Source organism: Kribbella sp. NPDC026596 (assembly GCF_040638415.1).
In the GTDB taxonomy this organism is placed as follows: Bacteria; Actinomycetota; Actinomycetes; order Propionibacteriales; family Kribbellaceae; genus Kribbella.
The window spans coordinates 1-57,432 of the sequence record NZ_JBEZYF010000034.1; the positions used below are offsets into that span (position 1 = coordinate 1).

53 protein-coding genes and 1 pseudogene (1 of these 54 only partly in view) are annotated in these 57,432 nt (G+C 68.0%); 25 read left to right on the forward strand and 29 right to left on the reverse strand.

Going from position 1 to position 57,432, the window contains the following annotated elements; all coding sequences use genetic code 11:
* Positions 1-123 precede the first annotated feature (123 nt).
* Positions 124-321 (reverse strand): three-helix bundle dimerization domain-containing protein, encoded by a 198-nt coding sequence (locus AB0E63_RS26105; protein ID WP_360371415.1) that lies wholly within the window; start codon positions 319-321, stop codon positions 124-126.
* A gap of 141 nt (positions 322-462) precedes the next feature.
* On the opposite strand from AB0E63_RS26105, the gene AB0E63_RS26110 reads away from it, so the two are divergent.
* The 3 genes from AB0E63_RS26110 to AB0E63_RS26120 all read left to right on the forward strand — a co-directional run bounded on the left by AB0E63_RS26110 (position 463) and on the right by AB0E63_RS26120 (position 3,278).
* The gene (locus AB0E63_RS26110; protein ID WP_360371418.1) at positions 463-1,203 is read left to right on the forward strand and encodes a phosphoribosyltransferase family protein; all 741 of its coding nucleotides are present in this window, start codon (positions 463-465) and stop codon (positions 1,201-1,203) included.
* Between the two features lie 114 nt (positions 1,204-1,317).
* On the forward strand, positions 1,318-1,944 hold the full coding sequence (locus tag AB0E63_RS26115) for a VOC family protein (RefSeq protein ID WP_360371421.1): 627 nt from the start codon (positions 1,318-1,320) through the stop codon (positions 1,942-1,944).
* Complete coding sequence (locus AB0E63_RS26120) at positions 1,941-3,278, forward strand: NAD(P)/FAD-dependent oxidoreductase (RefSeq protein WP_360371424.1); 1,338 nt, start codon at positions 1,941-1,943, stop codon at positions 3,276-3,278. The genes AB0E63_RS26115 and AB0E63_RS26120 overlap by 4 nt, the downstream gene beginning before the upstream one ends.
* Here AB0E63_RS26120 and AB0E63_RS26125 read toward each other — a convergent pair.
* On the reverse strand, positions 3,231-3,935 hold the full coding sequence (locus AB0E63_RS26125) for a DJ-1/PfpI family protein (RefSeq protein WP_360371427.1): 705 nt from the start codon (positions 3,933-3,935) through the stop codon (positions 3,231-3,233). The two genes, AB0E63_RS26120 and AB0E63_RS26125, sit on opposite strands and share 48 nt — an antisense overlap.
* Positions 3,936-3,998: 63 nt before the next feature.
* On the opposite strand from AB0E63_RS26125, the gene AB0E63_RS26130 reads away from it, so the two are divergent.
* Both AB0E63_RS26130 and AB0E63_RS26135 read left to right on the forward strand, forming a co-directional pair.
* Positions 3,999-5,336, forward strand: coding sequence for a PLP-dependent aminotransferase family protein (locus AB0E63_RS26130; protein WP_360371430.1), 1,338 nt, complete (start codon positions 3,999-4,001; stop codon positions 5,334-5,336).
* Between the two features lie 111 nt (positions 5,337-5,447).
* Complete coding sequence (locus AB0E63_RS26135; RefSeq protein ID WP_360371433.1) at positions 5,448-5,834, forward strand: hypothetical protein; 387 nt, start codon at positions 5,448-5,450, stop codon at positions 5,832-5,834.
* Here AB0E63_RS26135 and AB0E63_RS26140 read toward each other — a convergent pair.
* Positions 5,831-6,577, reverse strand: coding sequence for a GAF and ANTAR domain-containing protein (locus AB0E63_RS26140; RefSeq protein ID WP_360371436.1), 747 nt, complete (start codon positions 6,575-6,577; stop codon positions 5,831-5,833). The two genes, AB0E63_RS26135 and AB0E63_RS26140, sit on opposite strands and share 4 nt — an antisense overlap.
* 157 nt (positions 6,578-6,734) lie before the next feature.
* Here AB0E63_RS26140 and AB0E63_RS26145 point away from each other — a divergent pair, with 157 nt between their 5' ends.
* From AB0E63_RS26145 to AB0E63_RS26175, 7 genes are all read left to right on the forward strand, one after another.
* Positions 6,735-6,932 carry a hypothetical protein gene (locus AB0E63_RS26145; protein ID WP_360371439.1) on the forward strand — a complete coding sequence of 66 codons (198 nt, stop codon included), beginning with the start codon at positions 6,735-6,737 and terminating at the stop codon, positions 6,930-6,932.
* Between the two features lie 175 nt (positions 6,933-7,107).
* Positions 7,108-9,747 carry a LuxR C-terminal-related transcriptional regulator gene (locus AB0E63_RS26150; protein WP_360371442.1) on the forward strand — a complete coding sequence of 880 codons (2,640 nt, stop codon included), beginning with the start codon at positions 7,108-7,110 and terminating at the stop codon, positions 9,745-9,747.
* An 81-nt stretch (positions 9,748-9,828) separates the two neighbouring features.
* Complete coding sequence (locus AB0E63_RS26155; RefSeq protein ID WP_360371445.1) at positions 9,829-10,155, forward strand: hypothetical protein; 327 nt, start codon at positions 9,829-9,831, stop codon at positions 10,153-10,155.
* Positions 10,106-10,813: a DUF4386 domain-containing protein gene (locus AB0E63_RS26160; protein ID WP_360371448.1), complete on the forward strand. Its 708-nt coding sequence runs from the start codon at positions 10,106-10,108 to the stop codon at positions 10,811-10,813. Before AB0E63_RS26155 ends, AB0E63_RS26160 begins: the two co-directional genes overlap by 50 nt.
* A gap of 72 nt (positions 10,814-10,885) precedes the next feature.
* Positions 10,886-12,115, forward strand: a complete 1,230-nt coding sequence (locus AB0E63_RS26165; protein WP_360371451.1) for an MFS transporter — start codon at positions 10,886-10,888, stop codon at positions 12,113-12,115.
* A gap of 170 nt (positions 12,116-12,285) precedes the next feature.
* Positions 12,286-13,038, forward strand: coding sequence for an ArsR family transcriptional regulator (locus tag AB0E63_RS26170; protein ID WP_360371454.1), 753 nt, complete (start codon positions 12,286-12,288; stop codon positions 13,036-13,038).
* 14 nt (positions 13,039-13,052) lie between these two features.
* Positions 13,053-13,424, forward strand: coding sequence for a VOC family protein (locus tag AB0E63_RS26175; RefSeq protein WP_360371457.1), 372 nt, complete (start codon positions 13,053-13,055; stop codon positions 13,422-13,424).
* Between the two features lie 11 nt (positions 13,425-13,435).
* Here the strand turns inward: AB0E63_RS26175 and AB0E63_RS26180 are convergent, their stop codons facing one another.
* Together AB0E63_RS26180 and AB0E63_RS26185 are read right to left on the reverse strand one after the other, a co-directional pair.
* Entirely contained in the window at positions 13,436-15,151 is a 1,716-nt protein-coding gene (locus tag AB0E63_RS26180) for a sodium:proton antiporter (protein WP_360371460.1), read from the reverse strand.
* Positions 15,152-15,182: 31 nt separating this feature from the next.
* Positions 15,183-15,773, reverse strand: coding sequence for a helix-turn-helix domain-containing protein (locus AB0E63_RS26185; protein ID WP_360371463.1), 591 nt, complete (start codon positions 15,771-15,773; stop codon positions 15,183-15,185).
* 75 nt (positions 15,774-15,848) lie between these two features.
* On the opposite strand from AB0E63_RS26185, the gene AB0E63_RS26190 reads away from it, so the two are divergent.
* A complete protein-coding gene (locus AB0E63_RS26190; protein ID WP_360371466.1) occupies positions 15,849-16,799 on the forward strand; it encodes a zinc-binding dehydrogenase in 951 nt (316 codons plus the stop codon).
* A 5-nt stretch (positions 16,800-16,804) separates the two neighbouring features.
* Here AB0E63_RS26190 and AB0E63_RS26195 read toward each other — a convergent pair whose 3' ends face one another.
* Both AB0E63_RS26195 and AB0E63_RS26200 read right to left on the reverse strand, forming a co-directional pair.
* A complete protein-coding gene (locus tag AB0E63_RS26195; RefSeq protein ID WP_360371469.1) occupies positions 16,805-17,734 on the reverse strand; it encodes an NAD(P)-dependent oxidoreductase in 930 nt (309 codons plus the stop codon).
* A gap of 106 nt (positions 17,735-17,840) precedes the next feature.
* Complete coding sequence (locus tag AB0E63_RS26200) at positions 17,841-20,609, reverse strand: AAA family ATPase (protein WP_360371472.1); 2,769 nt, start codon at positions 20,607-20,609, stop codon at positions 17,841-17,843.
* Positions 20,610-20,862: 253 nt separating this feature from the next.
* Here AB0E63_RS26200 and AB0E63_RS26205 point away from each other — a divergent pair, with 253 nt between their 5' ends.
* The 3 genes from AB0E63_RS26205 to AB0E63_RS26215 all read left to right on the forward strand — a co-directional run bounded on the left by AB0E63_RS26205 (position 20,863) and on the right by AB0E63_RS26215 (position 24,902).
* Positions 20,863-21,594: an alpha/beta hydrolase gene (locus AB0E63_RS26205; RefSeq protein ID WP_360371661.1), complete on the forward strand. Its 732-nt coding sequence runs from the start codon at positions 20,863-20,865 to the stop codon at positions 21,592-21,594.
* 74 nt (positions 21,595-21,668) lie between these two features.
* Positions 21,669-24,437, forward strand: coding sequence for an AAA family ATPase (locus AB0E63_RS26210; protein ID WP_360371475.1), 2,769 nt, complete (start codon positions 21,669-21,671; stop codon positions 24,435-24,437).
* Between the two features lie 267 nt (positions 24,438-24,704).
* Complete coding sequence (locus AB0E63_RS26215; protein ID WP_360371478.1) at positions 24,705-24,902, forward strand: hypothetical protein; 198 nt, start codon at positions 24,705-24,707, stop codon at positions 24,900-24,902.
* 10 nt (positions 24,903-24,912) lie between these two features.
* Here AB0E63_RS26215 and AB0E63_RS26220 read toward each other — a convergent pair whose 3' ends face one another.
* Positions 24,913-25,557: a response regulator transcription factor gene (locus AB0E63_RS26220; protein ID WP_360371481.1), complete on the reverse strand. Its 645-nt coding sequence runs from the start codon at positions 25,555-25,557 to the stop codon at positions 24,913-24,915.
* Positions 25,554-26,501: a HAMP domain-containing sensor histidine kinase gene (locus tag AB0E63_RS26225; RefSeq protein ID WP_360371484.1), complete on the reverse strand. Its 948-nt coding sequence runs from the start codon at positions 26,499-26,501 to the stop codon at positions 25,554-25,556. The genes AB0E63_RS26220 and AB0E63_RS26225 overlap by 4 nt, the downstream gene beginning before the upstream one ends.
* A 174-nt stretch (positions 26,502-26,675) precedes the next feature.
* On the opposite strand from AB0E63_RS26225, the gene AB0E63_RS26230 reads away from it, so the two are divergent.
* A complete protein-coding gene (locus tag AB0E63_RS26230) occupies positions 26,676-27,233 on the forward strand; it encodes an SPFH domain-containing protein (protein ID WP_360371487.1) in 558 nt (185 codons plus the stop codon).
* Here AB0E63_RS26230 and AB0E63_RS26235 read toward each other — a convergent pair.
* Positions 27,221-28,507 carry an ArsB/NhaD family transporter gene (locus AB0E63_RS26235; RefSeq protein WP_360371490.1) on the reverse strand — a complete coding sequence of 429 codons (1,287 nt, stop codon included), beginning with the start codon at positions 28,505-28,507 and terminating at the stop codon, positions 27,221-27,223. The two genes, AB0E63_RS26230 and AB0E63_RS26235, sit on opposite strands and share 13 nt — an antisense overlap.
* A gap of 3 nt (positions 28,508-28,510) precedes the next feature.
* Positions 28,511-29,026 (reverse strand): CBS domain-containing protein, encoded by a 516-nt coding sequence (locus AB0E63_RS26240; protein ID WP_360371493.1) that lies wholly within the window; start codon positions 29,024-29,026, stop codon positions 28,511-28,513.
* Positions 29,027-29,225: 199 nt separating this feature from the next.
* On the opposite strand from AB0E63_RS26240, the gene AB0E63_RS26245 reads away from it, so the two are divergent.
* On the forward strand, positions 29,226-29,717 hold the full coding sequence (locus AB0E63_RS26245; protein ID WP_360371496.1) for a GNAT family N-acetyltransferase: 492 nt from the start codon (positions 29,226-29,228) through the stop codon (positions 29,715-29,717).
* A gap of 21 nt (positions 29,718-29,738) precedes the next feature.
* Here AB0E63_RS26245 and AB0E63_RS26250 read toward each other — a convergent pair.
* From AB0E63_RS26250 to AB0E63_RS26265, 4 genes and pseudogenes are all read right to left on the reverse strand, one after another.
* A pseudogene (locus AB0E63_RS26250) lies at positions 29,739-30,127 on the reverse strand (IS701 family transposase); the annotation flags it as partial.
* Between the two features lie 173 nt (positions 30,128-30,300).
* Positions 30,301-31,002, reverse strand: coding sequence for a hypothetical protein (locus AB0E63_RS26255; protein ID WP_360371499.1), 702 nt, complete (start codon positions 31,000-31,002; stop codon positions 30,301-30,303).
* 788 nt (positions 31,003-31,790) lie between these two features.
* Complete coding sequence (locus AB0E63_RS26260; protein WP_360371502.1) at positions 31,791-32,705, reverse strand: alkylmercury lyase family protein; 915 nt, start codon at positions 32,703-32,705, stop codon at positions 31,791-31,793.
* Positions 32,702-33,088 (reverse strand): MerR family transcriptional regulator, encoded by a 387-nt coding sequence (locus tag AB0E63_RS26265; protein ID WP_360371505.1) that lies wholly within the window; start codon positions 33,086-33,088, stop codon positions 32,702-32,704. Before AB0E63_RS26265 ends, AB0E63_RS26260 begins: the two co-directional genes overlap by 4 nt.
* Before the next feature lie 156 nt (positions 33,089-33,244).
* On the opposite strand from AB0E63_RS26265, the gene AB0E63_RS26270 reads away from it, so the two are divergent.
* Positions 33,245-33,508, forward strand: coding sequence for a pyridoxamine 5'-phosphate oxidase family protein (locus tag AB0E63_RS26270; protein ID WP_360371508.1), 264 nt, complete (start codon positions 33,245-33,247; stop codon positions 33,506-33,508).
* 476 nt (positions 33,509-33,984) lie between these two features.
* Here AB0E63_RS26270 and AB0E63_RS26275 read toward each other — a convergent pair whose 3' ends face one another.
* On the reverse strand, positions 33,985-34,155 hold the full coding sequence (locus AB0E63_RS26275; protein ID WP_360371664.1) for an NAD(P)H-dependent oxidoreductase: 171 nt from the start codon (positions 34,153-34,155) through the stop codon (positions 33,985-33,987).
* A gap of 77 nt (positions 34,156-34,232) precedes the next feature.
* Between AB0E63_RS26275 and AB0E63_RS26280 the strand changes: the two genes are divergently transcribed.
* Positions 34,233-34,376, forward strand: coding sequence for a helix-turn-helix domain-containing protein (locus AB0E63_RS26280; protein ID WP_360371511.1), 144 nt, complete (start codon positions 34,233-34,235; stop codon positions 34,374-34,376).
* 41 nt (positions 34,377-34,417) lie between these two features.
* Here AB0E63_RS26280 and AB0E63_RS26285 read toward each other — a convergent pair whose 3' ends face one another.
* The 7 genes from AB0E63_RS26285 to AB0E63_RS26315 form a co-directional block, all read right to left on the reverse strand.
* Positions 34,418-34,591 carry a hypothetical protein gene (locus AB0E63_RS26285; RefSeq protein WP_360371514.1) on the reverse strand — a complete coding sequence of 58 codons (174 nt, stop codon included), beginning with the start codon at positions 34,589-34,591 and terminating at the stop codon, positions 34,418-34,420.
* Entirely contained in the window at positions 34,588-35,067 is a 480-nt protein-coding gene (locus tag AB0E63_RS26290) for a zinc-binding dehydrogenase (protein ID WP_360371517.1), read from the reverse strand. The genes AB0E63_RS26285 and AB0E63_RS26290 overlap by 4 nt, the downstream gene beginning before the upstream one ends.
* 39 nt (positions 35,068-35,106) lie before the next feature.
* Positions 35,107-38,040: a hypothetical protein gene (locus AB0E63_RS26295; protein WP_360371520.1), complete on the reverse strand. Its 2,934-nt coding sequence runs from the start codon at positions 38,038-38,040 to the stop codon at positions 35,107-35,109.
* An 18-nt stretch (positions 38,041-38,058) separates the two neighbouring features.
* Positions 38,059-38,850 carry a hypothetical protein gene (locus AB0E63_RS26300; RefSeq protein WP_360371523.1) on the reverse strand — a complete coding sequence of 264 codons (792 nt, stop codon included), beginning with the start codon at positions 38,848-38,850 and terminating at the stop codon, positions 38,059-38,061.
* 376 nt (positions 38,851-39,226) lie between these two features.
* A complete protein-coding gene (locus AB0E63_RS26305; RefSeq protein WP_360371526.1) occupies positions 39,227-39,478 on the reverse strand; it encodes a hypothetical protein in 252 nt (83 codons plus the stop codon).
* A 224-nt stretch (positions 39,479-39,702) separates the two neighbouring features.
* A complete protein-coding gene (locus AB0E63_RS26310; protein WP_360371529.1) occupies positions 39,703-41,622 on the reverse strand; it encodes a hypothetical protein in 1,920 nt (639 codons plus the stop codon).
* Positions 41,623-41,969: 347 nt separating this feature from the next.
* A complete protein-coding gene (locus tag AB0E63_RS26315; RefSeq protein ID WP_360371532.1) occupies positions 41,970-42,176 on the reverse strand; it encodes a hypothetical protein in 207 nt (68 codons plus the stop codon).
* Between the two features lie 489 nt (positions 42,177-42,665).
* Here AB0E63_RS26315 and def point away from each other — a divergent pair, with 489 nt between their 5' ends.
* On the forward strand, positions 42,666-43,289 hold the full coding sequence (gene def, locus AB0E63_RS26320) for a peptide deformylase (RefSeq protein WP_360371535.1): 624 nt from the start codon (positions 42,666-42,668) through the stop codon (positions 43,287-43,289).
* A gap of 3 nt (positions 43,290-43,292) precedes the next feature.
* Here the strand turns inward: def and AB0E63_RS26325 are convergent, their stop codons facing one another.
* Together AB0E63_RS26325 and AB0E63_RS26330 are read right to left on the reverse strand one after the other, a co-directional pair.
* Complete coding sequence (locus tag AB0E63_RS26325) at positions 43,293-45,701, reverse strand: arylsulfatase (RefSeq protein ID WP_360371538.1); 2,409 nt, start codon at positions 45,699-45,701, stop codon at positions 43,293-43,295.
* An 84-nt stretch (positions 45,702-45,785) separates the two neighbouring features.
* A complete protein-coding gene (locus AB0E63_RS26330) occupies positions 45,786-47,912 on the reverse strand; it encodes an AAA family ATPase (protein WP_360371541.1) in 2,127 nt (708 codons plus the stop codon).
* Between the two features lie 172 nt (positions 47,913-48,084).
* Between AB0E63_RS26330 and AB0E63_RS26335 the strand changes: the two genes are divergently transcribed.
* Both AB0E63_RS26335 and AB0E63_RS26340 read left to right on the forward strand, forming a co-directional pair.
* On the forward strand, positions 48,085-49,497 hold the full coding sequence (locus AB0E63_RS26335) for an FAD-dependent oxidoreductase (protein ID WP_360371544.1): 1,413 nt from the start codon (positions 48,085-48,087) through the stop codon (positions 49,495-49,497).
* Positions 49,498-49,509: 12 nt separating this feature from the next.
* Entirely contained in the window at positions 49,510-50,349 is an 840-nt protein-coding gene (locus tag AB0E63_RS26340) for an alpha/beta hydrolase (protein WP_360371547.1), read from the forward strand.
* Here AB0E63_RS26340 and AB0E63_RS26345 read toward each other — a convergent pair.
* The 4 genes from AB0E63_RS26345 to AB0E63_RS26360 form a co-directional block, all read right to left on the reverse strand.
* Positions 50,346-51,470: an XdhC family protein gene (locus AB0E63_RS26345; RefSeq protein WP_360371550.1), complete on the reverse strand. Its 1,125-nt coding sequence runs from the start codon at positions 51,468-51,470 to the stop codon at positions 50,346-50,348. The genes AB0E63_RS26340 and AB0E63_RS26345 overlap by 4 nt on opposite strands.
* A gap of 6 nt (positions 51,471-51,476) precedes the next feature.
* On the reverse strand, positions 51,477-51,953 hold the full coding sequence (locus AB0E63_RS26350) for a (2Fe-2S)-binding protein (protein ID WP_360371553.1): 477 nt from the start codon (positions 51,951-51,953) through the stop codon (positions 51,477-51,479).
* A gap of 7 nt (positions 51,954-51,960) precedes the next feature.
* The gene (locus AB0E63_RS26355; protein ID WP_360371556.1) at positions 51,961-54,303 is read right to left on the reverse strand and encodes a molybdopterin cofactor-binding domain-containing protein; all 2,343 of its coding nucleotides are present in this window, start codon (positions 54,301-54,303) and stop codon (positions 51,961-51,963) included.
* A gap of 123 nt (positions 54,304-54,426) precedes the next feature.
* Complete coding sequence (locus AB0E63_RS26360) at positions 54,427-55,671, reverse strand: helix-turn-helix domain-containing protein (RefSeq protein WP_360371559.1); 1,245 nt, start codon at positions 55,669-55,671, stop codon at positions 54,427-54,429.
* A 118-nt stretch (positions 55,672-55,789) separates the two neighbouring features.
* On the opposite strand from AB0E63_RS26360, the gene AB0E63_RS26365 reads away from it, so the two are divergent.
* Both AB0E63_RS26365 and AB0E63_RS26370 read left to right on the forward strand, forming a co-directional pair.
* Positions 55,790-56,473 carry a hypothetical protein gene (locus AB0E63_RS26365; RefSeq protein ID WP_360371562.1) on the forward strand — a complete coding sequence of 228 codons (684 nt, stop codon included), beginning with the start codon at positions 55,790-55,792 and terminating at the stop codon, positions 56,471-56,473.
* A 160-nt stretch (positions 56,474-56,633) separates the two neighbouring features.
* Positions 56,634-57,432, forward strand: partial view of an ROK family transcriptional regulator gene (locus tag AB0E63_RS26370; protein ID WP_360371565.1) — the 5' portion only. It continues 428 nt past the right edge of the window; 799 of the gene's 1,227 nt are visible here — the first part of the coding sequence; the start codon lies at positions 56,634-56,636; its stop codon lies beyond the right edge, outside the window.

Below are 57,432 nucleotides of genomic sequence, written 5' to 3' on the forward strand. Positions count from 1 at the left end.
TCCTCGGTGGTGTTTCCGTTACCACCACCGTGGATCGGTTGTTGACGTGTCACCCCAGGGCACAGCACTGGTCCATCGCCTAGTACCTGCCCCGCGCCGCCGCCTTCGCCCCAGGGGCGACGCCTATGCCATGTCGCGCAGCCGCGCCTTGGCGCCCCTCTCGACGAACAGCGGCACGAAGTCCCGGATCGGGACCTCGTCGAACTCGGGGCGGGACTGACTCACGACCTGCTCGACCGCCTCCACGGGAACCTGCGGAAACTGCTTGGCCAGCCGGTCGACCACCTCACCGATCGCACGCTCCTCATCTGACCTGTCCATCTGTCCACGATGTCGCCCGACCCGGACCCGGACAAGGCTCGTCGACCATTTGACCAACTTTGAGACACGTGCCGCGCTCCCGCGTACTCACCAGGGATCACCACGGACGCGACCAACCCGACCCGGCGCGACCGTCGAGACATGACCACACACCAGCTCACCTTGGCCAACGCCAAGCGGACAAGGCTCATCGACCACGCCGACATCGCCCGCCTCACCGCCGTACCCACACCGCGCACCGACCTCGTCGCCCGCCTCGCCACCGTGCCCGGCCTGGTCCGTCCCGGCATCGCGCACTGGGACATGAAGACCCGCCTCCCCCTGCACCCACTGTCCAACGAGAACGCCTACGGCGACCCGCGGCTCCTGCACGACCTCGCCGTACCCGGCGCAGCCCTCGCCCGGCGGCTCGGCGCGGACGTCATCGTCGGCGCCGAGACCGGCGGCATCCCCCTGGCCACCGCCGTCGCACTGGCCGGCGACCTCCCGTTCGCCTTCGTCCGCAAACCCGGCTACATCGGCCACGAGGACCACGAACCCCGCGTCCGCGGAGCATCCGTCGCCGGCCGCCGAGTGCTGCTCGTCGACGACGCCGTCTCCTCAGGCAAAGCACTCGAAGCCTTCGCCGACGAACTCCAAGCAGAAGGCGCCATCCTCGTCGGCGTCTTCACCCTCGTCGACATGCGCGACGTCGCCACCACGGTCGCACCGATCGCCACCACCCTCCCGCTCGAGTCGATCGCCACCTACCTCGAAGTACTCGCCGCAGCCACCGAACACGACGTACTCGACCCCGCAACCCACCAACTCGCCGTCGACGCCCTCATCAACCACTGGCCCGACAACGACCCCCGCTGGACCCTCCTCAACCAAGCCGCCTGACGGGACCGCTGCGCCCGGCAGCCCAGGCACGTCACCAGGGTCCTTCACTGGTGCGAAGGCGTCTCCGCGGCGGCATCGTCGGAGGTGAACTTACTCATCACGCTGGAGGACATAGTGAGCACCGATTTCAAACTCGAGGCCGTCGTCATTCCCGTCACCGACGTCGACAAGGCCAAAGCGTTCTATGAGGAACTGGATTGGCGACTCGACGCCGACTTCGCCTTCGACAACGGCTTCCGGGTCGTCCAGTTCACCCCGCCGGGGTCGCCCGCCTCGGTCCAGTTCGGCACCAACATCACCACCGCCCAACCGGGCTCGGCCCAGGGCCTGTACCTGATCGTCTCCGACATCGAGGCCGCCCGCGCCGAGCTCGCGGCACGGGGCATCGACGTCAGCCAAGCGTTCCACCCAGCCACACCAGGCGCCCAGTTCCACAACGACGGCGACCACCTCAACGGTCCGGCCGACGAGCACGCCAGCTACAGCTCGTTCGCGACCTTCAACGACCCCGATGGCAACACCTGGCTGCTCCAGGAGGTCACCACCCGGCTCCCCGGCCGCATCGACACCTCGGAAGCGACCTACACCTCGGTCGACGACCTGCGACAGGCCCTGCAACGCGCCGCGACGGCCCACGGCGAGCACGAAGCCCGCAACGGCGGCAAGTTCGACGAGCAATGGCCCGAGTGGTACGCGACGTACATGGTCGCGGAGCGAACCGGCCAGGAGCTCCCGCAATGAGCGACTACGACGTCATCGTGATCGGCGGCGGCTCCCCCGGTGAGCACACCGCCGGGGCGCTGGCCGAAGGCGGCCTGCGGGTCGCGGTCGTCGAACGTGAACTCGTCGGCGGCGAGTGCTCGTACTGGGCCTGTATCCCGTCCAAGACTCTCCTCCGCCCCGGCGAGGCCGCCCACGCCGCGAACGACGCCGCCGCACCGGCGACCGTCGACGTCAAGGCAGTGCTCTCCTACCGCGACTTCATGGTCTCCAGCTACTCCGACGTCGGCCAGGAGAAGTGGCTCGCCGACAACAGCATCGACCTCATCCGCGGCAGTGGACGCCTCGCCGGACGCGGTGTCGTCGAAGTCGACGGACATCAGTACACGGCGGATCACGTCGTACTGGCGAACGGATCCGAACCGTTCGTGCCACCGGTGCCCGGACTGCGTGAGCTCGACGGCATCTGGACCAACCGCGAGGCCACGGGCATGACCGAGGTCCCGCGCCGACTGCTGGTGCTCGGTGGCGGTCCGGTCGGCGTCGAGCTGGCCCAGACTGTCCGGCGGCTCGGCGGCGAGGTCGCCATCGTCGAGTCCGCGGAGCACCTGCTGCCGCGTGAGCCCGCCCCGCTGGGTACGGCGCTCGGCGAGGTACTGCGTCGAGACGGGATCGAGCTCGTGGTCGGGGCTCAGGCTACGGGCGCTCGACGCGACGGTGACGATTACGTTCTCGAGTTGGAGGACGGGCGCGAGGTTCGCGGTGATCGGCTGCTCGTCGCGACCGGCCGACGGCCACGGGTCGACGGAATCGGGCTCGAGACGATCGGGGTTCAAGCCGATCCCCACGGCGTACCGGTTGATGCCACACTCCAGGTCGTTCCTGGTGTTTGGGGCGTTGGCGACGTGACCGGGATCTGGCAGCTCACCCACGTCGGCAAGTACCAAGGCCGGGTCGTCGCCACCAACATCCTCGGCACGCACCGAGAGGCGAACTACGACGCGGTGCCCCGGGTCGTCTTCACCGATCCGGAAGCCGCGTCCGTCGGCTCCAGCGACGGCCGGTACAGCGCGACCGTCCTGCTGCGCGATGTCGCGAAGACGGCGACGTACACCCACAAGTACGCCGAGAGCAACGGATTCCTGACCCTCCTCAGCGACGGCGAACGCCTGACCGGCGCCTACGCGCTCGGCCCCGAGGCCGGCGAATGGCTCCAGCAAGCAACTCTTGCCATCCGCGCCCGGATCCCCCTCGACGTCCTCCTCGACACCATCCAGCCCTTCCCGACCTTCTCCGAGATCTACCTCTCAGCGCTCAAGGCCCTTCGAGCCAACATCAAGACAAACGGAGCCTGACATGAGTGACTCCATGGCATATCCCCGCTCCGGCGTGAGCGCCAGCGTCGACCCGAGCTCGAGGTAGGGGGTTATGTTGCGGAGGGCTCGGGTGACGTAGTCGTCTTTTTCGCCGACGGGGGCTACGTAGTGCATGGCGTCTTCGGCGGCTTCGAGGCTGTGGAGGCGGGCGATGGTCCAGGTGGCGAGGTACGTCGATGCGAGGCAGCCGCCGGCGGTCGCGAGGTTGCCGCGGGCAAAGAACGGCTGATTCAGGACCTCGACGCCGGCCGCGACGACCCACGGCTTGGAGACGAGATCGGTGCAGGCGGGTACGCCGTTCAGCCGCCCGAGCTTGGCCAGGACCAACGTGCCGGAGCACTGTGCGGCCAACAGTTGCCGCGCGGGATCGAGCCGGCGCAGGGTGCTCATGATCGCCGGGTTCTCGACGACTTCGCGGGTCTTCCTGCCACTGCCGACGATCACGGCGTCAGCGGAGCAGGCCTCGTCGAGATCGATCATGGCGTCGATGGTGACGCCGTTCATCGAACGCACCAGCGGCGTCGGGCTCGCGATCGACACCCGCCAGCCGGGTGCGCTGACGCGGTTGAGAATGCCGAGGGCGATGAGCGAGTCGAGTTCGTTGTAGCCGTCGAAGGTTAGGATCGCGGTGTGCATGGATCGCAGGCTAGAGTCGCCGATCCATGACAGTCGAAGAATTGTCCTGCATACAATGCAGTGGTGAGGGTGCCGAAGTACAAGGCCGTGGTCGATGCGCTGGCCGCCCAGATCCGCGCCGGACAGTGGCCGGCCGGCCACCGCCTCCCCACCCATCGCAGGCTCGCCGCCGACGAGGGAATCGCGGTCGTGACGGCTTCGCGCGTGTACGCCGAACTGGAGGCGATGGGCCTGGTCAGCTCCGAGCAGGGCCGGGGCACGTTCGTACGGGACCTCGCGGCCGCATCCGGCGAGGAGATCGACCAACGATCGGTCGCCGTCGACGCCATCGATCTGAGCTTCAACTCGCCCTCGGTTCCCGGCCAGGCCGATCTGCTGCGCCAAGCATTGCGGGACCTCGCCGGAGCCGGTGACCTCGACGCGCTCCTGCGCTATCAGCCACCTCGCGGCCGGGCTCAAGACCGGGCCGCGGTCGCCCATCACCTTCGCCGGCGAGGACTCGACGTCGGCCGCGAACGAGTCCTGATCGTCAACGGCGCCCAGCACGGTCTCGCCGTGACGGCCATGGCCCTGTTTCAGCCGGGTGACGTGGTCGCAGTGGACGCTGTCACCTATCCCGGGTTCATCGTGCTCGCCCGCACGCTGGGCCTGGAGCTGGCGCCGCTGCCGGTGACCGAGGCCGGTCCCGATCTCGATGCGCTCGAACAGCTGTGCCGACGCCGCCGCGTCCGCGCCGTCTACACGATGCCGACCCTGCACAACCCGCTCGGCTGGGTGTACGACGACTCCCAACGTGCCCTGCTCGTCTCGATCGCCAACCGGTACGGCGTTTCCATCATCGAAGACGCCTCGTACGCCTACCTCGCCGAGGACGCACCCCCGCCGCTGGCGATGCTGGCCCCCGACCTCACCATCTACGTCTCAGGCCTGGCGAAAAGCGTCGCGCCAGGTCTGCGGATCGGCTTCATCGCCGCACCCACGGCACTCGTACCGGCACTCGAGCGCGTCATTCGAGCCACCACCTGGCACACCCCTGGACTGACGGCAGCGATCGCCTGCCGGTGGCTCGAAGACGGCACCGTCGACCGCCTCGAGACCCAGAAGCGGGACGACGCCCGCCAACGGCAGTCCATCGCCTCCGAGGTACTCGCCGGGCTGCCGTACGTCGGCCACCCGTCGTCGTACTTCCTCTGGCTGCCTTTGGCCCAGGACGCGCGCCCCGACCGGATCGCGGCCGCCCTGGCCGACAGACGAATCGCGGTCTCCACCGCCGAACCGTTCGCAACGACACCGACCGTGCCGCACGCCCTACGCCTGGCAATCGGCTCGGTCAGTATCGCTGACCTCCGCGAGGCCCTCCACGCGGTCCGCCACGAAGCCGACCACGACCCCTTCCGCTGACACCGACGTGCGGTCCTCCGCCCGTGACACCAGGGGCCGTACCCGGCTGTTTCCCTGGTGCGACCGGACGTCGGCGACGGGACCGTGGGGTGTAGCCACGGGAGCCAAGTCATGAAGCTGTTTCGAGGACGGCAAGGGCCGGCTGCGGGCATCCGCCCGGGCAACGCGATCGTCGATCTGCGCGCTCGCGAAGCAGCCGAAGCGGTTGTCTCAGCGGCCGTCCGCCGCTCCCGCAGGATCGGACCATCGCTGCGGATCACGACCAAGCTGTACCCAGGTTGGCCGGTCGCGGCACTGGTCGCCGAGGCCCGCACCAGCGAACGGGCGCTCGTAGTGCTGAGCCACGACAGCAAGTTCGAGCGTGCGCTGGCACGGCGATTGGTTCGCCGTACGACGGCCTCCCTCGCGGCGATCGGTCTGTCGCCCAGAGCACTGATCGGACCGTCCGTCGGACGAGTGGTTGTCGGTGGCGACGGTGACGGTGGGCCACCGCCCTAGCCGGTGGCGCCGGCTTCGGCGTCGCGGATCAGTTCGGTGGCGACGTCGCGGAGTTTGCGGTTGGACTGGCGGCTGAAGCGGATCAGGGTGTTGAAGGAACGGTCGGACGTGATCGTGTAGCGCTCCATCAGCAGACCCACGGCCTGGCCGATCAGGTCGCGGGTCTCGATGGCGGCGAGCAGGTTCTCCTCCCGCTGCGCGCCCGAGTAGGCGACGGCGGCGTGAGCGGCCAGCAACCTGCCGACATGCTCGGACTCATCGGTGAACGCGCCGGCAGCGTCGGCGTACAGGTTGAGGGCACAGAGGCGGTCGTCTTTCACGAACAGCGGAAACGCCAGCACGCTCAGGGCTCCCAGTTCCGCCGCTCGTGGGGCGAAGCGCGGCCAGCGAACCTCCCGCCGCATGTCATCGACCCGGACGATCCCGCGCGCGTGCAGGAGGGCGTCCAGACACGGACCCTCGCCATACTCCGTCATCACCGCATCGATGCGCGCCGGCAAGGGACTTGATTCCGCCTTGTGCTCCACGCGTTTCCCACCGACGAGAGCCGTCACAGAACCGGCCTGTGCCCCGGGCACGAGCTCGATCGCCGCCTGCACGACTTCCCGCAGTACGTCGTCGGGATCGTCGGCCTGGTGGAGATCCCGGGCCAGTTCACTCAGCTCGTGCGCAAGCTGATCCGGCCCGGAGTCACCACCCCGTTGTACCGGATCGACGCTCACGAACTTGCCGTCATCGGTCACGAGCTGTCCTCAGGTTCCGGAGTACCACCTGCTCGGCACACAGTCCAGAAGCCGAGAAGATTGTTCGGGCAAGGGGGTTGATCGAAGCGCTTACAGCGGTCATAGTGGTTCAGCCTCAGACAACCGGGCGCCGGCTTTCCGACCTGCTGAGGCTGCCATGCGCGATCACGACACCCGGACCGTTCGCCAGTTGATCGTCGCCTTGCGTACCGTCGAGGACGAATTGCGTACGGCGCGCTGCGCCGGGGATCTCAATCGATTGACTGACCTGATCCGGCGCAAGCAGACCACGCTGCACGAACTGCGTCGCCGTCGCCGGACCCGATCCGGCATTGCCCGATCCAGCGTCGCCTGATTCCGCCACCCACCGATCGATTGCGGGCCCGTCCCTCTCCGGAGGGGGCAGGGGGAGCGGGCCCGCAATCACCTCCCCAGCCGGCCCACCGCCGTACGGCAGGTGCTGAAGGCAAGGACGCGTTGCAGCGTGTGTCCTACGCTCGTGCACATAGCGTCGATGCCCGGGGGGTGCGATGACGGACGCTCTCGTCGAGACCAAGCTCTTTCCGCCCGCACCACGGGCCGGCATCGTGGCGCGGCCGCGGCTGGACGACTGCCTGTCGCGTGGCGGCCGTCTGGTGCTGGTTTCGGCTCCGGCCGGATTCGGCAAGACCACCGTCCTCGGGCGCTGGCTGACACACGCCGGGCCCTCAGTCGCGTGGGTCGCCCTCGACGAGGGTGATCGGGATGCCTCGTCGTTCTGGACGTACGTCGTCACCGCGCTGGACCGCGCCGTTCCGGGAGTCGGTGCCAGCGCCCTTCCACTGCTTCAGGCCGGGCAGACGCCGACCGAGGCCGTGCTGGCGGTCGTCATCAACGAGCTGAGCGTTCTCCCCGGCGAGGTCACCCTGGTCCTGGACGACTATCACCTCGTCGACGGCCCCGGCATCCGGCCCGGGATGACGTTCCTCCTCGACCATCTGCCTCCGCAGGTGCGGCTGATCATCAGCACTCGAGCGGACCCCGGCCTGCCGCTGGCCCGCCTCCGCGCGCGCGGCGAACTCATCGAGATCCGCGCCGCCGATCTTCGCTTCACCCTCACCGAGGCGAACACCTACCTCAACGACGTGACCGGCCTGCGTCTCACCGATGCGGACATCGCGGCACTCGAGGAGCGCACCGAGGGGTGGGCCGCGGCGCTGCAACTCGCGGCCCTGTCCCTGCGGGGTCGCGACGATCCCGCCGGCTTCATCGCCGGTTTCGCCGGTGACGACCGATTCGTCGTCGATTACCTCGTCGAAGAGGTCCTGGACCGGCAGCCCGAGCCGGTACGACGGTTTCTGATGGAAACCTCCGTCCTGGACCGTCTCACCGGCCCGCTGTGCGACGCCGTGACCGGCGACCACGACGGCAAAGCAATGCTCGAGCGGCTCGACCGGGCGAACCTCTTCCTGATCCCCCTCGACGACCAGCGGCGCTGGTACCGCTATCACCACCTCTTCGGCGACGTCCTCCGCTCCCATCTCCTCGATGAGTACGGCGACGTCGCGGACCTGCATCGACGCGCCGGCAACTGGTACGACGAGGCCGGCCAACCGGTGCCCGCAGTCCGGCACGCCCTCGCGGCCGGCGATCTCAGCCGCGCGGCCGAGATGATCGAGCGGGCCGCTCCAGAGCTGCGCAGGAACCGCCAGGAGCACACCTTGCGCCGGTGGATCGACGACCTTCCCGAAGACGTCGTCGAGCACCGGCCGGTGCTCGCCATGGACTTCGTGGGCGCGCTGATGGCCAGCAACGAGTTCGGCGACGTCGAGCGCCGATTGAACGACATCGAGCAGCTGCTGAACGGCCGATCGGGAGTGGTCGTGGTCGACGAGCGTGAGCACGCCAGACTCCCTGGTGGCATCGAGCTGTACCGGGCCGGGCTGGCGCTGATCGGCGGCGATCTGGCCGGCACTTCAGAGCACGCCCGCCTGGCTGTCGACCGTGCGCCCGAGGACGACCACCTCACCAGGGCGTCGGCCGAGGCCTTGGCCGGACTCGCCTCGTGGACGGCAGGCGACCTCGAGGCCGCACACCGCAGCTACACCGAGGCCGCCGATGGGCTGCATCGAGTCGGGTACGTCTCCGACGTACTGGGATGCTCCATCACGCTCGCCGACATCGAATGCACGCAAGGCAGGCTGCGTCAGGCGCAACGCACGTACGAGCGCGCCCTCGAGCTTGCCGCCCGCCACGACCCAGACATGCGGGGCACCCGGGACATGTACGTCGGTCTGAGCCAGGTGGCGTTGGAGCGCAACGACCTGGCCGCCGCCACGGAGCACCTGAGGCGCAGCGACGAGCTCGGCGAGCAGGCCGGGCTGCCGCAGAATCCCTACCGCTGGCGGGTCGCGATGGCACTGATTCGGGAGGCGGAGGGCGATCTCGACGCGGCGCTCGGGCTGCTCGCCGAGGCGGAGCGGGTGTATGTGGGCGACTTTTCGCCGAACGTTCGACCGATCCCCGCGGTGCGCGCGCGAATGCTGGCTGCCCACGGGGACGTGGCCTCTGCGCTGGAGTGGGCGCGCGAGTACGGCGTGTCCGTGCACGATGAGGTGTCGTATCTGCGCGAGTACGAGCATGTGACGCTGGCCCGGGTCCTACTCGCCGAGGGCTCGCCGCAGGCCCGGCGCGACGCCATCGGGCTGCTCGAGCGACTTCTCTCAGCGGCCGAGGATGGCGGCAGGCAAGGCACCGTGATTGAGGTCCTGGCGCTCCTGGCGCTCCACACAACCGGTGACGAGGCACTGGAACGCGCGCTGACGCTGGCCGAGCCTGAAGGCTACAACCGGGTCTTCACCAGCGAAGGGCAGCCGATGGCCACCCTGCTCGAGGCCGTGGATCGACACCGACCCGGCTGGGCGTATGTGCGCCAACTCCTCGGGCCACGCGAGACGTACAACCGCGCCGCCCGGGACGGCCTCATCGATCCGCTGACCGAGCGCGAGCTGGACGTGATGCGGCTGCTTGTCAGTGACCTCGACGGCCCCTCGATCGCCCGTGAGCTCGTGGTGTCGCTGAACACCGTGCGTACACACACCAAGAACATCTACGCCAAGCTCGGCGTCAACAATCGCCGCGCCGCGGTCCGCCGGGCGCATCAGCTCAACCTGCTGTCCCAACGCCGCTGAAGCCCAAGTTCACCAGATGATGTGAGGCGCACTCACCACATCGGCTCCTAGCTTGCAGATACCAGCCAAGAGGAGCACCCCGTGAACAGCTCAGCCACTGACCAGTCGCACGACCGCAGCTGGTACGAGATCCGCCTTCAGGGGCGACTCGACGCTCGGTGGTCGGTGTGGTTCGACGGGCTCACCCTCACCGCCGGAGCCGACGGCACCACCACCATCCGAGGCCCAGTCGTGGACCAGGCCGCCCTGCACGGGCTGCTGCAACGACTCCGCGACCTCGGCCTCCCCCTCCTCTCGGTCGCCCGGGTGGAGCCCGACCACCGCGAACAACAGCACAGCTCAACCACTGGAGACAACCATGACCACGACCACTCGTACGACGACAGCCACCAGCGACCCCACTCGTAATCACGCCCGCGCGGCCGGCATCTTCTACCTGATCACGTTCGCGGCGTCGCTGCCGGCGTACGCCCTGATCACCTCGGCGGCGAACCCGGACCTCACGGTCGCCGCCGGGCACGACAACCAACTCCTGGCGGCCGGGTTCCTGGACTTCGTCAACGCTCTCGCCGGCGTCGGCAGCGCGGTAGCCCTGTTCCCGGTCCTCAAGCGCCAGAACCAGTCCCTCGCGCTCGGCTTCGTCACCTCGAGGCTCGTCGAGGCCGCGGTCATCATGACCGGTGTGGTGTGCCTCCTCGCCGTCGTCACCCTCAACCAGCAAGGCACCGGTACGGGCGCCGGCGGCCAGGCCCTCGTGGCTGTCCGCGACTGGACATTCCTGTTCGGTCCGGGCTTCATGGCGTGCATCAACGCCGTCCTGCTCGGCACCCTGATGTACCAGTCACGCCTGGTCCCGCGGATCATCCCCACCCTCGGACTGATCGGAGCACCGTTGCTGTTCACCGCGAACCTCGCGACCCTGTTCGGCCACAACGAGCAGGACTCCGGCATCACCATGCTTGCGACGCTTCCGATCGCCTTCTGGGAGCTTTCGGTCGGCATCTGGATGACTGTCAAGGGGTTCAAGCCCTCGCCGATCACTGCCAATCTCACCAAGGTCGACTGACCTGTGCGGCCCACCGCCACGGCGGTGGGCCGTTATCGTGAAAGGCCTCTCGCCCACCGTGAGGAGAGCCCGATGCCCACACTCGACCGGGTCGGCTGGGGCTTCATCTCGCGGTACGCACTGGCGTCCATGGGCACCTCGCTCGTGTTCCTGGCTCCCCTGCTGGTCTCCCTGGCCTTGAAGGTCAACTCGCTGGTGGGGATCGAACAGGCGCCGAACAGTTTGGCGCTGGTCGCCGGGACCGGCTCCGTCGTGGCGATGGTCGGAAACCCGTTCTTCGGCAAGCTGAGCGACCGTACGTCGTCGCGGTTGGGCATGCGGCGGCCCTGGATGGTCGCCGGTCTGGGAGGCGGGTGCCTGGGCATTCTCATCGTTGCCCTGGCACCCAACATCCCGGTCGTCCTCGTCGGATGGTGCCTCGCGCAACTATCTTTGAACGCCCTGCTCGCCGCACAGGTGGCTGTCCTGCCGGACCAGGTTCCGGTTGCTCAACGCGGTCTGGTCGCTGGTGTCCTGGGAATCGGCCTGCCAGTCGCGTCGGTGGGCGCGACCTACCTGGTGCAACTCTTCACCGGCAACCGACTCGCGATGTTCCTGGTCCCGTGCGCGATCGGCGGATTCTTCGTCCTGCTCTTCGTCAGCACGCTGAAGGACCGCCGACTCGACCCGGCGGACCGGCCGGCCTGGTTGTTGCGCGAACTCGCCAGCACGTTCTACTTCGACCCACGCAAGAGCCCCGACTTCGCCTGGGCCTTCGCCAGCCGATTCATGATTCTCCTGGCTTACGCCCTCCTCACCACCTACCAGGCCTACTACTTGCTCGACCAGCTCGGCACCGCGGAGGACGACGTACCGCACCAAGTCTTCCTCGGCACCCTCGCCCAGTCCGTCGTCCTCATCACCGCGTCCCTCATCGGCGGCCAACTCTCCGACCGGACGGGCCGACGAAAGATCCTCGTCATCACCGCCTCGATCGTGTACGGCGTGGCGCTCTCCGTGGTCGCCATCGCCGACACGTTCAACGGCTATCTCGTCGGCATGGCCCTCAGCGGACTCGGTTTCGGCCTGTACGTCGCCGTCGACCTCGCGCTCGTGGCCGACGTACTGCCCGACAGAGCCACCGCCGCCAAGGACCTCGGGGTCTTCAACATAGCCAGCGCACTCCCCTTCTTCGTCGCCCCCGCAATCGCCCCGGCCATCCTCGCGCTAGGCAACGGGAGCTACGCCGTCCTCTACACAGTCGCAGCACTCTCCGCCATCCTCGGAGCCACCGCCATCCTCCCCATCAAACGCGTCCGCTGAGCCCGAGTGTTGAGTCGAACCTCGAAAGGTCTACTACCGCGGCACCGAGGACACCGCCCTCACCGCACAGCTCCTCTCGGACGACAGACCCCCAGAACTGCCGCCGTCCTCCAGGCCGAATGCGCCCGCCGACCTATTCCATCAACTGTATTTGATGTATTCTCGGCGCCGTGAGAGGGACCGGCGTTGCGGCGCTGCCCGAGTTCGTGCGGCTGGTCAGCCATCCGCTGCGGTGGCGGTTGGTCGCCGAGCTCGCGCGGACCGACCTGCGCGTCCGCGAGCTCGTCGCCATCGTCGACGAGCCACAGAACCTGGTCTCGTATCACCTGCGGCTGCTGCGCGACGGCGGCCTGGTGGCGTCGAGGCGCAGCAGCTTCGACGCGCGGGACACCTATTACCACCTCGACCTCGATCGCTGTGCCGCGGCGCTGGCGGGCGTTGGCGTCGCACTGCACCCTGCTTTGCGGATGGCGCCCGTACCGGATTTCGCGACGCGGCGTTCAGGCAGGCCGAGTGTCCTGTTCGTGTGCAGCGGCAACAGCGCGCGCTCACCGATCGCGGAGGCACTGCTGCGGCATCGAGCCGGGAGCCGGGTGCGAGTGAGCAGCGCCGGCATCCACCCCAAGGACCGCATCCCCCGCCACGTGGTCCGGGTGCTGCTCGAGCAGTACGGCATCGACATCGATGGACAGGTGCCGCGCCCGCTCGACGGCACGCGGGACCGTCGGTTCGACCGAGTGATCACCTTGTGCGACAAGGCCCGCGAGTCTCTTCCCGTCGCTGAGCACTGGCACCGCACCCACTGGAGCATCGCCGACCCGGCGGAGAGCACCATCGGCCGCAGCACTTACTCGAAGTTCGTGTCGGCAGCGGCCGAGATCGACACCCGCGTTCGGCAGCTGCTACCAACCCTCGACACCTAGATGGAGGAGTGACCATGGATACCTTCGCAAGCGTTCGCTACATCGTCGACGACGTACCGGCGGCGATCGAGTTCTACACCACCCATCTCGGATTCGCCCTCCGCAGCAACCCCGCACCAGCCTTCGCCGACGTCACCCAGGGCCCCCTGCGCCTGCTGCTGTCGGGACCACAGTCCTCCGGCGCCCGCGCCACCCCAGCCGAAGCGTCCGGCGCCGGCCGCAACCGCATCCACTTGATCGTCGACGACCTCGACGCCGAGATCGCCCGCCTCGAAGCCGCCGACATCGTGTTCCGCAGCGAACTGACCGCCGGTCCAGGCGGCCGCCAAATCCTGATCGCGGATCCCGCCGGCAACCTCGTCGAACTCTTCCAACCTGCAACCTGAGAGCGGCGCTGTCAGCCGCTGCCGAGCCGGTGTTCGAGGGTGTCGAGGAGGGCTTCGACCTGGCGGTAGGTCTCGGAGCTGTAGGCGCCGATGCTGCGCTCAGCCACCAACGCGTCGCGCATGGCGTCCAGGTAACGCCGCTGGACGATGCCCATCTGCTCGCGGGCGTCCGGCTTGGTGTCGCGGAACTGCTGTCGCCCGGCGAGGAGGCGAGGAATGACCCGATCCTTCATCGTGCTGACCAGATCCGGGTCCAGCGGCTCGCCTTCGATGGTCTGCTTCTCCAACGGACCGACCGCGTCGATCGCCGACTCGCCCACCTGCCGCAGCAGCGCCTGCACGGAGTCGCGCTGCTCTTCCGGGCTCTCGGGACGGAACTGCATCTTCGCGATCACCGCCGGCAGCGTGAGACCGAAGAGCGTCAAGGTGATGAGTGCGACGAGGAACGCCGCGAGTACGACGGTGGCGACGTGCGGCGTATCGGCCGGGATCGTCTGTACGGCGGCAACCGTGACAACACCGCGCATGCCGGCCCACCCCAGTACGACGAAGCCGCGCGCGGTGATCGGCTCCCGCTCCTCGAAGTCCACATCCGCCTGTCCGCGGGCCAGCCTCCGGCGTGCCCAGGCGAGGCGGGTCTCCTCGCGCTCGTCGGCCGGCGTCACGGAGTCCAGGTGCTCCTCCATCCGGCCCAGCTTGGCCCGGACCTGGTCATGGCGGTCAGCTGGGCTCCACCTGCCGACCACCGCCGGCCACACCAGTCCGAGGAACCTCAACACCACCAGCAGGCCGACTACGAGCAGGACGAGACCGGTGATCTCCCCCGTCGTCGTCTCCGACCGGGCGTCGTCGACGAGCTCCGGCAGTTGGTAGCCCATGGCAAGGAAAACGCCACTCTCGAGGATGAAGCTGATCGTCGTCCAAGTCGTGGATTGGGTCTGCCGATCCCGGGCGCTGAACCGCTTGCTTCCGAGCGCGCCGGTCAGGAGGCCGGCGACCACCACGGCCAGCACGCCGGACGCGTGAGCCTCTTCAGCCGGGAAGTAGGCGAGAAAGGGCACCGCGAAGGAGATCGTGGTGTTGAGCACCGGATCGTCGAGCCGCTGCCGCAGGAGGGCCGTCAGCCACCCGACGAGCAGTCCGATGACGACACCTCCGACCACGGCCCAGACGAAGTCCAGGATCGTGTCGGCCAGGCTGAAGTCACTCGTGGCGGCGATGGCGGCAACGGCCGTACGCAGGACGACGAGCGCGGACGCGTCGTTGACGAGGCTCTCGCCCTCCAGCACCGTCATGAGCCGCGGCGGCAGCCCGACCCGATGCCCGATGGCCGTCGCGGCGACCGCGTCGGTCGGGCTCACCACGGCACCGAGCGCGGTCGCCAAACCGAACGAGATGCTCGGGAACAGCGCATGCACCACGGCCCCGATCGCCAGTGCCGACGCGATCACCATGACCACCGACAGCCACGAGATCAGCGCGAAGTTCCGCCGTACGTCGAGCACCGGCAACTGGACCGCCGACGAGTACAGCAGCGCGGGCAGCACGCCGGCCAGAATGATCTCCGGCTCCAGGTGAATCGCCGGCGTACCCGGCAGGTAACTGGCCCCGATCCCCAGCCCCACCAGCAACAACGGCGCCGCGACCCCCGTCCGCCGGGCGAACACGGACGCCGCGATCATGATCGCCAGCCCGGCCCCCGCAACAACCAAAAACTGATGGTCCACGCAACCAGACTCTAAGGACGTCCCCCGCCGACTAGCCGGAAAGACGCGCGGGCCAGGCGCGGAAGGCCTGGATGGTGAGGGCGGCGAACCGGCGGGACGCGGCTCGGCGGAGAGCGGGGTTCGTCGCGCGGATGCCGCCGTGAGCCGACAACATCATGACCAGGTCCTCGCTGGTGAAGTCGGCGCGCAGGTGGCCGGTCTTCTTGGCGCGCTCTGCGAGCCGCGCGACCGCCCGCAGCGTGTACTCGCGGTGCACGGTGAAGTCGGCCGCGCCGGGATACGTGGCCAGGAACGCCTCGGTGAACCCACGGCTGTCCGCATTCACCTCGCAGATGCGCTCGATCACCTGGCAGAACCCGCGCCACGGATCCTCCTCGGCCAGCCCGTCGTCGACGATCGCTCGGCAGTCCCGCACCTGCTCGGCGAAGGCTTCGGCCGCCAGCAGTTGCTTGGTCGGGAATCGCCGATAGAGCGTCGCCGGGCCGATGCCTGCGCGCCGGGCGATCTGCCGCATCGTCACCGTCATGCCCTCGGTCGCGAACAGCGCTCGCGCCGCCTCGACGATCCGGTCCCGGTTGTCGGCCGCGTCGGACCGCAGGGAGTGAGACAAACGATCGCTCATTGCTCTCACTCTACCTAAACGGACGCTGGCGTCCGTTAGCGTCCGAGGACCGGCAGCAGAGCGAAGGAGTAGACAGTGAAGGCAGTCTCAGTCGAGACGTTCGGAGATCCAGACGGGATGGCGGTCGTCGACGTCGCCACTCCGGTGCCCGGTCGTGGGCAGGTCCTGGTCGCGGTCGAGGCGATCGGCGTCGGGGGTGTCGACGCGGTGATCCGGAGAGGAACGCTCGCGGGATACGGCTTCCAGAAGGGCCATGTGCTCGGTTCCGAGGTCGCCGGGACGGTCACCGCGGTCGGCCCGGGCGTCGACACCTCCTGGATCGGGCAACGCGTGTGGGCTTTCACCGGCCGAGGCGGCGGGTACGTCGAACAGGCGATCGCCGGCGTCGAGGACGTCGTACCCCTGCCGGCGACCCTCTCGGTGGAGGATGCCGTGACGCTCGGCAGCTCCGGTGTAGTCGCACACTTCGGACTCGCCCACGCCCACTTCACGCCGGGCGAGTCCGTCCTGATCCGCGGAGCCGCCGGCAGTCTCGGGATCATGACCGTTCAGCTCGCCGCTCGCGCCGGCGCGAGCGCGATCGCCGTCACCACCTCGTCGGTCGAACGCGGTCATCGCTTACGCGAACTCGGCGCGACTCACGTGCTCAACCGTGCCGGCGATGGCTCCACGGCGTACGACGTGATCGTCGACGTCATCGCCGGTCCGGATCTCCCGTCCTTCTTCCCGAAGCTCGCACCCAACGGCCGGCTGGTGCTGGTCGGCCTGGTCGGCGGCCCACCTCCGCCAGACTTCGGGACGGCGATGCTCGCGGCGTTCCAGCAATCGTTGTCGTTGGCAACCTTCAGCGCCGGCACCGTGCCCAAGGCCGCACAACAGGCCGTACGCCGTGACCACTTCGCCGCCACGACCCGCGGCGAGCTCCACTCGGTGGTCCACGAAGTCCTGCCCCTGGACCAGGCCGCCATCGCCCACCACAAGATGGACGCCGGCGAAGTCTTCGGCAGGATCGTCCTGAAACCGTAGGTCTGTCAGGCGAACACCTGTCGGAATCCCTCTCGCCAGGACGGGTACTCCAGGGTCCAGCCCAGCTCCGCCTTTGCCTTAGCGTTCACCGCCGGGGGTAGCTGGTTGCCGTAGTACACGGCTTGTTCGCCGAGCTTCTTCGCGGCCTCCTCCGGGGAGATGCGCCGCGGCAGGGGTGCGTCCAGGATTCCGGCGAGGTACGGCACCCACTCGGCCTGGGCGGCAGGCTCGTCGTCCATGACGTTGTAGACGCCGGGGCCGCCGTGGTCCACCGCTCGTACGGCGGCCGACACCGCGTCGCTGACGTGAAGCAACGGGTACCGGCCGGCGCCGTCGCCGACAATCGGCAGCTCGCCGGCCAGGACTGCTGTAGCGATATCGCCGCCGGGCCCGATGGAGGTGCCGTGGCCGTAGAGAAATCCGTACCGCAGGACGACGCCCTCGATCTCCGGAGCGCCCAGCACCAGTTCCTCGGCCGCGATATTCGCCCGGACGTGGCTTCCGATCGCCCCCGGACCGTCGAGGTACGGAGGTGACGACTCGTCCGCCGGGCCCGAGCCGGGCTCGGTCATGAAGCTGGCGCTCTGCGCGACGACCCGACGGGTGCCGGCTTCGTCGGCTGCGCTCATCAGCGTCTTCGTCCCCTCGCTCCGCAGCCGATTGGTCACGTCCAACCATTTCCCGTAGTCGGCGGACGGCCCAGACAGCGCTGTCATCAGATTGACGATCACCTCGGGCTGAGCCTCGACGATCGCGTGCCGCACAGCAGCCGCGTCGAGCCCGTCCATCAGCACCGGTCTGGCCCCGAGCGCGGCCACGATCGGGAGATTGGCGGACCGCTGAGAAGTGGCCGAGACCTGATGGCCTCGCCCCACCAAGGCAACGACGAGCGGCCGGCCCAAGACGCCGGTACCCCCTGCGACGAAAACTCGCATGGTCCCCTCCTTGTCGGCGTTCGGAATGTGACTTCCTTCAGCCTGACCCGGTGCAGAAACGCTCGCGCCCTGGACAGTCCCTGGTCCAGCCACTGGCGCCCTCGACTCAGAGGACATTCGCCGCCTGGAGGGCATCGCGAAGGTGTCTCCGGGCGCTGACCCCCAGCTTCGTGAACACCTTGCGCATGTGCCACTCCACGGTCCGGGGGCTGATGAACAGCTCGGCCCCGATCTCGGGGTTGGACAGGCCCTGGGTCGCCAGCCGGGCGATGTGCAGCTCCTGCGCAGTGAGGCCGTGATTCGTGTCGACCGTTCGCTTGCGCGCTGTCTCGCCGGTGGCGGCGAGCTCCCGGCGAGCCCGCTCGGCGAAGGCATCCATCCCGATCGCCGTCGCGGCCTCGTGGGCTGCCCGCAGCCGCTCCCGCGCCTCGACCCTCCGGCCCTCACGCCGCAACCATTCGCCGTACAAAAGCCACGCCCGGACGAGCTCAGTACGGACGTTCGTCCGGTCCAGCCGTTCGATCGCCTCCCGGTAGAGGTCCTCGGCCTCCTTGCCTTCTCGCAGTTGCGCACCGGAGCGTGCCGCCACACCCAGCGCCCAGTCGGTGCCGCTGGCCTGCGTCATCTCGGAGAGCTGCTCGAAGGCGGCAGCCGCTGTCGGACGGTCGCCGGCACGCATGGCTGCTTCGACCAGCTCGACCAGTCCCCAGTTCGACACCCCGATCTCCGCCGGGAACGCAGAAGCCTCCCGGGCGGCGGCCATCGCCTCGGCGTACTGGCTCAGTCCGTTGCACAGCAGCGCTCGGGCCCAGTTCGTCAAGGACACACCGATTCCCTCACCGCGGGCCGCGACGTCGCGCATCGACTCCGCGATCAGCGGTGCCGCCTGTTCCTCCTGGCCACGGAAGGCAGCCAGACCGATAGCGGCGTACGGCGTGAGTTTGCTTTCGGCGGCCTCGGACACTGCCCGGATCTCCTCAACCGCGCCGGCAGCCGCGGTCAGCTCGCCGGCGAAGAGGTCGACGAAGACGCGCGTGTTCAACGCCAACGGCAGCGCACTGAGCGCCCCGGCATCGCGGACGATCTTCAGATGCCGGCTGGTCAACCGGTCCCAGGCACGCTCGTCCCACAGGTCGGAGGCCACCACGGCCGCCAGCCACATGAACCGAACGCCCTCCTCCATCGTCAGTTCGTCGCCGCCGAAGGCCTGCGTCGCTTGTCTGAGCAGCGGCGCCGCGGCGGCATAGCCGTCGGCGAACAGAACGGCGACGCCTTGCAGGAGTACGTCGCCTCGACGCAGATGGTCCGCCGACGCCAACGCACCGCGAGCGGCCTGGGCCACGTCCTGCGGTCCCGGTCCGGATGCCAACCGCCCGGCGAACAACGCGGCGGTCAGGGCATCCACGTAGCTGTCGAGAGCCAGGTCGGCGTCGAGGGGTTCCAGTTGGCGAGCGGCGGCCAGCAGCAACGGCAGAGCCTCGTTCCCGCGGCTGGACGCGAAGCCGATCTGGGCCCTGAGTACGTCGATGCGAGCATGCTGCAGGTCGCTGAGCGATCCCTGGTCGGTCACGGCCAGCAGGTTCAGTGCGTCGTCGAAAGTCCCCGCGTGCAGCATGGCCTGAGCCGCGTTGAGCTGGCGCTGCGCGCGGTCGACGGCGTCCGGTGTCAGCATGGCCGCACGCTCCAGGAACGCGGCTGCCGCAACCAGTCCGCCCTGGGCCAGCGCACGGCCGGCGGAGGCCTCGAGTTCCCCGGCGACGGTTTCGTCAGGACCCGTGGCCGCGTGCGCACGGTGCCAGGCGCGTCGATCCGGATCGAGGTCGGGGTTCGTCGCCTCCGCGAGCGCGTGGTGCACCGTCTGTCGTTCCCGCGCCCCCGCGGACCAGTAGGCCACCGACCGCACCAGCGGGTGCCGGAAGTGCACCGTCTCGCGCAACTCGATCAGTCCGGACTGCTCCGCCGGGCCGACGGCGTTCACGTCGAAGCCCGCCCGCTCGGCCGCACGCCACAGCAGGCTGACATCACCAAGGGGTTCAGCTGCCGCGGTGAGCAGCAGCCGTCGGGACTCGTCCGGGAGTGGCTCCAACTGACTCCGGAACCCCTCCTCCATCCGACTGGTCAGCGTCCGCGATTGTGCGGCCTCCGGGCCGAACGTCAATTCGGTCGCGGTGAGCCAGCGTGGCAGCTCCAGCAGCGCCAGCGGATTCCCGTGCGCCTCGGCCAGGATCCGATGCCGGACCCGATCATCCATCGGCCCTCTGATGGTCGACGTGAGCAAGGTGTCGGCGTCCGTCTCGGCCAGACCGCCGACCGTCAGCAGCGGTAGCCCGGCCCAGCGCTGCTGATCCTCGCTGGTGCGCGCCGCGATGACCAGTACGACGGCTTCGGCCGCCAACCGGCGTACGACGAAAGCGATGGTCTGCACCGTGGCTTGGTCCAGCCACTGCGCGTCGTCGACCAGGCAGAGAAGTGGCTGTTGCCTGGCGCCCTCGGAAAGCAGCGTCAACACGGCGAGACCGATCAGGAACCGGTCCGGCGGTGCTCCGGCACGCAGCCCGAACGCAGTCCCGAGAGCATCCGCCTGTGGCTCCGGCAACCGGTCGAGCCCGTCCAGCAAGGGTTCGCACAGCTGGTGCAGACCGGCGAACGCGAGCTCCATCTGCGATTCGACGCCCGCCACCCGCAAGATCCGGCTTCCCCCGGCGGCGCCGGCCAAATACTCGAGGAGGGCCGTCTTCCCGATGCCCGGATCCCCCCGGACCACCAGGACGCCGCTGTGGCCCGATCGGGCGGCCTGGACCAGACCGGCCAGCGTCTCGCACTCGCTGCTCCGGCCACGTAGACCCGGCCATCGACCCTTCGTCCCCGGTGACACAACCTCTCCAGGCGCTCGCCCTCACGCTGCCATTCCACCTGCCACCGTGCAATGGCCCGGCCAGGGACGGGACCAGGGCGGCGACCAGGGAAACGCACTGGCGCCAGGGATCACCAGCCTCGGCCAGGCTCGGGGATGTCGGATCTCTCCCCTGTTCAAAAGAGTTTCGCGATGAGCAACTCGCCCTCACAACAGCCTGGCAGCGACGCGTTGCCGTCGCGCCCGTTCTCCCGCCGCGGCTTCGTCGGCACCGCTGGCTCGCGACTTCACCGTCATCGCTGTCGACCAGCGCGGTATCGGGCTGTCCGAGAAGACCAGGAGCGGGTACGACTCGGCCACCCTCGCGAACGACCTCGCCGCACTGATGACCAAGCTCGGCCACCAGCGGTTCTCCGTCGCCGGTCATGACACCGGCTACATCATCGGCTACGCGCTCGCCGCCGACCACCGCGACCGGGTCGACCGCCTGGTCGTCGCCGAGATCCCCGGGCCACCCGGCGTGGTCGACCCGAACAACCCGCCGCCACCGCTGTTCATCCCCGAAGTCCTCAACAACAAGCTCTGGCACATTCCGTTCAACCGGGTCAACGACGAACTCATCGTGGACATGGTCAAGAGCAACGCGGACGCCTACTACCGCTACGAGTACTCGATTCAGGGCGGCGGAGCGACGCTGCCGGACTACGCCATCGAGTACTACGTCAAGCTGTACACCCGCGACCGGAACACCCTGCGCGCCAGCTTCGGCCTCTACCGTGCCTGGGACGCGATCCTGCAGCAGAACGGAGCGCGCCAGAACGAGAAACTGACGATTCCGGTGCTGGGGATCGGCGGCGCGAACAGCTGGGGTCCCGCCGCGGCCGGGGGAATCGCGCCCGCCGCGGTCAATGTGCAGTCCTTGGTGATCCCCGGCGCCGGGCACTGGGTCGCCGAGCAGGCCCCCGCCGCGATGATCACGGCGCTGAGCACTTTCCTGGCTCCCTAGGGCAGTGGCAAGGTACACAGAACGGCCCCCCACCGCCCTTCCCCGGGTGTCGTGATCGTCCGGGATGGTGTGCCATGGCGGTGGTGTCAGGTTTGCGGGGGCGGGTCAGCGAGTGTGAGGTACTGACCAATCTCGTGAGGTCTGCGCAGGACGGCCACAGTCAGGTGCTGGTCCTGCGCGGCGAGGCCGGCATCGGGAAGACGGCGCTGCTCCACTTCCTGCTCGATCACGCCACCGACTGCCGGGTGAGTCGCGCGGCCGGCGTCGAGTCGGAGATGGAGCTCGCCTTCGCCAGCCTGCACCAACTGTGTGCTCCCTTCCTCAACCGGCTCGACGAGCTGCCGGCGCCGCAGAACGACGCGCTGGCGACCACGTTCGGGCTGCGGCCAGGCAACCCACCAGATGGGTTTGTGCTCGGCCTCGCCGTCCTGACTTTGCTGTCCAATGTGGCCGAGGACCAGCCACTGGTCTGTGTGATCGATGACGCTCAGTGGCTCGATCATGCCTCCGCGCAAACCCTCGAGTTCGTCGCCCGGAGGCTCAGAGCCGAACGAATCGCGATGGTCTTCGCGGTTCGTACGACGGATCAGCAGCCCAAGCTGACCGGACTGCCGGAGCTCGTGCTGCCAGGGCTCGCCACTCGTGACGCGACCGCGCTGCTGGATTCGGCCATGGTCGGCCGGCTGGACGACCGGGTCCGAAATCAGGTCCTGGCCGAGTCCCACGGCAACCCGCTCGCTCTGCTCGAACTGCCTCGCCAGCTGTCCTCCACCGAGCTGACGTTCGGGCCGGCCGGCGACACCAACCTGGTCAGCCGCCTGGAGGATGGGTTCCTGCGTCAACTCGACGTACTCCCCCAGGAGTCCCGTCGGCTCTTCCTGCTGGCGGCCGCCGAACCCGTCGGAGATGTCGACCTGCTGCGACGCGCCGCGCAGCGGCTCGGCATCGGGCACGTCGCGACGCAAGCAGCCGACAGTGCGGGCCTGCTCGAACTGCGCCACCGGGTCGAGTTCCGCCATCCCCTGGTCCGATCCGCCGTCTACCGCGCGGCGGACGTCCAGGAACGCCGCATCGCCCACCAGGCTCTCGCGGAAGTGACGGACCCGGACCGAGACCCGGACCGCCGCGCTTGGCACCGCGCCCGCGCGGTCGCAGGGCCGGACGAAAGCGTCGCCGCCGAGCTCGAGCAGTCCGCCGACCGTGCTCAACGACGCGGCGGGCTCGCGGCCGCGGCCGCCTTCCTGGAGGCGGCGGCGACCCTCACGCCCGACCCGGCCCACCGGGCGCGGCGTTCCCTGACCGCCGCCCAGGCGAAGGCGGCCTCGGGCGCCTTCGAAGATGCGCTCACCCTGCTGGCGACGGCTCAGGCTGGACCGCTCGACGAGGCCGAGGATGCGCGAGTCCAGCTTCAGTACGCGCAGATCTCGCACTACTCCCACCACGGCAACAAGGCGATGCCGATGCTCCTGGACGCCGCGCGCCGACTGGAAGCGACCGATCCGAAGCTGGCCCGGGAGACCTACCTCGACGCTCTCGCCGCAGCCATGTTCGCCGGCCGCCTGGCCTCCGGGCCCGACACCGGGATGCAGCAGGTGGCCGAAGCGATGCGTCGTGTTGAGCTGCCCGCGGCGGCGACCAAGCCCGACCGGCTCCTCCAAGACATCGCTGTGTTGTACACCGATGGATACCCGGCGGCCGCACCCGACCTGCTCGACGTCGTGGGGGCCTTCGGCCGCGATGAGCTGACGATGGACGAGGCCGTCCGTTTCGCCTGGCTGGCCGCGTGTGCGGCGACGGACCTCTGGGACGACGCCAACTGGGGTGTCCTCACCCGGCGCCACCTCGACGCGATCCGGAACATCGGCGCGCTCAGCGTCCTGCCCGTCGCACTCAACAGCCGGATCATCTACGACCTCTACAGCGGCGACCTGGCCGAAGCCGAGTCCCTCGTCGCGGAGGCCGACTGGGTCGCGGAAGTCACCGGCGGCGAGAACGCGATGATTCCGTACGGCGATGTGAGCCTGAAGGCCGTCCGCGGTCACGCGTCGCTGGCCGAAGCCCAGTTCACCAAGATCCTCAACGACATCGCGCTGCGCGGTGAAGGCGTCGGTCTGAACATGGTCAGCTGGTTCCGCGCGATCATGTTCAACGGCCTCAGCCGGTACGACGAGGCGCTCGACGCCGCCTGGACCGGGGCAGCCTCACCGTTGGAGCTCGGACCACCCAAGTGGGCGCTGGCCGAGCTTGTTGAAGCCGGCGTACGCAGTGGGAACACTGACGAAGCAGCGGATGCACTCGAGCAGCTCTCCTCGTTCGCACGGGCCAGCGGCACCGAGGCGGCCCTGGGCGTACTGGCTGGACGCAATGCTCTCCTGCGGACCGGACCGGCCGCGGAAGATTGCTACCAGGAAGAGAGCGAGCGACTCGGCACCACCACGCTGCGCGTCGAGCACGCGCGAGCACAGCTCCGGTACGGCGAATGGCTGCTCCGCGAGGATCGTCGGAAGGACGCCCGCGTCCAGCTGCGTACGGCGTACGAGACCTTGAGCGCCCTGGGCATCGAAGGGTTCGCCGAACGCGCCCGCAAGGAGCTCGCCTCGACCGGAGAAACCGTCCTCAAGCGAACCATCGAAGCACCCGTCACCCTCACGACCCAGGAAGCCCACATCGCCAGACTCGTCGCGGACGGGCTCACGAACCCCGAGATCGGCGCGATCCTCTTCATCAGCGCCCGCACGGTCGAATGGCACCTGCGCAAGGTGTTCGCGAAGCTCGGCGTCACGACGCGACGGCAACTCCGGCAAGTGCTGCCCGGCCCCACCCCAACAGCCAAGCGGAACTGACAACAGCCCGCGCCAGGGTCCGGGCCAGGGAGGCTCACTGGTTCGACGCACCTGCCCGTCGAGTGATCGTGGTCCCACTGCCAATCGAGAGGGGCGCGACATGAGCGCCACAGAACTGACAGCCGCAGCACCTGTCGCAGGTACCTCTGAGATGTCGGCGCGGACGCTGCCGATCGCCCTGTTCTCGATCCCGCTGGGCCTTGCCGGGCTCGGCGGTGCCTGGCACGCGGCGGCGCAGTTCCTGGGGGCGTCGACCCAGGTTCACCCGTGGTCGTCGGCATCATCGACGCCGTCGTGGTCGGCGTACTGGCCGGCATCATCTGCGAAGCAGCAGGCGCCGACCCCGTCCTCCGCACCATCCTCGGCGCCCTGGCGTCCATCACAACCGCGGCCCTACTCGCCTACCTCGGCTACCGAAAGGTCCGCGAGGTCACCCGCGACTACCATCCACGCTTCCCCAGCTGACTCCCGACCGTCAGGGTTCGATCAGTCCGGCGCGAATGGCGTAGCGGGTCAGCTCGGTGCGGTCGCGCATCCCGAGTTTCTGCAGGATGTTGGCCCGGTGCCGCTCGACGGTCTTCGGGCTGATGGTGAGCGTTGCCGCGATCTCCTTGGACGACTGGCCTTCGGCGATCAACTTGACCACCTGGTCCTCGCGCTCGGTCAGCACCTGACCAGGCACTCGTTCGCCGCGCCGGACCCGCTCGAGGTAGTCACGGACCAGAGTGCTCACCACGCCCGGGTAGAGGAAGGACTCACCGCGTCCAGCGGCCCGGCAGGCGTCGACGAGATCGCGGTCCGCGACGGACTTGAGTACATAACCGCAAGCGCCGGCCTTGAGTGCGGCGAAGAAGTACTGCTCGTTGTCGTACATCGACAGCATCAGCATGCGCGGCGGTTCGCGCCGCCGGGACAGTTCCCGGGCGGCCTGCAGCCCGGTCATCCGGGGCATCGCGACATCGAGCACGGCCAGGTCGATGGCTGTGGTGCGGAACGCTTCCACGGCCTCGGCGCCGTCGCTCGCCTCGGCCACGACCTCCAGGTCCGGTTCGCTGTCCAGAATCAGTCGTACGCCGCGACGCACCAGCGTGTGGTCATCGGCCAGCAGGATCCGGATCATCGCGTCACCTCCAACGGGACCGTCAGGCGGACCGCCGTACCGCCCAGCTCCCCCGGTCCGACCGCCAACTGTGCGCCGATCAGGAACGCACGCTCCCGCATCCCGCGGATCCCAGTGCCTTCGCCGGCTCCGCGCAACCCCAGCCCGTCGTCGTCGACCGCGAGTACGAGCGCCGGACCGTGCCGTCGCAGCGCGAGCCTGACCGTCTGGGCCTGCGCGTGGCGGGCGGCGTTCGTCAGGGCCTCCTGAGCCACGCGGTAGATCACGAGCTCACGCTCCGAGCCCAGCTCGGGCAGGCCGGGCGAATTCACCCGCTCGACGCGCAGGCCGTGAGCGGAGAACTCGGTGGCGAGAGCAGCCAGGGCACTGTGCAAACCAAGATCCTCGAGTACGCCTGGCCGCAGCCGTCGCGCCACATCACGGACCTCGTCCAGCGTCGTACGAGCGGTCTCCTGGACCTCGGCCAACTCGCCTCGCACGTCGGCCGGCACCTTCGGCGAGAGCTGCTTGAGGCTCAGCAGTACGGCGGTCAGCCCTTGACCGATCTCGTCGTGCAACTCCCGTGCGATCCGATGGCGCTCGGCCTCCTGCGCGGCCAGAGCCTTCGCGTTGCTCGTCCGGCGCTCCGTCTCCAACCGCTCGATCATCGCGTTGAAGCCGCGCACCAGTTGGCCGACCGCTCCGCTCCTGGACTCCGGCAGTCGCCGGCCGGGACGCTGTAGGTCGACGGTCTCCATCAGCCGGACCAACCGGTCGAGTGGCGCGAGACTCGTCCGCAACAGCACCGCGTTCAGCGTGACGATGCCGATCAGGCCGAACAGCAGCACCACTGCTTCCGAGACCAGGACGGTCGCGGACACGGTGATCGGTGCGAGGGCCAGAGCGACGGTGCCTGCGATGAACATCAGACCGTTGATCAGGCAAACCCGCCAGTACAGAGGCATTCCCGTTCCTGATCTCACCACGTCAGCCTCTCCTAGGTGCTCGGACCCTGTCCACGCGGCGGTCCGGAAGTGGGTGGTGGCACTCATTACGCCGAACGCAGCCAACGCACAGACTGGAAGCGCGGCGGGACGCGTCGGCCGGCGTCCTGCCGCACCAGCCGCAGGAGGGTTGACGTGGACACAGCGTTCGCAGAGTGGACCCCGGCGCCGGCCGGGGCCGCTCCCTGGGCCGTCATCGCGATCCTCGTGACCGCGGCGATCATCGCGAGCTCGGCACGGGTCGTGCCGGCCCGGCACTGGGTCGTCGTTCTGCGGTCCGGGCGCGTGGTCCGGGTCGCCGCGTCCGGTCTGGTCGTCCATGTCCCCGGAGTGGAGCAGCAGGTCCTGCTCACTCGCACCGCGGTCCATGTGCCACTGGTCGTCCGCGGGCGGTCCGCCGACGGCACCGAGGTCCGGCTCGCCGCCGATGCCACCTTCCGCATCGTCGATCCGGCACTCGCCGGCCAGACCGCTCCCGCACCTCTGCAACTCGCGACCGACGAGGCCGAGCGAATCCTCGGCGCGCTGATCCGGCGGAGTGACCTCGGATCGCTTGCGGTGCTGCCGTCGTACGGCGATGTGCTCGAGCAGATTCCGGTCCCCGGCGTACGGACCATCGCGCTGCGCATCGAACGGATCGATGTCGAACTGACCGTCGGCCTGCTCCGGGCCGCTTCGGGTCAGACGAAGTAGCGCAGCCACACGTACACCCAAGCGAGTCCGATGCTGAGCGCGCTCACCACGATGCCGTACCGGGTGAACTGCCAGAACGAGATGTGATGGCCGCTGCGCGACGCGATGCCGAGGGCAACCACATTGGCGCTCGCGGCAACCGCCGTACCGTTGCCGCCGAAGTCCGCGCCGAGCGCGAACGCCCACCACAGCGACTGCCCGGTCCGGTGATCGGGCGCCTGCTCGACCACTCCTTCGACCACCGGAGTCATCGCGGCGACGTACGGGATGTTGTCGAAGAAGGCACCGAGTACGCCGGAGCCGAACAGCAACGCGGTCGCCGCCAGCAGGTACTCGTCGCCGATCGCGGCCACCGCCCAGTCTCCGATCGCGCCGATCACGCCGGTGTGGACGAGCCCCGAGACCATGACGAACAGCCCCATGAAGAAGACCAGTGTCGACCACTCGACCTCACGCAACACCTCCGGCACGTCGGCCCGCGACACCAGCACCATCGCGCCGGCGCCGATGAGCGCGACCAGCGACGGCTCGAGATGAAGCACCGAGTGCAGCGCAAACCCCGCGATCATCACGGCGAGCACAGCCAGGCACCGCACGAGCAGCGCCGGATCCCGGATCGCACGCCGCTCCTGCAACGCGAGCACCGCCGCGACCTGCTCCGGGTTGTACCGGAAGCTCTTGCGGAACAGGAATCGCGACAGGATGACGAACAGGACGAACACGATCACCACGATCGGGGTCATGTGCACCAGGAAGTCGTTGAACGACAGCCCCGCCCGACTCCCGATGATGATGTTCGGCGGATCACCGATCAGCGTCGCCGCACCACCGATGTTCGACGCGAGCACTTCGGCGATCAGGTACGGCTGCGGCGGGATCCGCAGCCGCTCACAGATCACGATGGTGACCGGGGCAACCAGCATGATCGTGGTGACGTTGTCCAGGAACGGTGAGGCCACCGCGGTGATGATCATCAGCATCACCATCAGGCGGTACGGCTCACCCCGCGACCGCTTCGCCGCCCAGATCCCCAGATAGTCGAAGACGCCGGTCTGCTTGATGATCCCGATCACGATCATCATCCCGAGCAGCAGGAAGATGACGTTCCAGTCGATGCCCTCGTGCTCGGAGAAGAACACCTCCGTACCCGGCGCGAGGCCGAGCAGAAGCATGCCCGCGGCACCGATCAGGACGACCTTGACCTTGTTCGCTTTCTCTGTCGCGATGTAGAAGAACGCCAGCCCGAAGATGCCCAATGCAACGAACGGCCTCACACATCACCCCGGCGACTGGTCACCGAACCCGGCCACCGCCAGACTCGTCAGCAACCGATCCAGCGTGATCACACCGGTCAGGACACCGTCGGCTCCGATCACCGCGACCAACGGACTCCGCATCCGCGCCATCAACGCGGCGATCTCCAGCAACGTCGCGTCCGCCGTCACCGTGGCCGGGCGGGCCGGAGGGTTCGGCAGGCAGTCCCCCACGGTCAACGCGCCCAGCTCGCGCCAGAAGCCGTCCGCCGACGACTCGTCCACGGTCCGCGCCAGCATCGGATCCTCTTGGAAGGCTGCCGGAATACACAGCTTCAGCACCTGCGAACCCGGCAACACCGCCGACGGCCGCCCACGCTGATCCACCACGACCAGCCCCGGCATCCGCCCGACCGCCATCAACCGGACGGCCTTCACCACCGGATCGTCCATCGTGACCGTCGGCAGACCGACAGCGATGTCGCCGGCCCGCATCGCTACATCCTGCCCAATCTCACCCAACGCCCCGACACTGTTCACCCTGACCTCCCTGACCGCCACCACCCGGCAGCCGCCTCGAGACCAGTCTTCGCACCACCCCGACCCCAAACCATGGGGTCCAGACCCCAACTCCGACCCTTGAGCTCAAGGCCGACCCTCCGTCACAGCTGGTTGCGGTCGACTTGCGGTCGCCGGCGAGAAGTGTCGGGGGTGGCTGTTACGTTGCCCGGGTCCGAAGATGAAGGAGGGAACAGCCGTGGTGGATGTGGCATTGAGGGAACTCGAGGACGGCGATCTCGATGGGCTGTTCGAGCAGATGCGGGATCCGGAGTCGGTGCGGATGGCTGCTTTCGTCTTCAGGGATCCCAACGACCGCGAGGCGTTCGATGCTCATATGGAGCGGATCAGGTCCGCGCCCGACATCACCAACCGCGCGATCACCCGCGACGGCCGTCTCGTCGGCAGCATCGCGAGCTTCGTCATCGAAGGCGAAACCGAGATCACCTATTGGATCGATCGCTCGGCCTGGGGACAGGGAGTCGCCAGCCAAGCCCTGAAGCTCTTCCTTCAAACCGTGCAGATCCGACCTCTGTACGCGCGCGCCGCCTCCGACAACACCGGATCCCTCAAGGTCCTGCAGAAGGCCGGATTCCACATCACCGGCACCGAGGTCTCCTACGCGAACGCCCGAAACGCCGAAATCGAAGAAACCCTCCTCCGCCTCGACTAGTACTCCAGCAGTAGTTCGTGATCAGGAGAGTTGGGCCGCCTGACGCTGGTGGTGGCAGTCGCGTGCTCGCGCTTGGTGGCGGCGTCGCCACCTGGGGCGGCGGTGACAGCGAGGAAGGCGTGGGCGAGCATCGCGAGGACGGTCCAGCGGTGCCACGAGGTCCAGCGGCGAACTTGATGCGCGTCCAGGCCGGTCAATCCCTTACCTGCTTGGAAAAACTCCTCGATCGTCCACCTGCGCCCGGCCACGGCGACGAGGGTTGCCAGCGGCACTGGGGTGGGTGTGGAGCAGCGGTAGAAGGCGAGCTCACCGGTGCTGATCGAGCGGCGGACCAGCAACGCGTGATCGCCGGGAATCTCGGGGTCGGTGATGTCGATCAGTGTCCAGTCGTACCAGCGGTGGCCTTTCGCGGTTCGATCCGGGCGAACCGGCCCGCGATCCGCACCGCGAGTTCGTCGAAGCCGTCCCCGCCACACCGCCAGATCACGAACTACTGAGTTTTCGTTTACGCTCTTGTCCCTTGGCGGTGCCTGGGCCTCACGAGGCGACGATTGACACCGAGCTATGGACGGGTCCGGCTTGCTCAGTAGATGACTTGTTCCCGCCCGTTGTAGTACACGAGCTGGACCTCGACTGTCGACAGCGATTCGTCGGGCCGTGATTGGATGCACAGTTCGTAGGGGTTGAGCCAGCCGACCCGTCGGCATGGGAACTGGGCCGTCGACGAGTCGTACCACCTGGCCGGCCAGCCCCTGGTCCGCTCCAGATGCTCGCCCATCCTGCGCGCCAACTCTCGCACGTTCGCCCCGTCAGTGGCCGCGACCGTGAATCGGCGCATGCAGGAGCGGGGACCGAGCTCTCCGGGCCTGGGCCTGGCGCAGCCCGCCTCCTCGCCGACCACAGCCATCGTCAGCGGTAGCGGTAGGACGGCATCGCGCGGCGGCAACTGCTGGTCGCCGACGACCGGTACTGCGACCGTAGCAACCACGCCGACCATCCACACAAGCACGCCGACCGCCCAACGCGTGCTCAACAGTTCGCGCGACCTTCGCGGCCACGACTCGACCACGGTCGCGGACGCGACTATGGCGCCCGCCCCCAACATGTACCAGCGCAGTCCGTCATCCACGTTGGGCGGCGTGCCGTAGCTGCCAAGTACGACGGTCCACAGCGACCACCCCGCAACGCATCCGGCGAGCACCAAAGCGACGCGCGCGGCATACGGCCTGGACCGGGCGAGCAGAGCCCACGCGAGCGGGAACACCAGGATCACAGGCACGATCACGGCAACCTCGGCCGCCTCCAAAAGCTCATCCCCGCGACCTCCCGGCTGAATCACCGGCCACACCGGCACCGTCGCAGCGAGCGCACAGCCCACCCACAACATCCGCGGCCACCCACGCCACGGTCCGGGCGGCCGAGCCACGGCCGCGCGGTAACGACTGTCCCACCGACTAATCCACCCGCCTGACATTGGCGAGCCTTGATCCGCGGACACTCCCTGATCGCCGCGCCTCGCGCACTCGGCTCCGACGGCCATGAGAAGCACCGCCGCGGCGAGGAACAGGAATACGCTCAGAAGACAGTCCATGGCTCCTGTGACGCCAGCGACTGCGAGAACGTTGCAAAGACCCCGGGTTGATGCCGGCGCGCGGGCTGGACGGGCCTGAGCCGCGCCGCTCGCCGTGGCCTCCGCACCAACACTGAGGAGGCGACCCGCTACAACCCTCACCGAGTACTCCAGCCCCTCCATCGAGATCTGGCCGCGCCCCGGCCCCCACGCCGTGGGGACATCATGGTTGTGTGGCCAACAAAGAGGAATCGAGACAGCCTTCGCCGACGAGATGTTGGTGTTGCGGCGGGGAGTACGACGAGCGTGAGCTTGTGCATTTGGGCGCTCATCCAGAGGTCGGAATCTGCCTGCCGTGCGCCGTCGACGTGAAGCAGCGCGCCCGTGAACGCGAGGACGAACTCAGACCCACGGCGACCACGAACCTACGAACCGGCGTACGACGCACGCGCGAATGGGTGATCGCCCACGACTGGCATAACCGCCGAGTAATCGGCCCGCTACTACGCCGACTCAACCGCCATCTCCCCTGAGCCAAGCAGCTGGCCGAAGAGCCATACGGCCAGGCTCTCGGCATCGCTCTGGTTGATGATCTGGCCTGGCACGTCGGGATGCGCGGCAACCCATGCCCGTGCGGATGAGCTGTCGGTGAAGAAGTTCAGGTAGTCACAGCAGCAGTCCGCCGACGGCCCACCACCGGCGTCGGCGCCGATGAACACCAGGGCTCCGGCCGGTTCCCACGATGTGACACCGGCCCGGGTGACCACCCTGATCGGCCGGCCATTGGTGACATCGACAGACTCGATCACGGTGTCCTGGCCGAGCATCGGCGCGATCCCGAGGGCGTCGATCGCACACATCGCGTAAGCCTCGACCTGCTCGCCGATCCGCACCCGGTGCCTCGTCGGGACTGCGGAGAACGGGTACGCGACCGCGATCTCGCCGTACGACGTCAACCTGATCGCATCCACGTCGTGCAGGGACTGCAGTACTTCAGCCTGAAGGTCATCCGGCGCCCGGCCTGTGGCGGCGAACGAACGCAGAATCAGCTGATGCGCCGCCCGCTCATCCTCATCAAACGGCAGGGCGCGCGTCCGCCACGCACTCAGAACCTCGCCCGGTGGCGGGTCTCCGCCGAGCGCGGCGCGCAATTGCTCGACGGACGGCGCCGGCACGATCCGGCCTTCGTCATCTCGATACAGGCGACACGACAGACCGCACTCACACTCCCCCGGCTCACCAAAGGGATCGACGCCGTCGATCAGCAAGGTCGGAGAACCGGCCATCCCGAATCGCGCCGCGTCCGCGTCGCTCTCGATCACCCGCGTCGCCACCGGCAGATCGGTCACTAGTGCGAGCCGTTCCAGCAGCGGCGACAGATTCGGACAGTCGGGCAGGTGCAACACCTCGAGCCTCATCGGATCGCCTCCAGCAACGTGCACCGGCGATCCGTCCGCGGCAGATCACACGTCGCCACAAGCTCGGACAAGGAGTCGTACATCCGCTGCAGATCCGCGATCCGCGCCGCCAGATCGCCGCGCCGATGCTCGGCCAACGTGCGCGCCGCATCACAACTCTCCGGACCACCACCCTCGAGCTGCAGCAACTCCTCCACCTCGCCCAGCGTGAACCCCAACTCCTGCGCCCGCTTCACGAACCGCAGCACCCCCACCGCCGACACCGGATAATCCCGATAACCACCTGGCGACCGCGGCGGCTCCTCCAGCAGCCCACGCCGCTCGTAGTACCGCAACGTCTCGGTGTTCACCCCAGCCCGACCAGCCAACTCACTCGTCCGCATACCCCCATCGTGAACCCCGGACCTAACTACAGAGTCAACCCGCCATCCCTGAAGTCTCGCCGCTCCCGACGATGTCGTACGCCACTACGACGCACCCGGCGGCCACGGCGGCCACGGACTCGCGGTCGAGTCGCGGATCGTCGTACCCTCACGCGGGTGACCGGAGCGGAGATCCCCAGCGCATTTCACGACCTGCTGTCCTCGACAGCAGTCGCCTTCGTGGGCACGATCGGCAAACGCGGCGAACCCCAGGTAACGCCACTGTGGTTCCACTGGGACGGCGAACGCGTCCGCATCAGCCTGGTAGAAGGCCGCCAAAAGCTCCGCAACCTCCGCCGCGACCCCGGATCTCCCTCACGATCGTCGACCCAGCCCAGCCAACCCACTACCTCGAACTCCGAGGCCGAATCGACGACCTAGCCGTCGATCCAGAACTCACGCTGGAGAAGACAATCGCCCGCAAATACACCGGCGCGTGGTCAGACGTAGAACCCCCAAACACCCCCCGCTACGCAACCTCGATCATCGTCGAACGCACCACAAACCAACTCGGCCACCCGTAGACCAGGCGAGCGGGCAAGGAGTCCTGGCTCGGTCAGTACGGCGATCTGTCGGCGGCTGATCTTCTCGATCACCACGCGAGGTTCTCCCGGGCAGTTCAGAGCTTCTGCCCGGGAGAACCGGCGGGGCGGCCGGATCCGCCACTCTGGCCGCCGTTTACCCGCGGTCCCGCCTGGTGACCGGGGCCGAGGGCAATCTTTGGCGTGGCCCGCCGGGTACGAACGGGCCACACCGCAAAGCCTACTGATTCACTACACATTCAGTGCAGCGTCTCACGGAGTGGACCGGCGCCCCTCAACTTCCGCGGACGGTGGCCAGTTGCAGCTCGGCAGCGATCAGCCGCTGATGCTCGACAGCCCGGGCTGCACCGACCAGGCGTACCCCACGAAGCCGGCAGCCTTGTTGTTCCACTCGCGGTAGAGGAAGTCGATCGCGTTCTTCAGCGCACCAGGGGTCGAATAGTTGTACTCCGGTGTGACGAAGACGAACCCGTCGCACTGGTCGATCGTCTCCGCGTCCCGGCGCTACACGAAGGAAGTCCTGCGCCGGGTCGGCGACACCTGGTCGCTCGCGACCACACCGGATGCTCACCCAGACGCTGCGATCCCTCGAACGAGACGGTCTGATCAGCCGCACCGCGTACGCCGAGGTCCCACCCCGCGTCGAATACGCACTCACCTCGCTGGGCCGGTCCCTCCTCCAACCGCTCACCGAACTCACCAAGTAGGCCGAAGACTCCCGCGAACACGTCGAGAACCACCGCACCACCTACGACGCCTGAACCTCGGTCGAGGGCGAGGACGAGCTTGCCGCGCGGGTCGTCGCGGTGGCGAGGCGGTCGAGGGCCAGCTTCGCGTCGGACAGCGGCAGTACGTCGGTAACGTCGATGCGCACATCGCCGGCCTCGACCAGGTCGAGAGCGGCGCGACCGACGCGGCTCACGACCTCAGGAGAACGCCGAAAGCAGCCAGCCGACCGAACGGCGCGAGCAACTCGATGCTCTCAGCCCGGACCGGTCCCCCGACCGGATCGAGCACGAGATTGACCCCACGACGACCCGTGAACTCCCGGACCCGCCCGGAGAATCCCTCACGAAGGAACACCGAGTCGTAGCCGGACTGCTCGGCGTACGAGATCTTCTCGAGCGACCCGACCGTACCGAGCACGCCGTCGGCGCCGAGCGCCCGCGCCAGCTGAGCGGCGACTGTGCCGACACCACCGGCAGCGGCATGAATCAGAACGGTGTCACCGGCAACAATCCGCCCGGTCCCGCGAGTAGCCCGTACGCCGTCGTCAGCAGGGTCGGTGCTCCCGCGGCGATCACCGCATCGAGGTCCCCGATGCCGAGCGTGCCCGAGGGCGTCAACAGCAGATCCTGAGGTCGGACGGGAACCTGCGAGAGCCCTCTGCTCGGTCACCATCGATCAGCATACGAACCTTGCCCTCCATGTGGCATGTCAAGCTTCGGCGGCGGCCTGCAGGTGCGTGAGTACACGGCGGTGCGCGCCCTGTGTGGCGACGACATCCCGGCGTTCGACGGCCTCCTCGAGGTCCGCAAGGCGCCTCCGGAACTCCGCGGGGGCGCCAACCTGGGTCAGGTTGCGGAAGCGCTCAAGTCCGTCGCGGAGCATCGCCACGTACTGCTCCTCGTCGACCAGCCGCGCGCCGTAGGCCGTCACGAACGTTCGGGCGTCCTGGGCAAGTTGTTGCCCAGCAGGGTCGTGGCCGAAGGCGTGCTCGAGGAGCTCCGCCTGCCAGGTTGCCGTCTGCCGGATGTCCGCCCGGTCGCCAAATGCGAGCTGTTTCAGGGTGAGCGCCATGTCGACGCGCTCCAGCAGCGCTCCGAGGCAGACGAGCGCGTCCGCGGCACGCTTGTCCATCGCGGTCCTGGCGTTCTCGACCGCCGCGGTGACGTCGAGAGGGTCGTCGCCGGCGCCCTCGACCAGCATTGCACCGATACCGTCCCATCGGTCGCGCAGCTCCTTGATCCAGCGGGTGCGAGATGGGAGCGTGCGCAGCGCCGCCAGTGCCGCCTCGGCCTCGGCCTCGGCACCCTCGACGTGCCACCCGTGCTGGAGCCGGGTGAAGACTGACCGATGGCGCTCTACCGCGTGCCCGAGCGCGTCCGACTGTGACCCGAGCCGGGTACCGAGGCTGAACCCGTTGACCGCCGCGGTACCCGCCATTTCGAAAATGTCGACGACGTCGATCTCGCCGACCCGGCCGTTCGGCGGCTTGAAGCTCACGCTCAGCCAGCGGTTCTCGCCGGGCTCGAGGCCCTTGAGCACGATCTGGCCCCGCGGCTCCGCCGCGAAACGAGCGATTCCGGTGGCTTCGATGCTCACCGTCTTCACTCGGCGTCGCGTCCTGTCGGGTATCTCGTACTCGAGGACCAGGTCGCGTCGCACTGTGGCCGCGTTGTGGACGACCCCGAAGAGCGTGGCTTCGCAGGACTCGATCCCGCGCGCGGGAGTGACCGACAGGCCCATGTTGCGCTGCGCTTTGTTGTTGTCGTCCAGGAGCTCAAGGTCCTGGCCCGGCCAGCCGGGCGCGCGGCCCCGCAGGCTCTCTCCCACGTACGGGTCGTTCGGCGCGGAGATCTCCACGGCCACGCAGAGGTGCGACGAGCCGACCGGGTTGAGGTGCCAGTGGAACGGGGTGGTCGTGATGGGTCCCACGTCGGCCGCGTTGAAGGTGACCGTAGAGTCCGGGTCCGGGAAGGAGACGTCGGGGTCGATCGAGCTGGCGTCGGCATAGTTGCTGCCGGTCCCGAGCTTGGAGACGAGGAAATGGGCGGTCACTATGGTCGCGCCAACTGCCGGTCCCGGAGCGCGACGCCGGATCCGCGCGAAGGCCCAGTTCTCGCCGACCACGCCAGCGCCGTTGCCCGCAGGCTCGTTGTCGGGCTGATCGTTGGGGAATGTGCCAGGCGACGTCCCGCGCCGGTTCCACACGTCAGGTGTTTGCCAGAACGCCGGATGGGTCGACGGCTCCACACCGTTGTCGCCGCTGGCCGGGCTGTCGGTCCAGTCGCGAACGTAGAAGTCCTCGTGCGGCTCGGTGTCGTTGTAGTGGAGGTAGAAGGGGTCGATGGAGTTTCCGATCACGGTGATGCCGTCGGTGTCGAGCAGCCGCTGATTTGCCCAGTCAGCGTTCCGCAGGTAAGTGATGTTTCCTGGGAAGTCCGCGGCGACCGGCTGGTTGTACCCGCAGAACGCACCGTGGAAGTCCTTGCCGACCGCGATCAGGTTCGCGTAGTCGCCGATCGTCGGCTGGAACGTCCCGCCGAGGTCGCGGAGGTTCGCGACGACCATGTCGGCGCGAATGGTGGCGAAATGGTCGTCGGAGAGCACCAGATGGGTCTCCCAGCGCGACCCGGCCGCAGGGGTCTCGAGCCGCTGGTACAGCAGGCCCACCGTGCCTCGCACGCTGACCGCGAGCCCGGGGTTGGTGACGTGGTCGATCGGTGGGAACAGATCGCCGGTCCAGTTCGCGCCGCCGTCGTCGGAGCGGCGAAGGTGCAGCCGGAACGGCGACGCCTGGGTCACCGCCCCGTCGCACCAGGCGACGTAGACGCGACGGGACTCGCGCGGGTCGACCGCGATAGCGATGCGTGAGCTGACTCGCACACTGCCGAGCAGCGTGCCGACCGGCGGCACCGTGACAGGGCCGGCCACGCGCCGTCCCGCCGCTGCGTCGCCTGGTTCGACGAGGCTTGTCCAGCCGCCCGAGCCCCAATTGTCATCACGCACCACCACGATGTCCGAACCGGCGGGCCGAACACCGATGAACAGCCCATAGACCACCCCCGAGCGATGGACGCCCCCGCGAACCGACGGCCGATCGCCGCCCGCCCGCGCCTCAACGTCCACCGGGGCGCCGAACCCCGCCGGCGGCGCCGCGGTGGCCGCATCGAGCGAGAACTGGACCTCGGCCGTGCCCGTGTTCATGGTCACGTAGACGCGGTCGCGCGTACCTCCGCCGGCACCGCCGACCCAGCCCGTCTCAACCCAGGGCTGGTCGGGACCAGCGCGGTTGACCAGCTCGGTCATGAGCCCCACGGGCGGGAACGTCGGCGCGCGCAGGATGCTCAGGTTCGAGTTGTCGCGACGCAGGATCGCGGCGTACAGCTCTCCGGTCGTCCCACCGAAGCGCACGGAGATGTCGCCGGTCACGTTGCCGCCGGGAACGCACACGTCGAGTGTCCAGGTCGCACCGCCGTCCGTGGAGACGAAGATCGGCGCGTTGCCCGACGACGCGGGGTCGACCGTGAAGGCCGTCACCGCGACCTGGCGAGGATCGACAGGGTTGACGGCGACGCTGCACTCGCTGTCCTGCCGGGTCTCGCCGCTGAGCGACGCCGGGATGACGTTCACCAAGAACAATGGCATGCCGTCGCGCTTCCTTCCTTACGCCTGGAGAACCTGCAGCAGGAGCTGGATCCGCGGTAGCAAGCCGGGTGCGTGGAAGTCCAGCTCGTCGGGTGCCTCGAAGCCGTTGGCGACGGCCGGAGGCCGCCCGGTCATGGCCTCGCGGTCCCTGCTGGCGAGGGAGTGCAGCAGCCAGATCCCTTCCTGCCCTTGCACGAACACCGGCATCTCGGACCACTTCTGCGTCCGCGGGAACGGAAACACGACCCGCGGACCCTCCGCGGGCTGGCCCTTGAGGACCCGCCACACGAGCAAGTCGGCGACGCGCCAGGATGGGGCCGCCTCGCCGATCGGTTGCGGCGCGGCCGCAGCCGACTCCGGCACGAAGGGCTCAACCGATTCCACGCGGCCGTAGACCACGGCGTCCGCGTGACGCAGCCGCGCCGACAGCTCGTCGTCCTGCTGGCGGAGCTTCTCCGCGAGGATCTCCTCGCGCATGCGCGCTGCCTGGCGGCCGGGGGCAACGCGCGCGAGCTCGGTTACTCCGACTTGGTCGCCGTAGACCAGGCTTGACGCCATGAGCAGCAGGCGCTGGCCGCGGCGCAGATCCGGCCCCGCGAGCCGCACCGTGACGTCCTGGCCCGTGAGGTCGCCAAGGGCGTGCGGCGCGACGACGACGTCGTCCACGCGGACGACCACTGTCGGCACCTCTTCGGTGTCCAGCACTTCCAGGTTGGAGCCACCCGGCCGCAGAACGGTGCCGAAGAACACAAAGGGCGCCGATCGCGCGGTCTCTACGATCTCCGGTGGCAGGGCTGCGTCCCTTGGCACGAACACCCCTCCTACCGTCCGTCGAGCGATCCCGATGCTCCCACGGCACCGTCAGTACAAGAATTCGGCGATCCCGGACATCTCCTTCACCGCCATGGCATCAGCCGCAAAGGCGTGATTCGTCGAAATCGAGTTTGCTCTTGTCTCAAAAGGTGGATCGGATCCATTCTGCACTGCGATCTGTCGTGGCGGGAGGGTTCACGTGGCCGGTATCTTCCGATCTTGTGACCACGAGATCTCACCGCATCTCGTCCTCATAAGTCATTGAAACAACAACTGTCGGTTGTCATTGAAAGGCGACCTGAGACGAGCCTGCGCCGACCGAAGGCGAGCCCGCCTGCTTCGTGAAACGCGCGATGACTGTGCGGCCGCCTCCTCAGTCCGTTGCTGCGGCTCGCGGGCGGTGCCACTCGTGGCGGGCGGCTGCTCCAAGGGTGATGGCAATCAGGCCCAGGACGGCAACGATGACCCACTCAACCGTGCCGCTGCCCCGGTCTGGGTCCCAGCCGGTGAGGAGTTCGATCCACTCCCGGCTGATCAACGTCACGAGCGCGAGCACGAGAGCTGCAGCGGAGAAGCCGGCCTGCAACCAGAAGCGGGTACGGACTGCGGGATGTGACTGCGTCATGACAAGCTCCTCTGCTTCGAAGACTGAATTGACGTCAAGCAACGGCCTTCGGCGGATCGGCGAGGCCGAGCGTGTTCAGCAGGATGGCGACCCCGCCTGCACGAATCCGAACTCCAGGAACGCGCGAACGCTCACGGGCGGTCGCCCCGCGGCGATCCGAAAGCCGTCGCCCGCACCGGGACAGCGCCGTGCTCGGGGTCGTTGGAATCGTCATTGCCTGCCCATCACGATCCCTCGACCTGCGTGGTCACCTCCCAAACGCCGCGGCTCCGGGTTCCGACACGCAGCAATTGCTCGCCTTGATGGACCAGCAGGTCCACCGCAAGACAGTTCGGAAGCCCAGTGCCGTAGACCGACCAACTTCCGCCTGCGTCAAGCGATTCGAACACTCCGACGTCACACGCCACCCACACGCGATCGTTGCTGCCGGGATCGGTGACGACCGCATTAACGGGTATGGCAGGCAGATTCGCGGTCACGTCCGTCCAGGTCGCGCCCTCGTCATCGGACCGGAAGACCGCGCCGGGGTTGGAATAGGTCACCCAGTACCGGTTCGCGTTCTCCGAATCGACAAAGACGTCGCTGATCCAGCCGTTCCTCGGCTGTGCGAGTGCTGCGGCATCACCCCATTTCCCGTTGTCGAAGCGGATGCGATAGACGTCTCCCTGGATCGTGCCGACAAGAACCGTCTCCGAGTCCGGGATCGCGAGCGCCGAGGCTATCGATCGCTGGCCGCCTCCCACATCTATCTCGGACCAGCTGCCGCCGGCGTTCCTCGAGAGATGAACGGTGTGCCCGGCCTTGACCACTAGCGGACCATTGACCTCCACCGGCGGATAGAACAGCTGGAGACGCGTATCGGCATCCCCGGGAGGAGTGACGTCCTGCCAGCTGTTCCGATCCCCGCGATGATCCGAGCGCTCCATGTACATGTGGTAGTACGAGTGGTAGCAGACATCAGGCTCCGACATGTCGGTGCCGCAATCCCCACCGTCTCCCAGGCCCACCTGCGTCCACAGGTTGGGAGACTCCCGACGGATCGTGCCGTTGTCCTGCAACCCTGCCAGCATCCAGGTCGACTCGTCCGGCCGCTGTGCGAGGTATTCCACCTCGCTGATCGCGAGACCCGCGTTCAGCGACTGCCAGGACGTGCCGCGATCCGGACTACGGAAGATGCCTCCGTCGCTGCCGGCATAGAGCATGTTCGGATCCGAGGGGTCGAAGGCCATCGTGTGCTGATCCGGGTGGATTGAATCACCGTGGCCGATCCGGGTCGAGATGTCCGACCACGTCCAGTCGTCGTTGGTTCGTATCCCTCTCACGAGCTCTTTGGCCCCCAGGTAGATCGTGTCGTCTCCATCGCCCGGGATCGCGACGTACCAGTCGTAGAAGGCTTGATCCACGTCGAGGACGTCGTCGACGAGCTGCCCTAGGCGGAACGATGGCAGATCGATGCGGACCCATGGGGCGTTCCGGCCCGGCCGATGCCAGAGCCGAGCCTTGCCCGCGGTCGCGGCGAAGACGAACGCCTGTCCCGGATCCGACGGAACATGGGCAACGGCCATCCGTTCTGAACGGGGATCGAGGGCGGGCAAGCCCGGCAGATTGACCTTGGTGAACGCGCCGCCGTTCTGCGCGGAGAACAACCCGTCGGGCGCGGCGAGCAGCATCTCCTCCACACCCGCGTGATGCTTGGCCAGCGAAATGTCCCAGGTCATGCCTCGGTGCAGCAATGTCCAGCTCGCGCCACCGTCGAGCGACTCGGCCGCGCCGCCGGTCGTCGCGACGAGCAACCGACCGCCTCCCGCCGGATCCACGACGATCCGGTAGAAGCCGACCTCGGCGAACACCTGCTCGGCGACCTGTGTCCAGGTCGTTCCTCCGTCGTGCGACACCAGAATGCCCTGGCCGAGATGGAAATACTCTGAGTTCGCCTCGCCGGTTCCCGCGTAGACCGTGGACGTGTCAGACAGGTCGAAGGCCAGCGCGCCGATCGACAGCGTCGGTTGGTCATCGGTGCGTGGCGTCCAGTTCGCGCCGCCGTCGCGCGACTCCCAGATACCTCCGGCGGCGCTTCCGATCAGTAGACGACGGGGGTCGTTCGGATTGATGGCGATCGCCGATATCCGGCCGCTCACCGTCACGGAACTTCCGGGACCTGTGCCGTACGTCTGCCCATCTGGGATCCCCGCAGGTCCCAGGGGACGCCACCTCAACTCCGGCGACGGAGGTACGGCTTCGAGAAGCGCCGCCCGCTCGCGCGCCGCGTGACCGTAGGACTGCGATGACGACGACCGCTCCGCACCCTCAGCGATCGACAGTGGTCTCGCCTCACGGCTCAGGCCTCGAGCGTCGAGAAATGCCGCCTCTCTGAGGAAGATCTTCCGACGCACACCTTGCTCACCATTCGATTCGTCCCTGGCTGCCGGCCCGGGCCCGCGTTCCTTGAGCTCTATCGGACCTTTCATGTGTGCCGCCCCCCTGCAAATGTCTACTCGTGCTCGTCCGGCCGGCTCTCCGCCGGTGGCGACGACTCGTCGGCGTCGTCAGGCTCAGTCTCGGAATCCCGCTCATCGGCCGCTGATTCATCGTCGAGCGGAAGCTCACGAGGACCCGTCAGTCCGCGCGACTCCTCGAACTGACGACGTCGGCGTTCCTCCCGCCCACCCGGAGGACCCACCCCGTGACGTCTACCCACCCTGTCATCTCCTTCGAGTGCGCTTTGTGGAATGCATAGTGTCCAAGCGCACGCGTGCGGTGCAGCCGACCAAAGCAGCCAATGCCGACAACCGTCCCGTGCCACTCAACGGGGCCGGGCCGTCGCAGTCCCCTCCCCGCAGGTGCCGCGTAGAATTCAGCGTGGCACCGGCCGTGATAACACGCAAGAGGGACCGATCCGACCAGTAAGTGCTATGTCCATTCAAGACTGACCATTCGATGTCCCAAACCGACGGTTCATGTGTTTGAGTGATATCCGGTAGAGCAATTCGATTAGATCAGGTCGCTGACAACTGCAACGAGTTCGCTCCTCTCGACATAACCGCAAGCGTGAAACCGACCGCCTTCCTCGCACGAAGTCCTTCCACCTCGCGACCGGCGCACTGACCGACTGTTCGACACGCTCAGGCCCGAAATCGTCAACCGTGCCATCCGCGCCTTCTGCGGCGACCTCCTGAAGACTTGGAGGATGACGACCTTCTTTCAGGGACGGCCCGGACGTCGGCTGCCCGAGCTGACCGGCGAGGTTCTTCGGGGTACGCCGCGCAGAATCACCGAGTACGAGGAGGAGATCCTGCACCGCCCGTGCCAGCGTGTCACCGAGTTCGGTGCCGAGCGTTGGGCCGGGCTGATCGACGACATGTTCACGACGATGTGGATCGCCGAAGGATGTGGACTGGCCGCCAACCAGGTCGATGTCGACGCACGGCTGTTCGTCTATGACCTGATCGACGGGAACGGCGACCGTCACCTCGGTCACGTGTTCAACCCGCGGATCGAGGCAATGTCCGGCCTCTTCGGTGAGCAGGATGGTGATGAGGGCTGTCTGTCGGTGCCGGGGGCACGTGAGTTGCTCACGCGGCCCGCGAGGGTGACCTTGCACGGATTCGACATGGAAGGACGGCCGTTCAGCATCGACGCGGGCGGGTACTTAGCGCGGTGCCTGGTGCACGAGACGCAGCACCTCGACGGCCTGCTGTACGTCGACCGCCTCAGCCCGGCGTCTCGGGATCACGCGCTGGCTCACGCCGCGGCACGCCGTACCGACGTCATGGCCCGGCGTGCGGCGCGACAGCGTCAGCTTGGTAAGTAGGAACTACTGGCGGGCCATGTGGGCTTGGAGTTCGGATTCGGGGTCCTCGATGAGGTCGCCGCTGACGTCCACTGTCACCTTGTGGAGGGTGCCGGTGAACTTGAAGGGGCTTTGGTACTCCGGTGTGACCGGGGAGCCCACGTTGTAGCCGACGGAGAGCGCGCCGGGGTTCAGTACGAACGGCGTCGTCACCGGCGCGTCCGCGGTGCCGACGAGCTTCCCGTCGATGTACAGCTGCAGGTGCCCGGGCGCACCTCGTCCGTTCGGGAGATCGGGCTTGCCGGTCGGTTCGAACTCGAAGCGCAACTCGTGCTCACCGGCCGGCACCGGATCGGTCGAGGAGACGCGGAAGCTGTCCCGACTCACCCAGTTGTGGACGTAGTGCAGCATCCTGTCCTTGATGTACAAGGAATACCCGCCGGCCGCGCTGCCCTGACTGAGCAGAACTCCCTCGGCACCGCTCTCCGGGATCTCGACGTACGCCGTGATGCTGTGCGGCCGGTTGAGGACGCGAGGGCCTGCGAAGAACGGGACCGGCTGGGTGCCCGGCCTCAGCGTGTACTGATCGCGCGGCGGTGCGATCAGCGGCTTCTCGGAAATCAACCGCGCCAGTCCGCTTCCGTCGATGGGCAACACGCCGTACTTCCCGGCCTCGGCGTACCAGGTGGAGATCAACGCGATGAGCCGATCCCTGTTGTCAGCCGCGAGGTTGTGGGTCTCGGCGGGATCCTCGGCCACGTGGTACAGCTCCCAGCCGCTGAAGTCGAGCTCGGACAGTTTCGCCGAGCTGATCGGCTCGCCGAAGCCGACACCGGCTTCAGCGAACGACGGACCCGGCCATGGGCAGACTGCCCGCCAGCCGTCGTGGTCGAGGGCCCGGTGGCCGAGCATCTCGAAGTACTGCGTGTGATGCTTGCTGGCGGCCGCCGGATCGTCCAGCGTAGCGGCGAAGCTCACGCCGTGGAGGGGTGACTGCGTGACCCCGCGGATCGTCGCGGGCGCGTCGGTACCGAGCAGGTCCAGGACGGTCGGGACCATGTCGATCAGGTGCGCGTACTGATCGCGGACCTCGCCTCTCGCCTTGACGCCGGCCGGCCAGGCGAGGATGAACGGGTCGCAGGCTCCGCCCCGGTACGTCTCCCGCTTCCAGCGCCGGAACGGCGTGTTGCCCGCCCAGGTCCAGCCCCACGGATAGTGGTTGAAGTGCTTGGGGCCGCCGATCTCGTCGATGACTCGGAGGCTGTCCTCGAGCGACTCCTGGGCGTTGTTGAAGAACTGCGCCTCGTTCGTGGTCCCGGTCGCACCGCCCTCGGCGCTCGCCCCGTTGTCCGAGATCACCATCACGATCGTGTTGTCCAGCTCGCCTTGCTCACGCAGGAAGTCGAGCAGCCGGCCGAGATGATGGTCGGTGTGGCTGAGGAACCCCGCGAACACTTCCATCATGCGGCTGAACAGCCTGCGCGCTTCCGGCGACAGTGACTCCCACTCCGGTACGTCGGGATCGTGCCGGGACAACTGTGCGTCCGCCGGCATGATGCCCAGAGCCTTCTGTTCTTCGAACACCTTCTCCCGGTAGGCGTCCCAGCCGTCGTCGAAGACTCCGGCGTACTTGTCGGCCCACTCCTTCGGCACATGGTGTGGCGCGTGCGTGGCCCCGAAGCACAGATGCAGATAGAACGGCTTGGCCGGGTCGATCTGCTTGGAGTCCGCGATGAATTCGATGGACTTGTCGATCAGGTCCTCGGTCAGGTGATAACCCTGCTCCGGCGTGCGAGGCGGCTCGACCGCGTGGTTGTCGTACACGAGGTCCGGATACCACTGACTCGTGTCGCCGCCGAGGAAGCCGTAGAAGCGCTCGAAACCACGTCCCAGCGGCCAGCGGGTGAACGGGCCGGTCGCGGTCTCCTGGTTCGAAGGGGTCAGGTGCCACTTGCCGACCATGAACGTGCTGTAGCCCTGCTCCACCAGCATTTCGGACAGCAGCCCGTTCTCGAACGGGATGACACCGTTGTATCCGGGGAACCCCGTCGCCAGCTCGGTGATCGCCGCCATGCCGTTGCTGTGATGATTCCGCCCGGTGACGATGCAGGACCGGCTTGGTGAGCACAGCGCGGTGGTGTGCATGTTGGTGAACCGCAGCCCGGCCGCGGCCAAGCTGTCGAAGTTCGGTGTCGCGATCGGACTGCCGTAGCAGCTCAGCTGACCGAACCCGGTGTCGTCCAGCACCACGAACAACACATTCGGCGTGCCTTTGGCGGCCCGGATCGGAGCCGGCCAAGCCGGACTGGACTCGTCGGTCGTTCGCCCCACGACACCGGTGAACGGCCGTCCCGATGGATACTCCTCGATCGCCACCACGGTCTCCCCTCGATGCGCGACAACAGAGCGCTCCCCCGCGCCGGACGTGCTCAACGAACGCTCGTCGTCCCGGCGCGCCAAATCATCCCCCGCGGCGGATGAGCCGCCCCCAGCCCACTAGTTGCTAGCCGCCTCACCTCAGCGAGGCGCGCCCTCGGGACCGTGCAGTTCCCGGGTCCACAGCCAGTCGACGATGCGGTCGACGCCCCGGGCGAGATGGCGGCGGTAGGTGGTGAAGGGCAGGCCGAGCACCTCCGCGGCGCGTTCCTGGGTGGCGGCAGGTCGGAGGAACGTACGGTCGACAGCCCGGAAGGGCCTGTCGTCACGGGGGTCGGCCCGGAGGGACTCGGCCGCCTCCAGGACGAGAGTACGAAGCGTTTCGGCCGTTGGGTCACCGTGGTCGCGGATCAGCCTCGACCGCAGGAGCGGATTGCCGGCGAGCCGGTCGGGCCGGTGCAGCGAGCGCAGCGCGGCACGTACGGCCTGGGCGAATTCGGGCTGGGACAGCACCAGCTCCGGGTCGGCTCCGGTCGGCGGTCCGGCGGGGGCGCCGATCTCCCGATCGGACATCAGCTCCAGCCAGTCCAAAGGCCCCAACCGCCGGAAGTCGTGGGCGAACACAGCGTAGTGATGCTCGCCCACGTCGTACTCCGCCTCGTGGGCTCGGTGATAGTCGATGTAGGCGAAGAACGGCTCCCAGTAGGCCGCGTCCTCGAAGCACGCGATGAAGTCCCATGACAGTCCCGGACAGGTGAGCACGTGCTGGATGTGTCGCGCGGTGATCACGTTGTTCGACGGCGACGGCTTCTGGTAGGCCTCGCGATCCATGAAGAACCTGGCCGCGTAGACCGTCTCGCCCGGCCGCGGCGGGCCGTGTCGCTGGGCGTACTCCCAGATCGCCGCGGCAGCGGGATCGGCGGCGAGGTCGGACTCGCCGGCCTGCTCCAAGCTGATCTCCCCGGCGAAGCCGATCGGCTCGCCGGGTCCGGCCCGCATGGCAACGAACTTCGCGGCCGGACGCTCCAGCCAGTGCGCCACGAGCTCGGCCTGCTCATTCCCCTGGTGCCGCGTGGTCATCGCCAGGATCGGAGCGCGGTCCTCGTCGCGGAGCTCGTCCGGGAACGCCTGGCCGAACGACTCCCAGTCCCAGAAGCTCCGCATCGCCGGGTTGTTGCGGTGCAGGAAGATGATGTCCGCGGTCCAGCGGTGTTGTTCCAGTCCCGTGGTACGGCGTGCCTGCTCCACCAGGTGCCGACGGACCCGCCGGTGCAGATCGGCGTACGACGCCCGGTCGCGCCAGCGCAGGTCCGCGTCGAGGACATCGCGCGCCACGTCGTGCGGGAACACGCCGTACTGGTCCTCCTCGATGAACGACAGCCCACGCAGCCAGCCGAACAGCTCATGCGCGTCGTCGCCGCCGAGTGCGGTGCGCAGCAGGTCTTCCGTAGTGAAGCGGGCGTGCGCGCAGGCCTCCAACGCCTCCCGGTGCCGCGGGCTGGGGACCCACTCGACGAAGTGTTCGAGCAGCACCCGAACCACGTCCGGCGTTTCCTGCAGGGACAGGCCCGGCGCGAGGGCACCTCGGTGCTGGTCAACGACATCGACCAGCAGGGACAGTGCGAGCGGATGGCCGTGCGTCATCTCGAGCACCCGTCGATGCAGGTCCTCGGGCACCCCCGCGGCGTGCAGGTAGGCGCCCGCGTCGGCGGGTTGGAGGTTGCGCAGGGCAACCACTCGCAACAGCTCGCCCCAGCCGGGATCGCTCGCCCACTGCGGCGACGGCGGTGTCCGCCCGGCCGCCACGACCAGCGCGTTCGCGGGAAGCGCCGGCAGGAACTCCTCACGCAGCCAGTTGTCCAGCGGCATCAACTGCTCGTAGGTGTCGATGAAGAGAATCGGGCGAGAGTGTGCGGCGAGGCTCTCCAGTGGTGCTGCCCGGTCCGGTACGCCGAGAGCCGCGCCGAGGGCGGCGTGGAACGCAGGCGGCGACGGCTCGATCGTCCGCGCGTCCAGCCGCACCGCCGTGGCATTCGCCTCTTCGGCGGCCTCGGCGAGAGCGCCGAGCAAGGTGGTCTTCCCGATCCCGCCCGGCCCGTGCACGAAGAGCACAGTGAAGCCGGGCTCGCCCGACTCCAACGCCGTCCGGAACAACTCGAGTTCACCGGTCCGCCCCACGAATCGCCGGCGCCGCGCCTGCCGCAGCCGATCCGCGACCGTGGTCGCACCGAGTTGCGCCGTCGATGCCGGCTTGTCACGGCTCGTCATGCGCCACCCCCTCAGTCCAACTTGCCCCGCGCCCGGTTGGCGGTCAAGACGGATGGACGTCTCGTACGGCGTTCGGACAGTGAATGGACCGGGAATGGACAGTGATTGGTCTGGAAGGTGAACAGGTCCGTGCCGCACGCTGCCGGGACTGATACGGCTCCGGAGGTGCGACATGGCGGAAATCCTCGTGCTGGGCGCCGGCCTGAACGGCCTGGCGACCGCGATGCTCCTGGCCCGCGACGGCCACAGCGTGACGATCCTGGAACGCGACGACGCGGGTCCCGGAGACGATGCCGAGAACGTCTGGCACCACTGGCAACGGCCGGGAGTCAACCAGTTCCGCCAGTTGCACTTCATGCTGCCCCGCTGGCGGACACTGATGCAGCACGAACTTCCGGACGTGCTCGAGCAGGTGATCGCGTTCGGCGGCACCCGCCTGAACGTGTTCGATGAGCTGCCTGCAGCGATCACCGGTGGCCGGCGCGACGGCGACGAGCGCTTCGACACAGTGACGGCCCGGCGTCCGGTCCTCGAGGCGGCAGCCGCTGCTGTCGCACAGCGAACCCACGGTGTCTCGATCCGCCGGGGCGTCACGGTCACCAGATTGCGCACCGATCGCGGCGCGGTCGCAGCCGCGCCACACGTGACCGGTGTCGTGATCGACGGCGGCGCCGTACTCCGTGCCGATCTCGTCGTCGACGCGACCGGGCGACGGTCGCAGGTCGGCACCATGATCGAGTCCGCCGGCGGCCGCCGCCCTCACGAGGAGCGCGAGGACTCGGGATTCGTGTACTACGCCCGCCACTTCCGTTCGGGCGACGGAGCCCGCCCCGCGGCCCTGGGTACGCTGCTCCAGCATTTCGACAGCCTGTCGGTCCTGACCCTTCCCTGTGACAACGACACCTGGGGCGTCGGATTCATCACGTCCGCGCGGGACAAGGAGGTACGCGGGCTGCGTGAACCGTCCGCCTGGCAGGCGGCGCTCAAGCTCTACCCGACTGTCGCGCACTGGGGCGACGCCGAGCCGATCACCGACGTACAGGTGATCGCCGGTATCGAGGACCGGTACCGCCGGTACGTCGTCGACGGCGAGCCGGTGGTCACCGGACTCGTCGCGGTCGGCGACGCGTGGGCGTGCACCAACCCCTCGCTCGGACGCGGCGCGTCGATCGGGATGCTGCACGCCTGCGCACTCCGCGACCTGCTCCGCGACGTCGGCCCGGACCAGCCGGAGAAGCTGGTACGGCGGTTCGACGAGATCACCGAGAGCACGGTCGCCCCGCTGTACCGGATGACGCTGGCGTTCGACCGGCACCGGCTGAACGAGATCGCCGCCGACGTCACCGGCGAGACCTACCGCACGTCGGACGCAAGCTGGGCGATGAGCAAAGCGTTGTACGCCGCCGCCCACCACGATCCCGACGTCCTGCGCGCCTACGTGTCCGTCGTGTCCATGCTGTGCACTCCTCCTGAGGCCCTGGCAGCACCCGGCCTGGTCAGCAGGGTCCTCACCCTCGGCACCAACGCGCCCCAATACCCAGCACCTTGCGCCAACCGCGCCGAGCTCCTGTCCGCCATCGCCTGAAAGGACCTCGCCATGCGCCTGGACATCAACGGAACCGTCCTCGAGGTCGCGGACAACGGGAACGGCCGACCGGTCCTCCTACTCCACGGCTGGCCGGACACCCACGAGGTCTGGCGTCACCAGCTCACCGCGCTCGGCGAGGCCGGCTACCGAACCATCGCGCCCGACCTTCGCGGATTCGGTCACTCGGACAAGCCGGGCACCGTCGAGAGCTACGGAATCATCCAGCTGGTCAGCGACCTCATCGGCCTCCTCGACGTCCTCGGGGCACCGCAGGCCGATGTCGTGGGTCACGACTGGGGCGGTGCGATCGGCGCGGTTCTCGCTGCGTTGGCACCGGAACGCGTCACCAGCCTGACCTGCCTGTCGGTCGGCCACCCGGCGGCCTTCGCGGCGGCGGGCTGGGAACAACGCGAGAAATCGTGGTACATGCTGCTGTTCCAGTTCCCCGGCGTCGCTGAACGCTGGCTTGCCGCCGACGATTTCGCCAACCTGCGCAACTGGAGCCGGCACCCGGACATCGACTCCGTCATCGCACACCTCCGCGACCCCGCGGCCCTCACCGCAAGCCTCGCGGTGTACCGGGCGATCCTGCCGCCGGAATCGCTGATCCGGCCGCCGACCGAACTCCCGCCCATTCAGGCACCGACCATGGGAATCTGGAGCACCGAAGACCTCGCCATCACCGAACAGGCACTGACCGGTACTGCGGCCTTCGTCGACGCCCCGTGGCGGTACGAGCGCATCGACGGCGTCGGCCACTGGCCACAACTCGACGTACCCGATCAGGTGAACGCCCTGCTGCTCGACTTCCTGACCAGCGTCCCCACTCCCACCTCGGCGTACGCCTAGGCCACGCCCGCAGGCTCGCCGTGGATACGGCCCGTGGTTGTCGACAAGGGCTGTCCACTGGCCGAGGATCGGGTCGCGATGATCTCGGCCGCGATGGAGATCGCGGTCTCCTCAGGGGTCCGCGCGCCGAGATCCAGACCGGTCGGTGACGACAGCCGGTCGAGCTCGGCCTCGGTCACACCTGCCGCTCGCAACCGGGACAACCGATCCTGGTGCGTACGGCGCGATCCCATCGCGCCGATGTAACCGGCATCCGTGCGCAACGCGACTTCCAGCAGCGGTACGTCGAACTTCGGGTCATGGGTCAGCACACACAGGACGGTGCGACGATCCACCAGGCCCTGGTCAACCGCCTCCGCCAGGAAACGGTGCGGCCAGGACACCACCACCTCGTCCGCCTCGGGAAACCGCTGCCGAGTGGCGAACACTCCGCGCGCGTCGCACACCGTCACGTGGTAGCCGAGAAACTTGCCCGCCCGAGCCATGGCGGCCGCGAAATCGATCGCGCCGAACACGAACATCCGCGGCGGAGGCGTGAACGCCTGGACGAACACCGCGACCTCGGCCCGCTGACACTCTCCCTGCGCGCCGTAGTACCGGATTGCGGTGGCCCCCTGGTCGAGCATGGCCACTGCGTCCTCGACTACGGCAGTGTCCAAGCCTGCGTCACCGAGAGTGCCAGTGACTCCGTCGGGCCAGACGACCAACCACTGCCCCAGGCGCTCTCCGGTCGTGACCACAGTCGCGACAGCGACCGGCCGGCCTGCGTCGACCGCATCGGCAACTGCATCGAAGTCGGCGAACGAGGCCAGGTCGACCGGCTGCACCAGGAGCTCGATCACTCCCCCACAGGTCAGTCCCACGGCGAAGACGTCGTCATCGGAGACGCCGTACCGTCGCACGGCCGGCAGGCCGGTCTTGATGACGTCCCGAGCCACTTCGTACACGTCGCCCTCGACACAGCCGCCAGAAACGCTGCCCACGACAACGCCGTCGCCGGACACTGCCATCGCCGCGCCCGGCTGGCGAGGCGCTGAGCTGAACGTGTCGATCACCGTGGCAACGGCGAACCGCCCGCCATCGCCGTACCACTGCCGGATGTGCGGGAGCAGATCACGCACGTCGCCTCACATGTCCTGGGCGCCGGCCTTGATGGCCTCGCGGATCCGGGAGTAGGTGCCACACCGGCAGATGTTGCGCAGCTCGTCGAGGTCCGCGTCCGTGATCTCGTGGCCCGCCGCGTGGGCCTGCTTGACCTTGGCCACGGCCGCCATGATCTGGCCGGGCTGGCAGTAGCCGCACTGAGAGACGTCGTGGTCGAGCCAGGCCTGCTGCATCGGGTGCAGGTCTTTGCCGACGGTCGCCGGCAGGCCTTCGATGGTCGTGATCTCGTCGGCAGGATCGATGTCCTTGACCTGCACCGAGCACGGATTGAAAGCTTTGCCGTTGATATGCGAGGTGCACGACTTGCAGACCTCCAGTGCGCACCCGTACTTCGGTCCGGTGACGCCGAGCAGGTCACGGAGAACCCACAGCAGGCGGACGTTGCCCTCGGCCTCGACCTTGATCTGCTTGCCGTTGAGTTTGAATGTGTGCGTTGCCATGGATTCCTCAGAACGTGTGGTCGAGACCGTCGGTCGGTGACTGTGGGGTGGACGGCTCCAGCGGCAGCGGTTCGAACCCGAGCTTGCCGTGGTTGATCGGGAAGTACGCCGGCATCGTCCCGGTGGCGCGGGCATAGGCACACGCGATCGCGGCGAACGCCGGCGCCACCGCCAGCTCGCCGGCGCCGCTCGGATTGTCACTGGTGTTGGGCATGATGATGACCTGGACATCCCGCGGCGTGTTCCACTGCCGGGTGTAGAAGTAGTTGTCCCAACTGCCTTCGAGTGGCATCCCGTTCTTGATGTGCAGGCTCGACGTCAGCGCGAGCGCGACGGCGTCCTGCAGACCGCCGATCATCTGCGCTTCCAGCCCGCGGGGGTTGATGCAGAACCCGGGATCCACCACGATCAGCGCCTTGGTCACCCGCGGACCGCTCACACCGTCCGGAATGGGCCTGTTCACCGTCTCCGGCCGGCAGTCGATCTCGACCAGCGTCGCGACGGCACCCCGGTACTCCGAGTGCACCGCAACACCCTGCGCCATGCCTTTCGGCATTGCCTTACCCCACTGGCCGGCCTCGGCCGCCTTGTTCAGCACCGCCAGCAATCGCTGGTCCTTGAGGAAGTTGCGGCGGAACCGCACCGGGTCCTGGCCCATCTTCGCGGCGAGCCGGTCGACCACGAGCTCCTCGGCACACACCACGTTCGGCGAGTAGATGTTGCGCATGCTGCCGGTGTTGAACTTCAGCGGGATCTCGTTCAGCAGCTGCGTGGTGACACCGAAGTTGTACGGCGAAGACTGGCTGAGGGCGAAGATCGTCTCGGCGAACGAGAGGTTGCCCCCGACCGGCAGGTGGGCGGCGGTCGAGGTGATCATCTCGCCGAGCCCGTGACCGAATTCGGTCTGCACACTGGTGTGCCGCTGCTCGTAGCTGAGGACGTTGCCGGCCAGGTAGTTCACTCGGACACGCGACGTACACATCGGGTGCACGCGTCCCTGGCGGAAGTTGTCTGTCCGCGACCACGACAGCTTGACCGGCTTCCCCATCTTCTGGGAGATCTCCGCCGCTTCGGCTGCCACGTCGTGGAACAGGTGCCGGCCGAACGAGCCGCCGCCCTGGATGACGTGCACCTTCACCGCGTCGATCGGCAGACCGAGCTGCTTGGCGATGTCCTCCTGGGCGACGATCGGCACCTTGAGGCACGCCCAGATCTGCGCGCTGTCCGGGCCGACGTCGGCAATCGCGCAGTCCGGTTCCAAGGGGCTGTTGCTGGCGAACGCGAAGACGAACTCGGCGTCGATCGTGTTCGACAGCAGCGGCGGCACGGCCATCGGCAGCTGAGCCGCTCGGAGCTTCGCCAGCACCGAGGCATCGGACTCGTTGTCCACCGTCCCCGGACCCCAGGTCGCGTCGACCACCTGGATGGCGTCGATGCACTGACCGAACGTTTCGCCGCGGATCGCCACGCCATGGGTGATCGCCACCACGTCAGTGATACCGGGCATCGCACGTACGGCCGCGAGATTGTTGACCGACTTCACGGTGCCGTTGATCGTCGGCGGCCGGGCCACCATGGTCGGCTTGGCGTTCGGGATCTCCAGGTCCATCCCGAACTGCTTGCGGCCGGTGACGATGTCGTGAGCGTCGACGCGATTGTGCGGACGCCCGAGAACCGTGAACTCGAACCGGGGTTTGAGCTCCGCGGACACCGTGATCGTCTGCGAACTGGCGGCGGCCCGGGCCAACGATCCGTACGTCGCTGTCTGTCCGCTCGGTCCACTGATCACGCCATTACGCGTCGCCAGCTTGCCGGCCGGCACGCCCCACTGCGCGGCAGCCGTGTCCACCAGACGTTGCCGAGTGATCGCGGCGGCCGTGCGTACCGGGATGTACATGCTGCGCATCGAGTTCGAGCCGCCGGTCAGCTGATTCATCAGCAACTCCGGCCGCGCATCGGCGAGCCCGATGGTGATCTTGTCCATCGGCAGGTCCAGCTCCTCGGCGACCATCATCGCGATCGACGTCGTCACACCCTGGCCGACCTCTGCCCTGGGTACGGCGAAGAACGCGGTGCCGTCGGTCTTCAGCTCGACCGAGATCAGGCCGGAGGTGGGTAAGGCGGCAAGGTTCTGCAGATCACCGAGGTCGAAGATGTCCTCGGGTTGCGGCAGCGACGGTACGGCGGCATCCGCCGGCCGGGTTTCCGCCGAGTCGGCGATCCAGCTCACCCCGACCGCCAGGGTCGGCGCGGCGAGCAGATACCCGAGGACGCGACGACGTCCCAGCAGGCCGCGCTCGCCGGTCGGCTGCTGTGTTGACTCGTCCGGCGACCGACGGTGTTCGGCCATCAAGATTCCTCCGTGTTCGACCAATGCTGGGAACGCAGTCTGACAGTGTGAAAGGTGTGGCGGCATGGCCGGAACGCCTACGTTTGGGCCAACCGCACTGTGCACAACGCACAGCCTCGGAGCTCAGTGAGGCCGTGGCGGGAACAGCCTGATCGCCCGGATCGCGAGGCCGAGATCCAGGTGGGACGCGGCGTCGGTGAGGTCGCGGCCGGTGATCTGATGGATCCGGTGGAGCCGGTTGATCACCGTGTTCCGGTGGCAGTACGCCAACTCGGCCGTACGCCGGACCGAACCGCCCGCGGCCACCCATCTCTCGAGGGTGTCGAGCAATAGTTCACGTTCGGCTGCCGGGACTTCCATCAGCGGCACCAGCCACGTCTGGACGAGTTGTTCGGCCAACTCCGGGGCGCTGAGCAACAAAGCTTCTGGAAGCCGTTCGGTCAGCGACGCCACCCCGGTCTGACCAGTCGGCAGAGTTCGCCGGGCCAGCGTCGCCTGACGATACGCGACATCCACATCGGCAAGCCCGGAGACCACGCCTGACAGGCCCGCGGGCGCGCGTACGGCGTCGCGCAGTGATCGGAGCACGGCGTCCTGAGATTCCTTGCCCAGGGCAAGCAAGCCGACAACCGTGTGGGTCCGCACCTGCCACGCCGAGGCGACCCGGACGCCGGCCAGCCGCCGCCGCAGCGACGCGACCGTGCACTCGTCGTCGACCAGGTTGTCGATCGCGACCACGGCGTACGGGCCGATCACCGGGACGTCGAGGACGGTCGCCACCTCCTGGACGAACGTCCGGTCCTTCGCGCGGCCGTGCAGCAACCCTTCCCAGAGCATCGATCTGCGGCGCTCGTCGGCGCGGACGAGTTGGCGCTCCGCGGCGTGATAGGCGGCCGCGACCTGCGAGGACGTGTTGTCGACGACCTCCCAGACCTTGCTCGCGACATCCAGCAGGGCATCGGAGTCGTCAACGCCCTGCGCACGGGCCTCGTCGATCAGCGCCTCCCACACCAGCCGGCCACCGAGACGGAACGAGCGGAGCACATCATCCAGCGGCATCCGCTGCTCGGCCCGGCGCCGCCCGGTCTCCCGCGCCGCGTCGAAGTAGTCCTCGGTTGCGGACCCACCCAGCCGGCGGTCCGTGGCGGCGACCATCTGCACAACCCGGGCGACGTTGTCATGACATGACCGCCACAGGTCATCCGGCGGAACCGCGTCCACCTCGCGATAGGCAGGGTTCTGCGCGTAGATGGTTTCCACCAGCGCGTCGGTCACCGCAGGCAGGTGGAGCAGCAGGCTCCCGGCCAGCGACTCCGCGGTCCGCGGCGCCACCGGCAGCGCGACGTCCCGACGTGCCACCTCACTCATAGTCGGCACAGCATCGCACACCGTCGCCAAACCGCACAGTCCTCGCGCCGCGGTCGCCTCGACGCTCCGTTGCCTGTGGAGGCCGCTGCGGCGTAGCTTGACAGACGGGGAGGGGCACATGGTGAACGCCGGGGCGCCGAGGCTGGAGGCACGATTCTGGCGAAGTCGACGGTCGGCAGCCGTCGCAGGCATCGCATTCGGGGTGCTTCTCCTGACGGCGTTGACGATGGTCCGCGTCGCACTTTCGGCCGACAGCCTTCAGTCGCTCGAATCCGACGCAACGCGACTGCGGCTGATCCGGATCAGCCTCCACCTCGTGCCGTTCGCCGGAATCGCCTTTCTGTGGTTCATCGGCGTCGTTCGTGATCAGCTCGGCGACGTCGAGGACCGGCTGTTCTCCACCGTCTTCCTGGGCAGTGGACTGCTCTTCCTGGCCATGCTCTTCGTTGGCGCCGTCAACGCGTCCAGCATGACGACGATGATCGCGGGATCCGAGGTCAACCCCGACATCTGGGCGTTCGGCCGCACCAGCACGCAGGCACTCATCTCCGTCTACGCCATGCGCATGGCCGCGGTGTTCACGATCTCGGTGAGCACCGTGGGGCTGCGCACTTCGGCCTTCCCCCGGTGGTTGGCGATCCTCGGTTATCTCAACGCGGTGCTGCTGCTCGTGGCTGCCGGTGAACGCAAGTGGACCCAACTGGCCTTCCCGGCCTGGGTTCTCCTCGTCAGCGTGGTCATTCTCTTCACCCGCCCGCGAGCCCGTGAAGTCGCCGCTGAGCAGACGGAGACCCCGTCTTGATGGCGTAGCCCCGAGGCGCCGGCCCCCGGGGAGATCGCCGTACGCCGTGCTGCCACCACACCTGTGAAACGGGCACGGCATCCTTCGCGAATCGCTGGACACTGCCCGGATGCCGGGACTACTGTCTCACTTCAACCAATTCTATTCACCGTGAGAATAAATGACGAAGCTGGTACGAGGCAGTGCCGGGACCCGGATGGCCAACCGCGGCGCGATCATCGCCGCGCTGCTGTCCGAGGCCGGGATCGACCGACGGCAACTGGTCGAGCAGACCGGACTGAGCTGGGCCACCGTGGCCCGGATCGTGGACGAACTGCTCGCTGACGGGCTGGCCCTGGAGCAGCACAAGATCGTCCGGGACGGCCCGGGCCGGCAGGCCGCCGCGCTCGGGTTCAACCCGCGATCCGGGCTGGTCTGCGGGATCGATCTCGGCGGTACGTACTGCCGGATGGTGATCGCCGACGGGATCGGTTCGGCGATCATCCGCTGCCGGGACGAGACACCGCGAGAGCTGGAGGCCGCCGCGCTGGCGTCCTGGATCGCGACCCGCGTGCTCGGTCTGGTCGAGCGGTACGGCGACGGCGTACCGCTGACGTCCGTGGCGATCGGCCTGCCCGGTGTGGTTGCCTCGACCAAGGATCGGGTGGTCGGCGCGTTCAACCTGCCACAGATCCTCGGGACCACCTTCGTCCGGACCGTCGGCGCCGAGCTCGGCGTACCGACGATCATCGACAACGACTCCAACCTGGCTCTGCTCGGTGAGCTGCACTACGGCGACCTGCCCCGGGACGAGACCGTCGTCCTGCTCAGCCTGGGCACCGGTCTCGGCTCGGCGGTCGCCTTCAATCGGCAGGTGCTCGCCGGACCCGAGGGTCTGCTCGGCGAGTTCGGCCGCCTGCGGTTGCCCGGCCGCAAGGAACGGCTGCGGGACCTGCTGTCCGGTGCGGGCCTGCTCGCTC

Excerpts from the sequence above, each read along its gene's own strand:
- AB0E63_RS26365 (WP_360371562.1), top strand. The coding sequence starts at position 55,790 with ATGGTGAACGCCGGGGCGCCGAGGCTGGAGGCACGATTCTGGCGAAGT.
- AB0E63_RS26160 (WP_360371448.1), top strand. The coding sequence starts at position 10,106 with ATGACCACGACCACTCGTACGACGACAGCCACCAGCGACCCCACTCGT.
- AB0E63_RS26295 (WP_360371520.1), bottom strand. The coding sequence starts at position 38,040 with ATGCCATTGTTCTTGGTGAACGTCATCCCGGCGTCGCTCAGCGGCGAG.
- AB0E63_RS26260 (WP_360371502.1), bottom strand. The coding sequence starts at position 32,705 with ATGAGGCTCGAGGTGTTGCACCTGCCCGACTGTCCGAATCTGTCGCCG.
- def (WP_360371535.1), top strand. The coding sequence starts at position 42,666 with ATGACGACCTTCTTTCAGGGACGGCCCGGACGTCGGCTGCCCGAGCTG.
- AB0E63_RS26330 (WP_360371541.1), bottom strand. The coding sequence starts at position 47,912 with ATGACGAGCCGTGACAAGCCGGCATCGACGGCGCAACTCGGTGCGACC.
- AB0E63_RS26225 (WP_360371484.1), bottom strand. The coding sequence starts at position 26,501 with ATGCCTCTGTACTGGCGGGTTTGCCTGATCAACGGTCTGATGTTCATC.
- AB0E63_RS26245 (WP_360371496.1), top strand. The coding sequence starts at position 29,226 with ATGAAGGAGGGAACAGCCGTGGTGGATGTGGCATTGAGGGAACTCGAG.
- AB0E63_RS26185 (WP_360371463.1), bottom strand. The coding sequence starts at position 15,773 with ATGAGCGATCGTTTGTCTCACTCCCTGCGGTCCGACGCGGCCGACAAC.
- AB0E63_RS26175 (WP_360371457.1), top strand. The coding sequence starts at position 13,053 with ATGGATACCTTCGCAAGCGTTCGCTACATCGTCGACGACGTACCGGCG.
- AB0E63_RS26305 (WP_360371526.1), bottom strand. The coding sequence starts at position 39,478 with ATGACGCAGTCACATCCCGCAGTCCGTACCCGCTTCTGGTTGCAGGCC.
- AB0E63_RS26110 (WP_360371418.1), top strand. The coding sequence starts at position 463 with ATGACCACACACCAGCTCACCTTGGCCAACGCCAAGCGGACAAGGCTC.
- AB0E63_RS26280 (WP_360371511.1), top strand. The coding sequence starts at position 34,233 with ATGCTCACCCAGACGCTGCGATCCCTCGAACGAGACGGTCTGATCAGC.
- AB0E63_RS26350 (WP_360371553.1), bottom strand. The coding sequence starts at position 51,953 with ATGGCAACGCACACATTCAAACTCAACGGCAAGCAGATCAAGGTCGAG.
- AB0E63_RS26340 (WP_360371547.1), top strand. The coding sequence starts at position 49,510 with ATGCGCCTGGACATCAACGGAACCGTCCTCGAGGTCGCGGACAACGGG.
- AB0E63_RS26355 (WP_360371556.1), bottom strand. The coding sequence starts at position 54,303 with ATGGCCGAACACCGTCGGTCGCCGGACGAGTCAACACAGCAGCCGACC.
- AB0E63_RS26210 (WP_360371475.1), top strand. The coding sequence starts at position 21,669 with ATGGCGGTGGTGTCAGGTTTGCGGGGGCGGGTCAGCGAGTGTGAGGTA.
- AB0E63_RS26165 (WP_360371451.1), top strand. The coding sequence starts at position 10,886 with ATGCCCACACTCGACCGGGTCGGCTGGGGCTTCATCTCGCGGTACGCA.
- AB0E63_RS26135 (WP_360371433.1), top strand. The coding sequence starts at position 5,448 with ATGAAGCTGTTTCGAGGACGGCAAGGGCCGGCTGCGGGCATCCGCCCG.
- AB0E63_RS26265 (WP_360371505.1), bottom strand. The coding sequence starts at position 33,088 with ATGCGGACGAGTGAGTTGGCTGGTCGGGCTGGGGTGAACACCGAGACG.
- AB0E63_RS26220 (WP_360371481.1), bottom strand. The coding sequence starts at position 25,557 with ATGATCCGGATCCTGCTGGCCGATGACCACACGCTGGTGCGTCGCGGC.
- AB0E63_RS26150 (WP_360371442.1), top strand. The coding sequence starts at position 7,108 with ATGACGGACGCTCTCGTCGAGACCAAGCTCTTTCCGCCCGCACCACGG.
- AB0E63_RS26125 (WP_360371427.1), bottom strand. The coding sequence starts at position 3,935 with ATGCACACCGCGATCCTAACCTTCGACGGCTACAACGAACTCGACTCG.
- AB0E63_RS26195 (WP_360371469.1), bottom strand. The coding sequence starts at position 17,734 with ATGCGAGTTTTCGTCGCAGGGGGTACCGGCGTCTTGGGCCGGCCGCTC.
- AB0E63_RS26145 (WP_360371439.1), top strand. The coding sequence starts at position 6,735 with ATGCGCGATCACGACACCCGGACCGTTCGCCAGTTGATCGTCGCCTTG.
- AB0E63_RS26335 (WP_360371544.1), top strand. The coding sequence starts at position 48,085 with ATGGCGGAAATCCTCGTGCTGGGCGCCGGCCTGAACGGCCTGGCGACC.
- AB0E63_RS26120 (WP_360371424.1), top strand. The coding sequence starts at position 1,941 with ATGAGCGACTACGACGTCATCGTGATCGGCGGCGGCTCCCCCGGTGAG.
- AB0E63_RS26360 (WP_360371559.1), bottom strand. The coding sequence starts at position 55,671 with ATGAGTGAGGTGGCACGTCGGGACGTCGCGCTGCCGGTGGCGCCGCGG.
- AB0E63_RS26105 (WP_360371415.1), bottom strand. The coding sequence starts at position 321 with ATGGACAGGTCAGATGAGGAGCGTGCGATCGGTGAGGTGGTCGACCGG.